At 50.3% G+C, this 57,671-nt stretch carries 48 protein-coding genes and 1 riboswitch (1 of these 49 running past the window's edge); of the genes, 27 read left to right on the plus strand and 21 right to left on the minus strand.

All coding sequences use genetic code 11. The features are described from left to right. Window positions 1–402 precede the first annotated feature (402 nt). The 19 genes from QZ310_RS04160 to asnS all read left to right on the plus strand — a co-directional run bounded on the left by QZ310_RS04160 (window position 403) and on the right by asnS (window position 21,860). Window positions 403–1,878, plus strand: coding sequence for a capsule assembly Wzi family protein (locus QZ310_RS04160; RefSeq protein ID WP_297070689.1), 1,476 nt, complete (start codon window positions 403–405; stop codon window positions 1,876–1,878). Window positions 1,879–1,887: 9 nt separating this feature from the next. Next, window positions 1,888–2,397: a lipocalin-like domain-containing protein gene (locus QZ310_RS04165; protein WP_297070691.1), complete on the plus strand. Its 510-nt coding sequence runs from the start codon at window positions 1,888–1,890 to the stop codon at window positions 2,395–2,397. 82 nt (window positions 2,398–2,479) lie between these two features. Beyond that, the gene (locus QZ310_RS04170) at window positions 2,480–3,469 is read left to right on the plus strand and encodes an NAD-dependent 4,6-dehydratase LegB (RefSeq protein ID WP_297070693.1); all 990 of its coding nucleotides are present in this window, start codon (window positions 2,480–2,482) and stop codon (window positions 3,467–3,469) included. A 2-nt stretch (window positions 3,470–3,471) separates the two neighbouring features. Next, complete coding sequence (locus QZ310_RS04175; protein WP_297070695.1) at window positions 3,472–4,446, plus strand: ATP-grasp domain-containing protein; 975 nt, start codon at window positions 3,472–3,474, stop codon at window positions 4,444–4,446. Window positions 4,447–4,461: 15 nt separating this feature from the next. Continuing rightward, window positions 4,462–5,478 carry an N-acetylneuraminate synthase gene (neuB, locus tag QZ310_RS04180; protein ID WP_297070697.1) on the plus strand — a complete coding sequence of 339 codons (1,017 nt, stop codon included), beginning with the start codon at window positions 4,462–4,464 and terminating at the stop codon, window positions 5,476–5,478. Window positions 5,479–5,534: 56 nt separating this feature from the next. Continuing rightward, on the plus strand, window positions 5,535–6,968 hold the full coding sequence (gene rpoN / locus QZ310_RS04185; protein WP_297070699.1) for an RNA polymerase factor sigma-54: 1,434 nt from the start codon (window positions 5,535–5,537) through the stop codon (window positions 6,966–6,968). Window positions 6,969–7,050: 82 nt separating this feature from the next. Next, window positions 7,051–7,659: a hypothetical protein gene (locus QZ310_RS04190; RefSeq protein WP_297070701.1), complete on the plus strand. Its 609-nt coding sequence runs from the start codon at window positions 7,051–7,053 to the stop codon at window positions 7,657–7,659. A 63-nt stretch (window positions 7,660–7,722) separates the two neighbouring features. After that, window positions 7,723–8,229, plus strand: coding sequence for a 5-(carboxyamino)imidazole ribonucleotide mutase (gene purE / locus QZ310_RS04195; RefSeq protein WP_297070703.1), 507 nt, complete (start codon window positions 7,723–7,725; stop codon window positions 8,227–8,229). A gap of 33 nt (window positions 8,230–8,262) precedes the next feature. Beyond that, window positions 8,263–9,927 carry a (E)-4-hydroxy-3-methylbut-2-enyl-diphosphate synthase gene (gene ispG, locus QZ310_RS04200; RefSeq protein ID WP_297070892.1) on the plus strand — a complete coding sequence of 555 codons (1,665 nt, stop codon included), beginning with the start codon at window positions 8,263–8,265 and terminating at the stop codon, window positions 9,925–9,927. Window positions 9,928–10,150: 223 nt separating this feature from the next. Next, window positions 10,151–11,116, plus strand: coding sequence for a bifunctional diaminohydroxyphosphoribosylaminopyrimidine deaminase/5-amino-6-(5-phosphoribosylamino)uracil reductase RibD (gene ribD, locus QZ310_RS04205; RefSeq protein WP_297070705.1), 966 nt, complete (start codon window positions 10,151–10,153; stop codon window positions 11,114–11,116). A 26-nt stretch (window positions 11,117–11,142) separates the two neighbouring features. After that, a complete protein-coding gene (locus QZ310_RS04210; protein WP_297070708.1) occupies window positions 11,143–11,712 on the plus strand; it encodes a GNAT family N-acetyltransferase in 570 nt (189 codons plus the stop codon). Next, window positions 11,709–13,109, plus strand: coding sequence for a D-alanyl-D-alanine carboxypeptidase/D-alanyl-D-alanine-endopeptidase (dacB, locus tag QZ310_RS04215; protein ID WP_297070709.1), 1,401 nt, complete (start codon window positions 11,709–11,711; stop codon window positions 13,107–13,109). Before QZ310_RS04210 ends, dacB begins: the two co-directional genes overlap by 4 nt. Beyond that, complete coding sequence (locus QZ310_RS04220) at window positions 13,093–13,764, plus strand: hypothetical protein (RefSeq protein ID WP_297070712.1); 672 nt, start codon at window positions 13,093–13,095, stop codon at window positions 13,762–13,764. Before dacB ends, QZ310_RS04220 begins: the two co-directional genes overlap by 17 nt. A 10-nt stretch (window positions 13,765–13,774) precedes the next feature. After that, window positions 13,775–14,488, plus strand: a complete 714-nt coding sequence (gene rsmI / locus QZ310_RS04225; protein WP_297070714.1) for a 16S rRNA (cytidine(1402)-2'-O)-methyltransferase — start codon at window positions 13,775–13,777, stop codon at window positions 14,486–14,488. 26 nt (window positions 14,489–14,514) lie between these two features. Next, the gene (locus tag QZ310_RS04230; RefSeq protein ID WP_297070716.1) at window positions 14,515–15,393 is read left to right on the plus strand and encodes a hypothetical protein; all 879 of its coding nucleotides are present in this window, start codon (window positions 14,515–14,517) and stop codon (window positions 15,391–15,393) included. 170 nt (window positions 15,394–15,563) lie between these two features. Continuing rightward, window positions 15,564–17,564 carry a type I pullulanase gene (pulA, locus tag QZ310_RS04235; protein WP_297070719.1) on the plus strand — a complete coding sequence of 667 codons (2,001 nt, stop codon included), beginning with the start codon at window positions 15,564–15,566 and terminating at the stop codon, window positions 17,562–17,564. 232 nt (window positions 17,565–17,796) lie between these two features. After that, complete coding sequence (purU, locus tag QZ310_RS04240; RefSeq protein ID WP_297070721.1) at window positions 17,797–18,666, plus strand: formyltetrahydrofolate deformylase; 870 nt, start codon at window positions 17,797–17,799, stop codon at window positions 18,664–18,666. A gap of 301 nt (window positions 18,667–18,967) precedes the next feature. Beyond that, window positions 18,968–20,428, plus strand: a complete 1,461-nt coding sequence (locus QZ310_RS04245) for a pseudouridine synthase (protein ID WP_297070723.1) — start codon at window positions 18,968–18,970, stop codon at window positions 20,426–20,428. Window positions 20,429–20,468: 40 nt separating this feature from the next. After that, window positions 20,469–21,860, plus strand: a complete 1,392-nt coding sequence (gene asnS / locus QZ310_RS04250; RefSeq protein ID WP_297070724.1) for an asparagine--tRNA ligase — start codon at window positions 20,469–20,471, stop codon at window positions 21,858–21,860. Between the two features lie 101 nt (window positions 21,861–21,961). Here asnS and QZ310_RS04255 read toward each other — a convergent pair whose 3' ends face one another. From QZ310_RS04255 to thiD, 8 genes are all read right to left on the minus strand, one after another. Further along, window positions 21,962–22,231, minus strand: coding sequence for a hypothetical protein (locus QZ310_RS04255; RefSeq protein ID WP_297070726.1), 270 nt, complete (start codon window positions 22,229–22,231; stop codon window positions 21,962–21,964). Between the two features lie 144 nt (window positions 22,232–22,375). Next, window positions 22,376–23,485 carry a 2-iminoacetate synthase ThiH gene (gene thiH / locus QZ310_RS04260; protein WP_297070728.1) on the minus strand — a complete coding sequence of 370 codons (1,110 nt, stop codon included), beginning with the start codon at window positions 23,483–23,485 and terminating at the stop codon, window positions 22,376–22,378. A gap of 11 nt (window positions 23,486–23,496) precedes the next feature. Beyond that, on the minus strand, window positions 23,497–25,200 hold the full coding sequence (gene thiC, locus QZ310_RS04265) for a phosphomethylpyrimidine synthase ThiC (RefSeq protein ID WP_297070730.1): 1,704 nt from the start codon (window positions 25,198–25,200) through the stop codon (window positions 23,497–23,499). Between the two features lie 46 nt (window positions 25,201–25,246). Continuing rightward, complete coding sequence (locus QZ310_RS04270; protein ID WP_297070732.1) at window positions 25,247–26,023, minus strand: thiazole synthase; 777 nt, start codon at window positions 26,021–26,023, stop codon at window positions 25,247–25,249. 19 nt (window positions 26,024–26,042) lie between these two features. Then, a complete protein-coding gene (locus tag QZ310_RS04275; protein WP_297070734.1) occupies window positions 26,043–26,681 on the minus strand; it encodes a thiamine phosphate synthase in 639 nt (212 codons plus the stop codon). Between the two features lie 4 nt (window positions 26,682–26,685). Beyond that, entirely contained in the window at window positions 26,686–27,261 is a 576-nt protein-coding gene (locus tag QZ310_RS04280; RefSeq protein ID WP_297070735.1) for a thiamine phosphate synthase, read from the minus strand. A 66-nt stretch (window positions 27,262–27,327) separates the two neighbouring features. Further along, window positions 27,328–27,528 (minus strand): sulfur carrier protein ThiS, encoded by a 201-nt coding sequence (gene thiS / locus QZ310_RS04285; protein ID WP_297070737.1) that lies wholly within the window; start codon window positions 27,526–27,528, stop codon window positions 27,328–27,330. Beyond that, window positions 27,525–28,409 carry a bifunctional hydroxymethylpyrimidine kinase/phosphomethylpyrimidine kinase gene (thiD, locus tag QZ310_RS04290; RefSeq protein ID WP_366141967.1) on the minus strand — a complete coding sequence of 295 codons (885 nt, stop codon included), beginning with the start codon at window positions 28,407–28,409 and terminating at the stop codon, window positions 27,525–27,527. Before thiD ends, thiS begins: the two co-directional genes overlap by 4 nt. A gap of 185 nt (window positions 28,410–28,594) precedes the next feature. After that, window positions 28,595–28,692: riboswitch (TPP riboswitch) on the minus strand. A 111-nt stretch (window positions 28,693–28,803) separates the two neighbouring features. Between thiD and QZ310_RS04295 the strand changes: the two genes are divergently transcribed. Continuing rightward, the gene (locus tag QZ310_RS04295; RefSeq protein WP_297070739.1) at window positions 28,804–30,282 is read left to right on the plus strand and encodes a DUF1846 domain-containing protein; all 1,479 of its coding nucleotides are present in this window, start codon (window positions 28,804–28,806) and stop codon (window positions 30,280–30,282) included. Between the two features lie 280 nt (window positions 30,283–30,562). Here the strand turns inward: QZ310_RS04295 and QZ310_RS13695 are convergent, their stop codons facing one another. The 5 genes from QZ310_RS13695 to QZ310_RS04315 form a co-directional block, all read right to left on the minus strand. Beyond that, complete coding sequence (locus QZ310_RS13695) at window positions 30,563–30,967, minus strand: GtrA family protein (RefSeq protein ID WP_366141968.1); 405 nt, start codon at window positions 30,965–30,967, stop codon at window positions 30,563–30,565. Between the two features lie 3 nt (window positions 30,968–30,970). Then, window positions 30,971–31,567 carry an HAD-IB family hydrolase gene (locus QZ310_RS04300; RefSeq protein ID WP_366141969.1) on the minus strand — a complete coding sequence of 199 codons (597 nt, stop codon included), beginning with the start codon at window positions 31,565–31,567 and terminating at the stop codon, window positions 30,971–30,973. Then, the gene (locus tag QZ310_RS04305; protein WP_297070740.1) at window positions 31,564–32,448 is read right to left on the minus strand and encodes a UbiA prenyltransferase family protein; all 885 of its coding nucleotides are present in this window, start codon (window positions 32,446–32,448) and stop codon (window positions 31,564–31,566) included. Before QZ310_RS04305 ends, QZ310_RS04300 begins: the two co-directional genes overlap by 4 nt. Beyond that, on the minus strand, window positions 32,445–33,635 hold the full coding sequence (locus QZ310_RS04310; RefSeq protein ID WP_297070742.1) for a hypothetical protein: 1,191 nt from the start codon (window positions 33,633–33,635) through the stop codon (window positions 32,445–32,447). Before QZ310_RS04310 ends, QZ310_RS04305 begins: the two co-directional genes overlap by 4 nt. Before the next feature lie 825 nt (window positions 33,636–34,460). Next, on the minus strand, window positions 34,461–36,077 hold the full coding sequence (locus QZ310_RS04315) for an ATP-binding cassette domain-containing protein (protein WP_297070744.1): 1,617 nt from the start codon (window positions 36,075–36,077) through the stop codon (window positions 34,461–34,463). A 544-nt stretch (window positions 36,078–36,621) separates the two neighbouring features. Between QZ310_RS04315 and QZ310_RS04320 the strand changes: the two genes are divergently transcribed. From QZ310_RS04320 to galK, 3 genes are read left to right on the plus strand one after another with little or no spacing between them, the layout of a single operon-like run. After that, entirely contained in the window at window positions 36,622–37,665 is a 1,044-nt protein-coding gene (locus tag QZ310_RS04320; RefSeq protein WP_297070745.1) for an aldose epimerase family protein, read from the plus strand. 53 nt (window positions 37,666–37,718) lie between these two features. Beyond that, on the plus strand, window positions 37,719–38,624 hold the full coding sequence (locus QZ310_RS04325; protein WP_297070748.1) for a sugar phosphate nucleotidyltransferase: 906 nt from the start codon (window positions 37,719–37,721) through the stop codon (window positions 38,622–38,624). A gap of 57 nt (window positions 38,625–38,681) precedes the next feature. After that, a complete protein-coding gene (gene galK / locus QZ310_RS04330) occupies window positions 38,682–39,821 on the plus strand; it encodes a galactokinase (protein ID WP_297070750.1) in 1,140 nt (379 codons plus the stop codon). Window positions 39,822–39,975: 154 nt separating this feature from the next. Here galK and QZ310_RS04335 read toward each other — a convergent pair whose 3' ends face one another. The 4 genes from QZ310_RS04335 to aspT all read right to left on the minus strand — a co-directional run bounded on the left by QZ310_RS04335 (window position 39,976) and on the right by aspT (window position 45,631). Beyond that, window positions 39,976–41,199 (minus strand): serpin family protein, encoded by a 1,224-nt coding sequence (locus tag QZ310_RS04335; RefSeq protein WP_297070752.1) that lies wholly within the window; start codon window positions 41,197–41,199, stop codon window positions 39,976–39,978. A gap of 61 nt (window positions 41,200–41,260) precedes the next feature. Continuing rightward, window positions 41,261–42,082, minus strand: coding sequence for a DUF4377 domain-containing protein (locus QZ310_RS04340; protein ID WP_297070754.1), 822 nt, complete (start codon window positions 42,080–42,082; stop codon window positions 41,261–41,263). 89 nt (window positions 42,083–42,171) lie between these two features. Continuing rightward, window positions 42,172–43,794, minus strand: coding sequence for a sigma-70 family RNA polymerase sigma factor (locus tag QZ310_RS04345; protein WP_366141970.1), 1,623 nt, complete (start codon window positions 43,792–43,794; stop codon window positions 42,172–42,174). 136 nt (window positions 43,795–43,930) lie between these two features. Beyond that, window positions 43,931–45,631: an aspartate-alanine antiporter gene (gene aspT / locus QZ310_RS04350; RefSeq protein WP_297070755.1), complete on the minus strand. Its 1,701-nt coding sequence runs from the start codon at window positions 45,629–45,631 to the stop codon at window positions 43,931–43,933. A 673-nt stretch (window positions 45,632–46,304) separates the two neighbouring features. Between aspT and QZ310_RS04355 the strand changes: the two genes are divergently transcribed. Continuing rightward, entirely contained in the window at window positions 46,305–48,635 is a 2,331-nt protein-coding gene (locus QZ310_RS04355) for a transglycosylase domain-containing protein (RefSeq protein WP_297070900.1), read from the plus strand. Window positions 48,636–48,996: 361 nt separating this feature from the next. On the opposite strand, the gene QZ310_RS04360 is transcribed toward QZ310_RS04355, so the two are convergent. Together QZ310_RS04360 and QZ310_RS04365 are read right to left on the minus strand one after the other, a co-directional pair. Continuing rightward, window positions 48,997–50,493 carry a succinate CoA transferase gene (locus QZ310_RS04360; RefSeq protein ID WP_297070757.1) on the minus strand — a complete coding sequence of 499 codons (1,497 nt, stop codon included), beginning with the start codon at window positions 50,491–50,493 and terminating at the stop codon, window positions 48,997–48,999. Between the two features lie 97 nt (window positions 50,494–50,590). After that, complete coding sequence (locus QZ310_RS04365; RefSeq protein ID WP_297070759.1) at window positions 50,591–51,061, minus strand: hypothetical protein; 471 nt, start codon at window positions 51,059–51,061, stop codon at window positions 50,591–50,593. Window positions 51,062–51,136: 75 nt separating this feature from the next. On the opposite strand from QZ310_RS04365, the gene miaB reads away from it, so the two are divergent. The 3 genes from miaB (at window position 51,137) to QZ310_RS04380 (ending at window position 54,375) form a co-directional block, all read left to right on the plus strand. Continuing rightward, complete coding sequence (miaB, locus tag QZ310_RS04370) at window positions 51,137–52,477, plus strand: tRNA (N6-isopentenyl adenosine(37)-C2)-methylthiotransferase MiaB (protein WP_297070761.1); 1,341 nt, start codon at window positions 51,137–51,139, stop codon at window positions 52,475–52,477. Window positions 52,478–52,875: 398 nt separating this feature from the next. Further along, window positions 52,876–53,481 carry a YqgE/AlgH family protein gene (locus tag QZ310_RS04375; protein WP_297070763.1) on the plus strand — a complete coding sequence of 202 codons (606 nt, stop codon included), beginning with the start codon at window positions 52,876–52,878 and terminating at the stop codon, window positions 53,479–53,481. Window positions 53,482–53,847: 366 nt separating this feature from the next. Further along, the gene (locus tag QZ310_RS04380) at window positions 53,848–54,375 is read left to right on the plus strand and encodes a 30S ribosomal protein S16 (RefSeq protein WP_297070765.1); all 528 of its coding nucleotides are present in this window, start codon (window positions 53,848–53,850) and stop codon (window positions 54,373–54,375) included. Window positions 54,376–55,029: 654 nt separating this feature from the next. Here QZ310_RS04380 and QZ310_RS04385 read toward each other — a convergent pair. Then, entirely contained in the window at window positions 55,030–57,087 is a 2,058-nt protein-coding gene (locus QZ310_RS04385; protein WP_297070767.1) for an AAA family ATPase, read from the minus strand. 25 nt (window positions 57,088–57,112) lie between these two features. Then, window positions 57,113–57,671, minus strand: partial view of a hypothetical protein gene (locus QZ310_RS04390; protein ID WP_297070769.1) — the end only. It continues 1,124 nt past the right edge of the window; the window shows 559 of its 1,683 coding nt (coding positions 1,125–1,683); its start codon lies off the right edge, out of view — the gene reads right to left on this strand; the stop codon is at window positions 57,113–57,115.

Consider the following 57,671-nt stretch of genomic DNA (forward strand, 5'->3'; position numbering starts at 1 on the left):
TGATACTGCGAAAGTGGGAAAGTAGATAACCGCCCCCTCTACCGACCGGAGCTGAAATGCGAAAGCATCTCAGCTCCGGTCTTTTTTTGTATCAATGGACTCACATTAAAAATTTGTATCGACGGATTCTCGTTAAAAATATGACGAACGACTGAAAACAAAAGATGTGTTAATGCTGTTGAATTGTTGTTGCAGATAATGTTGGCTGTAGCTTTGGTTAATTAAGTTTATTTAAGCCACGATGGGAAGGCAGAGATTGGGGTTACACATATTTTATGTAACTTTGTAACGAGAATCTGTTCCCTTAACTTTCCGTCATGTTTTGGACGGAATTAAATAATTCTCATGCTTATGAATTTTTTAAAATTATCGAGATATATGTTGTCCTTGCAGTTTTCTGCTATGGCATTTGCTGCCGTAGCGGAAGAACCTCTGCGTTATGAGGCTTCAATGACTGTAGGGACGGGGACAGGAGAATTCTCGCCATACTATATTTCCTCGCTTCGGCATGGACGGTTCACGCAATCGCAGAATGTCCAGACGGAAGCTGCTCTATGGAAAGAGATGGATAGCTCCAGACGCTTTTCATACGGGTTTGGTGTAGATGTGATCGGGGGATATGCCTCGTCTGTCTCATACGACCGTTATAATGTCGACACTCAATCGTGGGAAAGCCACGGTGAACGTCCCTCTGCAATCTGGCTCCAACAGCTCTTTGCTGAAATTAAATACAGAGGTGTTTTCGCCCAAGCCGGCTTGAAAGAACAGAATTCGGCAATGCTGAACCAAAGCCTTACGAGCGGAGATCTCGTGGAGAGCGGAAACACACGCCCTATGCCGCAGGTAAGAGCCGGATTTATTGATTTTCAAAATATACCGCTCACAAACGGTTGGCTACAGATAAGCGGAGAGGCCGCCTACGGATATATGGCTGATGACGGATGGTGGAAGAATCACTACAATTACTACCGTTATCACATAACCACCGGCCAATTTTATAATTACAAGCGGGCATATTTCCGCACGAAACCATCGGAACGCTTTTCCGTGACTTTCGGAATGCAGGCGGCTGTAACGTTTGGCGGTACCACAAAAAACTACTACAAGGGTATCCTTGAAAAGGAAGAAAGGCATGAAAGAAACATCAAAACTTTCATAAAGATGCTTTTTCCCACGCAGGATGGTGGCGAAGGTTTCTATTCCGGCAATCATCTCGGCTCGTGGGACATCAAGGCCCGTTACCGTCTGAAGAATGATGACGAACTGTTTTTCTATACCTCCTGGCTTTGGGATGACGGTTCGGGAATCGGAAAGCTCAACGGTTTCGACGGTTTGTGGGGCATTGAGTACCGTGCTTCGCGCAAGGGCTTGGTGAACGCAGCCCTTATTGAGTACATGGATTTCACCAACCAGAGCGGTCCAATCCATTTTGACCCCTTCGATTCGCCGGGTTGCACTTTGCCTGGGCATGTCTCGGGTGCGGATGACTATTACAACAGCGCTTTCTACAATGCGTTCTCATATTTCGGAATGTCGCTCGGCACTCCGGCAATGATGGCACCCCTCTATAACCGTGACGGCTATCCGGCCTATATAGGAAATTCCATGAGGGGTATCCACGCAGGTGTGGAAGGCTCAATCACCGGAAATCTTGATTACAGGATAAAGGCCGGTTACCGCAAGGCTTGGGGTACGCCTATGATGATGTTGCGCACTCCATTGCATCTCACCTCAGTAATGCTTGAGGCAAACTGGCGTCCGGCAAAAGTGAAAGGATTGTCGCTCAACGGCAAGATGGAACTTGACCGTGGCAACATGCCTGAGAATGCTTTTGGCGTGATGGTCAGTGTGAAGTATGACGGATTGTTAAACTTTTAAGCTTTACAGATGACTGACAGAATTAAAAATACAGCGAGAAAATCGGTAAAGACACTCATGCTGTCAATGCTGATGGTGACGTTTATGGCTCTTACAAACGGTTGCACACGTCATCACGGCGACATAGGTGACTTTTTCGGAGAGTGGAAGCTCAATAAAATCACCGCCGACGGTGAGGAACTTCTGCTTTATCCCGATAATGACGTCGCTTATCCGATTCTATATACCTGGGCTTTTCAAGCTGAGATAATACGGATAAACTCCTTATTCGAACATCACGGAGTGCTTGACTGCTACGGCACATGGAAAGAGGAGGACGGCTATCTTGAACTGCGTTTCACCTATAGTGACACGCAAGAGGGAACGGATTACCGCTACAATCCTCCGGCAATCATGCACTTCTCGCCCGATGGTGTGACAAGGCTCAAAATCGATCATCTGGACGGAAAGAAGATGGAAGTAAGCTATACCGGTGAGGACGGAGTCAAGTATGCCTACTACCTGACTCATCCTCATTGAAACAGGACGCTTCATTGAAAAATGAATAATCTATTACCAAGTATATTAATCATAACCGCGAAAGCATAGACGCAAAAACTATATGGACAGCAAAAAGGAGAAAGTGCTTGTCACCGGAGCCGACGGTTTCATCGGCTCGCATCTTACCGAGGCTCTTCTTGCAGAGGGTTACAGGGTGAGGGCACTATGTCAATACAACTCGTTCAACAACTGGGGATGGCTTGAAGGTGTGAGCCATCCTGACCTTGAGATTGTCACAGGTGATGTGCGTGACCCCAATTTCTGCCGTCACATTTCGGAAGGTATCGACACTGTCTACCATCTCGCCGCACTGATTGCTATTCCTTATAGCTATGTGGCCCCCGACAGTTATGTCGACACCAACATAAAGGGAACATTGAATATGTGTCAGGCAGCGCGCGACTGCGGTGTGCGACGCATTGTGGTCACTTCAACGAGCGAGGTTTACGGTACCGCCAAGTATGTCCCGATTGACGAGAAGCATCCCCGTCAGCCCCAGTCGCCCTACAGTGCGACAAAGATAGGTGCCGATGCGATTGCCATGAGTTTCTACAATGCTTTCGAGCTTCCGGTTGTGATTGCCCGTCCGTTCAACACCTACGGCCCGCGTCAGAGTGCGCGTGCCATTATCCCTACAATCATCACCCAGATTGCCAACGGAGCGCGTGAAATCAAGGTCGGGGATCTAACTCCCACACGCGACTTCAATTTCGTGAAGGATACTGCCGCCGGTTTCATTGCTCTCGGACGTGCGGAAGGCATCGAGGGTCGCGACATCAACATTGCGACAGGTACAGAGGTGAGTATGCGCGAGACGCTTGAGACAATAGCGCGCATCATGGGCGAAAAGGTGGACTATGTGGTAGACCCTGCCCGTCTGCGTCCGTCGGGCAGTGAAGTGTTCCGTCTCTGCGGCGACAACACCCTCATAACGTCCCTCACCGACTGGCGACCCCGCTTCGATCTTGAAGCCGGTCTGCGTGAGACGGTCGATTGGTTCACGAAGGGTGAGAATCTTGCCAAGTATAAATCAGGAATATACAACGTATAGTCATGGCTGACGTACAGGTTAACAACGGAGCGAAGAGCAGCCTCAATGTGCTCTTTCTCGGAGGAGCGAAACGCGTGTCGTTCGGCAACAAACTCATCGCTGCAGGCAAACGCCTCGGAATAGATGTGAAAATCTACAGCTATGAGCTTGAACCGGAAGTGCCTATAGCACTGATAGGTGGTGTCATCATCGGACGGAGATGGAATGCTCCCGATGTGCTCGACCATCTCCATCAGGTGGTCGGGGCGTATAAGATAGACGTGCTTCTCCCATTTGTCGACGGTGCCATTTCAATAGCCGGTGCGTATATTGCAACGTATGGCGACGTGTGGTCGCCGGTGGTCAGCTCCGGAAAAGCCGATACGCTTTTCGACAAGGTGCTTTCCGCCCGCGAATTTGAAGCCGCAGGTCTTGACATCCCTGCCACATACACAGGTGGGCGCCCCGTTTTCCCGCTGATTGCGAAACCGCGCCGTGGTTCTGCCTCGAAAGGTATTGAAATCATCGAGGGAATCAACGAGTTCAAGAAAATATCAAAGATAGCGGACGAGTATCTCATCCAGACATATTATCCCGAACGAGAAGAGTATACCGTCGATTGCTACATCTCGCATCGGGGTGAAATTCTCTGCATCAGTCCGCGCCGAAGGCTCGAAGTGGTCGGCGGAGAGGTTGCAAGAACCGTCACTGTCGACTATCCCGAACTCACGAAGGCTTCGGAAGAGGCCATCGTGAAATTAGGTTTGCGTGGTGCGATCACACTCCAGTATCTCCGCGATCTTCAGACCGATCGTCTGATGCTCATGGAGATTAATCCGCGTCTGGGTGGAGGTGTGGTATGCTCGATTCATGCGGGAGCCGACATTCCCGGAATGATACTTGCCGAAGCCACCGGAGGAGAGGCGGAGAAGGCCGACCAAATCCGTCCCGGCACAATGATTTGCCGTTATTTTGAAGAAGCAGTGTTCAACGTATAAGAATCTCTCCGAAATATGAAGAAACAGGAAAAAAAGATAATCATCATAGCCGAGGCCGGTGTCAACCACAATGCCTCGATGGAAATGGCGCGCAAAATGGTGGTCGAAGCCGCCAAGGCAGGCGCGGATTATGTGAAATTCCAGACAGCCGTGCCGGAACTCGTCATTTCATCCATAGCTCCGAAAGCCGAATATCAGAAGGAGACAACAGGCGAGAGTGAATCGCAACTGGAGATGTGTAAAGCCATCCATCTTCCTCTCAGCGCCTATCCTGAGCTTGCCGAACTTTGCCGGAAGGAAGGAATCGGATTCATGAGCACACCCTTTGATCTCGTCAGCATTGATTCGCTTGCACCATTGAAGATGGACTATTGGAAGATACCCTCCGGTGAAATCACCAATCTTCCTTATCTTCGCAAGATTGCCCGGATTGGCGGTAAGGTCATTCTGTCCACCGGCATGTCCACACTCGTGGAGGTTGCCGAAGCAGTTGAAGTCCTTGTCAGAGGTGGCATCGACAGGAAGGACATATTCCTGCTCCATTGCACCACCCAGTATCCCACTCCATACTCGGATGTCAATCTCCTTGCAATGGAAAGCCTGCGCAAACTTGATGTAGGTGGCGTCGGCTACAGCGACCACACTCTTGGAATAGAAGTGCCTATTGCCGCAGCAGCCCTCGGAGCGCAGGTGATTGAGAAGCATTTCACGCTTGACAAGTCGCTCCCCGGTCCCGACCACCGCGCTTCGCTCGATCCTTCGGAACTGGCTGCGATGGTCAAGGCTGTGCGCCACATCGAGGAGGCGCTCGGCAGCGTGGAGAAACGCGTGGCCGAATGTGAGAAGTCAAACATCGAAGTTGCCCGCAAGAGCATCGTTGCCGCACGGCCCATTTCGGAAGGTGAAGTGTTCACCGAAGAAAACATCACAGTGAAGCGTCCCGGCAATGGTATCAGCCCAATGGAATGGGACTCTGTGTTGGGCAAGAAAGCAAAGAAGGATTTTCCTTACGATTCACTCATAGAACTTTAGAGAGTGTTCAGCGAAAATGCTGGCCACTCAATCCAAAAGGAAACAATAATACATAAATGAAAGGCTCACTCAAACTCTCGTTGACTCAGAAACTGCAACAGCGCCTGTCGCCGTTGCAGATGCGCTTCGTGCGCCTGCTGGAGATGAACGGTCCCGAAATAGAGGATGAAGTGAGACGCGAGGTTGACGACAATCCTGCCTTGGAAGTGGTCAATGACAGTGCCGTCGAAGGACAGGAGGGTGTTTTCAACGAAAGCGCCGAGGATCTGCAGCTTGCCGACTACCGCAATGAGGACGAAATACCGTCCTACAGGTTTGAGGCCAACAACCGTTCGAAAAACGATGAGTATTTCGAGCCTGTAGCTGTGGCCGAGGAAAATTCGCTCAGCGATTCTCTGATGGCGCAGCTTGCCGAGACAGATGTCAGTCCGTTTGACCTTCAGATTGCACGTTATATAATAGGTAATCTTGACGATAACGGTTATCTAACCCGCACCCTCGACCAGATACTCGATGATCTTGCTATAAATGCCGGCATTGAGGTTGACATGGACCATCTGCGAGAGCTTGTGAAACGGGTACGCTCTCTGGATCCTCCCGGTATCTGTGCCTACGATTTGCGCGATTGCCTCGCGCTGCAGTTGCGTCGCCTGTCACCGACCGGACCGCGCAAACTTGCGCTTGAAATTGTCGAGCATTATTTCGATATTTTTTCACTCCGGCATTTCGACCGCCTTGCCTCGATGCTCGGCGTCGGGAAGGAGGAGCTGCGTGAGGCTGTCGACATTATCCGTTCGCTCAATCCCAAGCCAGGCGGTCAGCTCGGTGACAGTGCCGGAGATGAGAAACTTCGTCATATAATTCCGGATTTCACAGTCGAGCTTGACGGTGATAAATTGACGCTTATCCTCGTCAACAATCTTCCGGAACTCACCATTGAAGAGAGTTTCGTCAGCGACGGAGCGCAATTCCTTTCCGACAGTTCTCCAAGAGCGCTTCAGGAAGCCAAAGCGTTCATTGCGCGCAAACGTGAGGATGCCACCGAATTCATCGACCTTCTGCGTCTGCGTCAGGAAACGCTCTACAAGGTTATGTCGGCTATTGTCCGTTACCAACACGATTTCTTCATCAGTGACGATGAAGCGAAGTTGCGCCCGATGATACTCAAGGATATAGCCGAGAAAACCGGCTATGACCTCTCAGTCATATCGCGCGCCACTGCCGGAAAATATGTCGCTACTCCCGGAGGTGTCTATCCTCTTAAGTTTTTCTTCAACGAGAAAGTAAACAACGACGAGGAATCATCGGCCCATGAAATCCTTGCAGCCATGCGGGAAATCATCAACGGTGAGGATCCGCATAATCCTCTGAATGACGACGCCCTCATGCAGAGGCTCTCTGAAAAAGGCTATGAACTTGCCAGGCGAACGGTCGCAAAATACCGTGAGCGACTCGGCATTCCGGTCGCGAGGCTCAGGAAACAGATATGATGCGGATGACGTTGTATCTTTCCGACCTTTAAAATCATCCTGTTGCATGAAATAAAAGCCATGATTTGATTGTTAGAATAATATGAAGAAGTTTTCAGAAATAATTTCGGCGATTTTCTCTCCGCTGTTGGTCCCGACCTACGGCATGATTCTCGCCGCCTTCCTTACCATCCTACGCTTCCTCCCCGTCAATCTGCTCTGGACTGCAATAGGAATCACATTTGTCATCACCTGTCTCATCCCGACCTCAGTCATCATAGCCCTATACCGTGCGGGTGTCATCAAGGATGCGGGGCTCAACGAACGCACCGAGCGATATATCCCCTACGGTGTCGTTGTGCTCTGCTATCTCGGATGCGGATTCTTTTTCTATAAGGCCAATGCTCCATTGTGGCTCCCGATGTTTTTTGTCGGAGCCGCATGTGCGACAGTCATAAATACGGTGGTCAACCATTGGTGGAAAATCAGTGCCCACGGTGCTGCCATGGGTGGCCTTGTAGCGCTTCTGTTCCGTGTGGTGGCCTCGCACTATGCGCTTTTCAACATGAATGTATGGCTCTCCGGAGTCATCATAGCAACCGGTCTTGTGCTGACAGCCCGTGTCTACCTTGAACGTCACACGCTCTGGCAGGTGCTCACCGGATGCGCCAACGGATTTCTCTGTGTCTATCTCTTTTCGATGATACATTGATTCTCGAAAACATCATCAATCACACATTGATAATACATAATTTTCAATTTTGACCGAATCATCATGAACCCTACAGTTAGCATCATCATGGGAAGCACCAGCGACCTTCCCATCCTGAAAAAAGCGGCCGACTTCCTCAATCAGATGGAAGTGCCCTTCGAGATGAATGCCCTTTCGGCTCACCGCACACCTTCGGAAGTCGAGGCTTTTGCCCGTGGTGCCGAAGGCCGTGGCATTAAGGTTATCATCGCAGCTGCCGGCATGGCTGCAGCGCTTCCCGGCGTCATCGCCGCCATGACACCGCTGCCTGTCATCGGCATACCCATCAATTCATCGCTCAACGGTATGGACGCTCTCTATTCGATTGTCCAGATGCCTCCGGGCATTTCTGTAGCCACAATGGGTATCAACGGCGGACTCAATGCAGCTGTCATGGCAGTGCAGATTCTTTCGCTCAGCGATCCCGAACTGGCAAAACGCTTCAACGCCTACCGCTCGACGCTTTCTCAAAAGATTGTCAGCGCAAACGAGGAGCTGAAGACATTGAAATATGATTTCAAGGTAGACTGATAAAGTCACGTCATGAGCAACAGACAAAACACTATAAAGAATCTCAATTATCACCGTCGTTCCACCTGGCCGGTCAAAGTCGGCAAGGTGGAACTTGGCGGTGACAACCCCATACGCCTCCAGTCCATGACCTCGACAAGCACAATGGACAGCGAGGGTTCGGTCGCACAGATAAAACGCATCATTGATGCCGGAGGAGAGATTGTGCGCCTCACCGCACAGGGTGTGCGCGAGGCCGAGAATCTTGCCGACATTTCCTCACGCCTGCGCGCCGAGGGAATCGACACTCCTCTTGTGGCCGACATCCATTTCAATCCCCGTGCAGCTTTTGCAGCCGCTTCAAGAGTAGAAAAAGTGCGCATCAATCCGGGCAATTTCGTGGATCCGGGCCGTGTGTTCAAGAAGATTGACTATACTGACGAGGAATATGCAGCTGAAATCCTTAAAATCGAGGAAGGTTTGCTCCCGTTGCTTGAAATCTGCCGCGAACATTCGACAGCGTTGCGCATAGGTGTCAACCACGGTTCTCTTTCCGACAGAATCATGAGCCGCTACGGCGACACTCCGGCGGGAATGGTGGAGAGCGCGTTGGAATTCCTGCGCGTGTGCCTGAAACACGATTTCCGGGATGTTGTCATCTCAATCAAGGCTTCCAATGTCGGAGTGATGGTCGAGACTGTCCGCAGACTGGTTGCAGCTATGGATGCAGAGGACATGCACTTCCCCCTCCATCTTGGCGTGACGGAAGCCGGAGATGCCGAGGACGGACGCATAAAATCAGCTGTCGGCATCGGTTCATTGCTTGCCGACGGTATCGGTGATACTATCCGTGTGTCGCTCAGCGAGGAGCCGGAATGTGAAATCCCCGTGGCCAAGGCTATCACCGAGTTCATTGATGGCCTTTCAAACGGAAAGGAAGTCCCGGAAGTCAATCTGCCTGAGGGATACAATGAATTCAACCCCGACCGCCGTTGCAGCGAATGGAGCGATAAACTTCCGCAGATTGTAGGGCTTGACATACCTGTATCGGAGATGGATACAGCTTTGACAGTGATGGCAGAGGATGGCCTGACAGACGAGCTTGCGGACAAGCTGAAAGAAGATGCTTCACGCACTGTTGTCCTCGATTCTGCCGATGCCAATGCCGTCGGCCACATCAAGGCCTTCATGTTCGGAATGATGAACCGAGGACTCAAGAACCCGGTGGTCATCCGCCGTGACTACAGCGGATTGAACGATGAACAACTTGTCATCGCCGCATCAATCGAGCTTGGCTCCCTGCTTCTGGCCGGTTTTGCCGATGGACTGTGGATTGAAGCCGAAGGGTATCAGCGCCAACGTCTCAACGATATGGCCCTCGCTATCCTCCAGGCTGCCCGTCTGCGAATCTCGAAGACAGAGTTCATCTCCTGTCCGGGCTGCGGCCGCACACTCTACGACCTCCAGTCGACCTTGCGCGACATCAAGGCTGCCACTTCCCATCTGAAAGGACTGAAAATCGGAGTCATGGGCTGTATAGTCAACGGCCCGGGCGAGATGGCCGACGCGGACTATGGATATGTAGGAGCAGCGGCTGGCAAAATCAGTCTATATAAAGGTAAGGAGTGTATTGAAAAGAACATACCTTCCGCCGAAGCCATAGAGCATCTCATAGCTCTCATCAAGGCCAACGGCGACTGGGTCGAACCTGAAAAGTAAGAAGAAAATTGACAATAGAGCTGTATCATAATTCAATATTTCCGGTTTTTTGATACAGAAGTAAAAAAGCGCATAAGAAACAATATATAAGATTGAGAGTTACCTTCATATCCTTTATTATAAAATTCTTTTGTCTATTATGTCCTTTTGTGCTTTTGTATCTCACAGTTCCTTTTCTCAATCTTTAAATCAATAAGCAACAATTCCAAGAACAATCACTGTCATGCACACAGACGAGAAATATATGCGCCGGGCTCTCCAACTCGCGCGTCACGGACTTCTTGACGCTTCCCCCAACCCTATGGTCGGGGCTGTCATCGTCGATAGTTCCGGGCGGATAATAGGGGAGGGGTGGCACCGCCGTTGTGGCGAAGGTCATGCCGAGGTCAATGCCGTGGCTTCGGTCAAGGAGCCTGAAATGCTGAAAGACTCGACCATGTATGTCACTCTCGAACCCTGTTCGCATTACGGCAAGACTCCTCCGTGTGCCGACATGATTGTCAGCCGTGGAATTCCCCGTGTCGTGATCGGGTCGCTTGATCCCTTTGCGAAAGTTTCCGGTCGGGGTGTGGCCAAACTGCTTGCCGGAGGTGTCGAGGTTGTGACCGGAATGTTGGAGGATGAATGCCGTGAGCTTAACCGAAAGTTCATGACGGCTCACGGGAAACAACGCCCGTTCATCACCCTCAAATGGGCGCAGAGTGCTGACGGATTTATCGACGGTCATATCTCCACTCCTCTCACGTCAATGCTCGTACATAAGCTGCGTGCCACCCATGACGCAATCCTGATAGGGAGTGGTACGGCATTGTCCGACAATCCAACGCTTACCACCCGACTTTATGCAGGAAAATCGCCATTGAAGGTGGTCCTTGACCGCCGTGGACGTGTCGGTGATGACATGCGCCTTTTTGACGAAGGGGAGGTGATGGTCATCCGCGAGAGTGAGACACTTCCGGAGACCATGCGCGGACTTTACGAGCGAGGTGTGACGTCTGTCCTTGTCGAAGGTGGTGCGGAAGTCCTTTCCTCTTTCCTCTCCGAAGGTCTGTGGGATGAAATCCGCATTGAGGTTTCTCCGGTAAAGATAGACGGACAGGTCAAGGCTCCTGTCATTCCGTCAATAGACATCATTCCGCAAATACAGACAGTTGACGGTCATAAAATACTGACATATACAAAATACTGACACTAACTAACATACAGCAATAGAATATGAGAATTGTAAACGCACGAAAAGAGGATGCTCCGCTGATTGCCCGTTCCATTATGGAGGCTGTCGGCGAGGAAATATGCCTCAACCTTGCCGGTGAGAAGCACACGCTTGCCGATGTCGAACGTATGTTCACTAATCTCGCATTGCGCGACGATACTCAATACAGTTATCTCAACACCCTTACGGCTCTCGATGACGACGACAGGGCGATTGGGGTATGCGTCGGTTATGACGGCGCAAAGCTCCATGCACTCCGTGAACCATTCTTTGAGGAGGCTAAACGCCTGCTTGATATTGATATGGAGGGCGTGGAGGATGAGACTGATTCATCGGAATTCTATCTCGATACTCTTGCTGTCCTTCCCGAATATCGTGGTCAGGGTATAGCATCCGCATTGCTGAAAGCCTCTGTAGCGAGAGCCGAGGCAATCGGGAAACCTGCAGGACTGCTTGTCGATAAGGACAACACCCGTGCGCGCCGTCTTTACGAAAAAGTCGGTTTCCGTCAGGTGGGCGAGCGGCCATTCTGCTATGTAATGATGGACCATTTGCAGTTCAAGGGCGAATGAAGGCCCTGCTGACCCAAATGCGGGTGGTGCTCGTTGCAGCACTTCTCGCAATTTCGGCGGTGGCCAATGCTTTTCCTCTACAGGTAAGAGGTCTTGACACGCTCAACACCGCCATACTTATCCGTGACCTCCGTTTCGGCCATGACATAGTGGCTGAGAATATTGACCGCGCGTTGATTCCGGCATCCGTCATGAAGTCTGTAACGGTGGCCTCAATGCTCAATCTTGCAGATTCGAGTGAGCGTTTTGCCACTCCGGTGATAGCCGAAGGACGCATTTCCGACGGTGTCCTTGAGGGAAATCTCGTGGTGAAGGTGTGTGGTGACCCTACGATTGAATCACAGTTCTTTCCCGAATCGCAGGGTTTTGCCGACAGCATAGCTGCTTCGGTGAAAAGTCTTGGCATAAAAAAGATACTCGGAAAGGTCATTATTGATGAATCGGACTTCCCGGATGCCACCACTCCTCCCGGTTGGATGGATGAGGATATACCGTGGTATTACGGCGCACGTCTGCAGGGAGCGAATTTCCGTGACAACCGTTTCCGTCTGCGCCTTCCGTCGAAAACGACCGTCCCTTTTGTCCCCGACCTGAAATTCAGTTATGTGGCAGGCAAAGGGAGCAAGATTGACCGTAAGGATGGTTCGGAGACATTTATTATAAAAGGAAAGAAAGCCATAAATGATGTCTTTTCCACACCTTATCCATATAAGGTTATGCAACATGAGCTTGCTTCGACTCTGAAAAGTTCCGGAGTGGAGGTGATGGGTAAGAATATCACACCTGCAAATGAAAATTGCGAGGTCTATGTCCATCATTCTCCGATTTTCAGCGACATCATGCGCAGCCTCATGTTCCGTTCCGACAACCTTATGGCTGAGGGCATACTGCGCGCCATAACGCCCGGCGGTACGCGTGCGGATGCCATCACCGAGGAGCTCGCCGTATGGTCAATGGCCGGAGTGAGCGCCCACGGCATAAACATCATTGACGGCAGCGGTCTCTCGCGCGACAACCGTCTGACCGCGCGCTTTCTGGGCGATGTCTACACATATATGACCACCGATCCGTTCACCAATGAATATATAGGTCTTTTCCCCCGTGCCGGATTCGACGGCACAATGAAAGGTTTCCTTGCCGCCTCGCCGCTTGCAGGCCGAGTGGCCATGAAGACCGGGTCGATGAAGGGTGTGCAGAGCTATGGGGGCTATCTTTTCGATGATGATGGTTTCCCCACCCATGTAATTGTGTTCATGGTCAATAATTTCAGATGTAGCCGTGCAGCTCTTAAAAAAGATATAGAGCGTTTGTTATTAGAAAAATTTGATGTAAGTTTGCATCCTGAAACCTCAAAGGAGGATGCATTAAACGAAAATGATAATGAAGACAATCAATGATATGAAAGGGCTTCTGAATCTGGCCTACGAGATTGAAGGGCTCCTCATGCTGCGTATCGAACGTGGGGAGGAAGCAAGTCAGGAGATGAAAAATCTGCTCGTCGGGAAAGCCGGACAGCTTCTTGCCGGGTTGACGGCAGAAGAGGTATCCGTAGTTCCTGAGACCGCTGACGACAGCGCGGAAGCTGTTGCCGAGGCTGAGGTTTCAGCCGGAGTCGAGGCTTGTGCTGAGAATGTAGTAGAGCCGCCTGTATCCGTGACCGTTGCTGAAGAAACTGCTGCTGATGTCGCTGACAATACTGCCGGCGATGATGAAGCCGTAGCTGAAAACGCACTCGAAGAGGAGCGCGGCGATGCCGACATGCCCGTCACCGTCAACGATACCCTCTCGGCCGATTCACAACTGACACTTGACGAAAAACTCGCCCGCCAGCGCGCAGCCGATATTTCCAAGGCATTCACCCTCAACGACCGTTTTCGTTTCCGTCGCGAGCTGTTCCGCAACTCAGATGAGGAATTCAAGGAGACTGTCGATGTGATAGGTTCCATGTCGAGCATGGAGGAGGCTGAGGAATATTTCTTCAATGACCTCTGCTGGGACGAGACCAGCCCTGTCGTGAAGGAATTCATGGCGATTGTCGGGAAGCACTTCTAATCGGTTGCAGATGGGTAAACTTTATATCGTACCGACCCCTGTCGGCAATATGGCCGACATGACACCGAGAGCTGTCGAGGTGCTGCGGACCTGCAACCGGATATATGCGGAGGATACGCGCACATCGGGTGTGCTTCTGAAGCATTTCGACATCACCACGCCATGTTCGAGCCACCATAAGTTCAACGAGCACACGACCGTGCGCCCGATAATCGAACGTCTGTTGGCCGACGAGACGGTGGCGCTGATTTCCGATGCGGGTACTCCGGGCATAAGTGACCCCGGATTTCTGCTCACCCGCGAGTGTCGGCGCGAGGGAATCGAGGTGGAGACACTTCCGGGTGCCACTGCTTTTGTCCCTGCGCTTGTCAATTCAGGTCTCCCTACCGACCGCTTCACGTTCGAAGGTTTTCTCCCTCCCAAGAAAGGAAGGCAGACGCGCATAGAGAAGATTGCCGAAAGCGACTGCACTTCAATTGTCTACGAGTCGCCCCTGCGCCTTGTGAAGACTCTCGAACAGTTTGCCGAAGCCTGCGGGAGCGACCGTCCTGCCTCGGTCTCGCGCGAGATTTCCAAGCTCCACAACACAACGGTCAATGGAACATTGGGTGAACTTATTGAATATTTCGGCCAGAACATTCCGCGAGGAGAAATTGTTATTGTCATAGGTGCCGGAGAGAGCTCAGGCCCGAAAGTTCACAAGAACAAGTATAAAGATTCATAAAAGACTCACTTTAACTACGAATTTATATGAAAAAAATCGCGACTTTCGCAGTCATTGCGGCTGCACTTCTTTCAGCTTGTAACGGAGGTAAGCTCCGCGATGCCGAAGCTCAGAACGAACAACTCAAAGGCGATCTCCGCGAGACACTTGCCACTCAGGACAGTCTTCTCGTGCTTGTCAACGACATCTCAGAGGGTATGACCCAGATAAAGGATCTTGAGAAAATCATCTCCGTTCCCGGAACTCTCGGCGAATCGGCTTCGCGCAAGGAGCAGATTAAGAACGACATGATTGCTATCCAGCAGGCTCTTCAGGAGCGCCGTCAGCGTCTTGAGGAACTTGAGAAGAAACTTGCCGAGAATGGTGGCGAAAGCTCGACTCTCAAACGCACCATCTCCAATCTCAAGGCCCAGATTGCAGAGCAGCAGACTGAAATCGCTACCCTCACCAATCAGCTTGCAAGCGCCAATATCAAGATTGAGCAGCTCAGCAACCAGGTCATCGACCTCGGCACCGCCAACGATTCGCTCAACTGCGGTCTGAATGAGGAGCGTGCGCAGAAGCAGGCTGCCGAGGAGGCTGCAATTGCTGCAACCAACGAGCTCAACACCGTTTATTATGCCATCGGTACAAACAAGGAGCTCAAGGAAAAGAAGATTCTTGAATCAGGCTTCCTCCGCAAGACCAAGGTGATGAAGGGTGATTTCGACAAAAATTACTTCACTGCGGCCGACCGCCGTACACTTACCCAGATTCCGACCCACAGCGACAAGGCCAAAATCATGACCTCTCAGCCCAAGGACTCCTACAATATCGTGAACCAGGGTGGTCAGAAGGTCATCATGATTACTAATCCCGATAAGTTCTGGCAGCTTTCCAACTTCCTCGTTATCGAGGTTGACTGACAGACCGGGAAAAACCTTTACACTATTGAATCACACACTGACTGAAAAAATACTTTTGTTTCCATACTTACTCATGGAAATGCCGAATTTGTGGGGACGAATCGAAAGACCGTCCCCGCAAATTTGACGTTTCCGATTCTTTTCAAACAATTAATACCATTTTTCCAACAATGAACCAAGGATTATCCCTCGTGACAATGCTTGCACTTAGCGCGGCTTCTGCCGTTACGGCTCAGAATATTGATGCCGAGTTTATGAATTATCCGAGTTACAATGGCGACGATCTTGAACTCACTGTCGACAACAGCGGCACACACTGGAGGCTATGGTCGCCCGCAGCCGAAGGTGCCCGCGTGATTCTCTATCCAACGGACCGCAACACCGCTGCCATTGACACTATCGCCATGACCAAAAGCGAGAAGGGCACATGGGTGGCAAATGTCCCCGAAAAGCTCTATGGGACGTTCTACACTTTTTCGGTCCTCGACAAAGGCAAATGGCTTGCAGAGACTCCTGGAGTCTGGGCAAAGGCTGTCGGTACGAACGGACAACGCGCGGCCATAATTGACTTCTCGACCACTAATCCCGAAGGTTGGGAGACCGACAAGGGCCCGAAAATCGCCAATATCAACGATGCTGTCCTCTATGAGATGCACCACCGCGATTTCTCTCAGCATCCCAATTCAGGAATTGTCAACAAGGGCAAATTCCTCGCACTTACTGAGAAAGAGACAACCAACGGTCAGGGTGATGCCACAGGTATCGACCACCTGAAGGAACTCGGCGTGACCCATATCCACATCCTTCCTTCTTACGACTACAACAGTGTCGATGAGGCCAATCTCGCGGCCAACCGCTACAACTGGGGTTATGATCCCTTCAACTACAATGCTCCCGAAGGCTCATATTCCACCAATCCGGCTGACCCCGCTGCGAGGGTAGTTGAGATGAAGAAAATGATAAAGAATCTTCATGACAACGGTATCGGCGTCGTGATGGACGTTGTCTACAACCATACGGCCAACAATGACGATTCAAACTTCTCCCTGACAGCTCCCGGCTACTACTACCGTCATCGTGCCGACGGCAGCTACAGCGATGCTTCCGGTTGCGGCAACGAGACTGCTTCGGAGCGCCAACAGATGCGCGACTACATCATCAACTCAGTGAAATATTGGGCCAAGGAATATCACATCGACGGATTCCGTTTCGACCTCATGGCCATCCACGACATTGAGACCATGAACGAGGTCATCGCCGCGCTGAAGGAAATCAACCCCGACATCTTTGTCTATGGCGAGGGTTGGACAGCAGGCGATTCGCCCCTCCCCGTCGAGCAGCGCGCACTGAAAGAGAATGTGGCCAAGATGCCTCAGATTGCAGTGTTCAGCGATGACATCCGCGATGCCATAAAGGGACACTACACCGATGCTTCCGACCGTGGTTTCGCCACAGGCAAGCCCGGACTTGAAGAGACTGTGAAAATCGGTATTGTCGGCGCGACGGCCCATCCGCAGGTTGACTATTCCAAGGGTAACAACTCGAAGTTCCCATACGCATCGGCTCCCACGCAGATTATAAACTATGTGTCGTGTCACGACGACCTTATGTTGACCGACAAGCTCCGCAAGTCGATGCCTGATGCGACAGATGCAGAGCGTCAGCGTGCAGCACGTCTTGCCCAGACCATCATCTTCACATCGCAGGGCACTCCTTTCATGTTTGCCGGTGAAGAACTTTTCCGCGACAAGAAGGGTGTCCACAACTCCTATAATTATCCGGATTCAATCAATGCCATCGACTGGAGCCTCAAACACTCCAATGCTGACCAGTTCAACTACTACAAGGAGCTTATCAAACTCCGCAAGTCGCACCCGGCTTTCCGCATGACGACCGCTGAGGATGTGGCAAAACATCTCAAGTTCGACAAGGTCAGCGAACCTAACCTGATTTCATATTCGCTCGTTGACAATGCCAATGGCGACGAATGGAAGGAAATCAAGCTTGTGTTCAATGGTTCGGACGCTGCCCGCGAAGTCAAGATAGCCAAAGGTGACTGGACAGTGATTGCCGAGGATGGCCGCATCAATGCCGAAGGTCTCGGCACTGCCAAGGGTGGCAAGATGACTGTCGCACCCCGTTCGGCCCTGATTCTCGCCCGTGTGAAATAACTACCTATTATTAATAACAGTGTGCTGAAGTTTCAGTAACGATCACACTGTCGAAGTTTTACAATATGTGTCGGAATTGCCCCATATATGTTGCGGGTAATTTCGACACATTCTTTTTTAGTGCATCGATTATATTGAGAAATGGCAATTTTATAGCAAAAGTTGTGTGTTTTGTGGAAATATTCTGTAATTTTGCAAAATATTTTTGCATAACGAAATCAATTGACGCGAAGTGGAAACAAAAAAGAAGCCAACGGCAATCCTCAGAATGCACTGTCCGGACCAGCCCGGCATCATAGCAGTCATCACCGAATTCATCACGACCAACCGTGGCAATATCATCTATCTTGACCAGTATGTCGACCGTGTGAACGGTGTGTTCTACATGCGCGTCGAGTGGGAACTGGAGGATTTTCTCATACCTTCCGAGAAGATTGACGAGTATTTCAACACCCTTTATGCGACCCGCTACGCCTTGACCTACCGCATAAGTTTCTCCAAACGCAGGCAGAAGATGGCGATTTTCGTCAGCAAGATGTCACACTGTCTCTACGACATGCTCTCGCGTCACATGGCAGGGGAGTGGGATGTCGACATACCCGTCATCATCAGCAATCACCCCGACCTTGCGATAGCGGGCAAGCAATTCAATATCCCCTTCGAGCATATCCCCGTGAACCGCGACAATAAGGCGGAGATGGAGCAGCGTGAGTTTGAACTTCTCGACCGCTACGGCGTTGATTTCATTGTGTTGGCCCGCTACATGCAGGTGCTTTCCGAAGATTTCATCAACCGCTATCCCAACCGAATCATCAATATTCACCACTCTTTCCTCCCGGCCTTCGTCGGAGCGAAGCCCTATCATCAGGCCTACGAACGCGGCGTGAAGCTCATAGGCGCGACCAGCCACTATGTCACCGCCGACCTTGACGCAGGTCCGATTATCGAACAGGACGTTGTCCGCATCACTCACAAGGACACCATCGACGAGCTTGTGAAGAAGGGACGCGATCTTGAAAAGATTGTGCTTTCACGTGCGGTCGAGAAACATATCCAGCGCAAAATCCTCACCTACGACAATAAAACTGTAGTTTTTAGCTGATTTTTGCATCTTTTTGTCCTTTCGTGGTCAAAATTGCAGATTTTTAATGCTAAAAATCCTGCACTTATTGTAGGAAAAAATAAAAATTATGTCTAAATTTGCAGATGAGTTGTTATGGAACTTCGTGTTCTGCGCACAACTCTATCCGATAGGAAAATTTGGGTTTAATAATCGAGTTTTTCAAACAGTTAACTTTAAGTTTACAAGAAGAGATACAAACTTCACAACAACCGTAAGACAGCCGCGAGGCATGCACTAAAATTATCCACAATTATCTCAACTCAAAATTAAGAATCACTTCATGGACAGCAACGAAAAGAAAAGCAAGCGCCCGCGCATCGGAGTGCGCCCGGTAAGCTCAGACAGTGCCGACAACCACAGCAACGACTTTAACACGCAGGAGGGCAGCAGCCATCAGCCTGATTCTCAAGAACGTCATCAAGGCTCGTACAATTCCTACGGCAACAACCGTCCCTATCAGCCCCGTCCCTACAACAACAATCGTCAGGGTGGTTATGGCAACAACCGCTATAACAACAATCAGGGCGGTTACAACAATCGTTACAACAACAATAACAACCGTTACAACAACTATCAGCCCCGTCCGCAGGCCAATCCCCAGCTCGAAGGCGAAGTCCAGACTTCGGCCGAAGGCACTTCTGCGACCACGACTGAAGGTGAGGGTACCGGCTATCAGCCCCGTCCCTCTTACAACCGCTACAACAATCAGGGCGGTTACAACAACGGCAATCACTATAACAACAACCGTCAGGGCGGCTACAACAACAACCGTCAGGGCGGCTACAACAACAACCGTCAGCAGGGCGGCTATAACAACAACCGTCAGCAGGGCGGCTACAACAACAACCGTCAGCAGGGCGGCTATAATAACAACCGTCAGGGCGGTTATAACAACAACCGTCAGCAGGGTGGTTTCAAGAAGCCCAACAACCGTCAGAACCAGTTTGGTATGCCGCAGGGCGGACGCAGCTTCACTCCGCGTCCCCGCCGTATCGAATACGAGATGCCTCTGCCCGATCCCAACGAGCAGATCCGTCTCAACAAGTTCATGGCCAACGCAGGTCTCTGCTCGCGTCGTGAAGCTGACGAATACATCCAGCAGGGTCTCATCAAGGTCAACGGAGAGGTTGTCACCGAACTCGGAACCAAGATTTCTCACAGCGACGTTGTTGAGTATAACGACAAGGTTGTCACCCTCGAAAGCAAGTGCTACATCCTTCTCAACAAACCGAAGGATTGCGTGACCACCAGCGATGACCCCAATGGCCGTCTGACCGTCATGGATCTCGTGAAGGGTGCTTGCGAGGAGCGCATCTACCCTGTAGGCCGTCTCGACCGCAACACCACCGGTGTGCTTCTTCTCACCAACGACGGTGACCTTGCATCGAAGCTCACTCATCCGAAGTTTGTGAAGAAAAAGATTTACCACGTCTGGACCGACAAGGACATCGCCGAGGAGGATATGCAGCGTATTGCCGACGGTATTGAGCTTGAGGATGGTCCCATCCATGCCGATGCCATCTCCTATGCTACCGAGACTGACCGCAATCAGGCCGGTATCGAAATCCACTCCGGACGCAACCGCATCGTGCGCCGTATCTTCGAAAGCCTCGGTTACCACGTCACCAAGCTTGACCGTGTCTACTTCGCAGGCCTCACCAAGAAGAACCTCCCCCGCGGTCGCTGGCGCTACCTCACCCAGGAAGAGGTCAACTTCCTCAAAATGGGTTCCTTCGAGTAATCAACAGTTGACTTAATCATAATCATATCTCACATCTGTAATGAAAAGGACTAAAGTAGTCGATCTGCTCAAAGATGCATCGCTAATTGGCACTGAAGTTGAGGCCAAGGGTTGGGTCCGCACCCGCCGTGGCAACAAGCATGTCCAGTTTGTGCAACTCAATGACGGTTCGACAATCAAAAATATCCAGATTGTGTTTGACATGGCCAAGTTCAGCGAAGAGGAACTCAAGCCTGTCACAACCGGTTCGAGCATCTGTGTCAAAGGCACACTCGTCGAATCACAGGGTAAGGGTCAGACCTGCGAAGTGCAGGCTGACACCCTCCTTGTCTACGGCACTGCCGACGTTGAGAGCTATCCTCTCCAGAAGAAGGGCCACACCCTTGAATTCCTCCGCGAGATAGCCCACCTCCGTCCCCGTACCAACACGTTCGGCGCGATCCTCCGTGTGCGCAGCACTCTTGCTTTCGCCATCCACAAGTTCTTCAACGAACGTGGCTTCCAGTATCTCCACACTCCTCTCATCACCGCAAGTGACTGCGAGGGTGCGGGTGCGATGTTCCAGGTGACAACCCTCGATCTCAACAATCTTCCCAAGGATGAGGAAGGAAAGACCGACTATTCGCAGGACTTCTTCGGCAAGCCTACCGCACTGACTGTGTCAGGTCAGCTTGAAGGTGAGCTTGGAGCTACCTCGCTCGGTCAGATTTATACTTTCGGACCGACTTTCCGCGCCGAGAATTCCAACACTCCCCGCCACCTCTCTGAGTTCTGGATGATTGAGCCTGAAATGGCTTTCTATGACATCACTGACAATATGGATCTCGCCGAGGAATTCGTGAAGTATTGTATCAACTATGCTCTCGAACATTCAATCGACGACATCACCTTCCTTCAGGAGATGTATGACAAGGATCTTATCGAACGTCTGAAATTCGTGGTTGAGAATGACTTCGTCCGTCTCAGCTATGGCGAGGGCGTCAAGATTCTTGAGGAGTCAGGTAAGAAATTTGAATTCCCCGTACACTGGGGCACTGACCTCCAGAGCGAGCACGAACGTTATCTCGTCGAGGAGCATTTCAAGAAGCCCGTTATCCTCACTGACTATCCGAAGGAAATCAAGGCTTTCTATATGAAGCAGAACGAGGACGGCAAGACTGTCCGTGCGATGGACGTCCTCTTCCCGCATATCGGTGAGATTATCGGTGGCTCGGAGCGCGAGGAGAACTACGACAAGCTCCTTGCCCGCATCGAGGAACTCGGTATTCCGATGAAGGACATGTGGTGGTATCTCGACACCCGCCGCTTCGGCACTGTTCCTCACTCCGGTTTCGGCCTCGGTTTCGAACGCCTCGTGCTCTTCGTTACCGGCATGACCAACATCCGCGACGTGATTCCCTTCCCCCGCACTCCTGGCAAGGCTGAATTCTAAAACGTACTTATTAAATCTTGATAAAGCAACAGAGGCACTACGCGAAAACCGTAGTGCCTCTGTTGCTTTTCTAACTGATTCAAATTTATGGATGGGGATGTCTAAATTTTAGTTGTCGGGTCGGCGTAAGTGTTGTTTTTCTCCGCGTTTTCCAATTCTTTCATCTGATGTTTTTCCTCACCCTTGCGTTCGTAGGTGCGTCCCACAAGCATCAACAGTCCGCTGACGATGATGATGGCGCAGATGGTGATTGATGTAGTCCATGTGGTGAATGCAACGATTCCGGCAAACATGATTATCATATATGCGATCACAACACCCATAAGCAGGATGAAGCCAATCCAAAAGAGACCTTTACCAAATGATTTCATAATACAAAATAGTTAATATGTGAGTTTTAATAAAATTCCTTATATACTATATAAATGTCTGTAGAACGAAAAAGTTTTGGTAAAAGTCCCTTTTGTTGACTTTTGGGTAACGGGGGCGCTCAAAGATTTGACGGTATGAGCGTGTCAGTCAAATATCTTGTCCCAGTCTTTCCAGACCGCTTCGTAGCCGAGACGGCGGATGTCGGCGGCAACTGCTTCCGGTGAGCGGGGATCTGACACCTCGAATTGTTCGAGGGCGTCGGGGGTCGAGACGTAGCCGCCCGGTTCGGTCTTGCTTCCAGCGCTCATGGATGTCACTCCGAGTTTCATCATGTTGGCGCGGAAGGTCGGGTCCTCACGGGTCGAGTAGGAGATGTCCACATCGTGGTCGAAGATACGGAAGGCGAATGTGACTTGTGCGAGTTCGCGGTCGGTCATGACCACTTTGGGCTGATAGCCACCCTCGGCCGGACACATGCGCGGAAAGTTGACGCTGTAGCGGGTCCGCCAGTAGTTCTTGCGGAGATAGCGCAGATGGCGTGCCATCATTGTCAGGTCGGTGCGCCAGTCTTCAAGTCCGATGAGCACACCCATGCCGATTTTGTGGACACCGGCCTGCCCCATGCGGTCGAAGCCGTTGACTCGCCAGTCGAATATCGACTTCATCCCCTTGGGATGATAGTTGCGGTAGTTGGCGGAGTTGTAGGTTTCCTGGAAGCATACAACTCCGTTGAGACCGCTCTTGACAAGACGGGCATAGCTTTCGCTCTTCATCGGCATCACTTCGATGGTGAGGTTGTTGAAGTAGGGGCGGCAGACATGAAGCACTTCCTCGAGATAGTCCACACCGTTGAGGGTCGGGAATTCGCCGGACACGATGAGGAGATTCTCGAAGGGGCCGAGACGGCGGATGGCCTCACATTCGGCTTTGACCTGCTCCATCGTCAGCGTGACGCGTTCGAGCGGGTTGCTGTGGTTGAAACCACAGTAGACGCAGTGGTTGGTGCAGGCGTTGGAGACATACATGGGGATGTACATCGAGATTGTCTTGCCGAAACGTTCGAGGGTGTAGCGATGGCTGAGTTGGGCCATCTCTTCAAGGAAGGGTTCGGCAGCGGGCGAGATGAGGGCCATGAAGTCCTCCACGCTCAGATTTTCCTTGCGCAGAGCTGCCCGGACATGGGCTGCCGTGCGTGACCGGATGAAACGTGTGGTCTCATCCCAGTCATACTTTTTCAGTTCGTCGGAAAACATGGTGTGAGGCTTTATTTCGCGCAGTCCTCCACGAGCTGGCTTGTGATTCGCATGGCGCAGAAGTTGGGCCCGCACATTGTGCAGAAGTGGTCATCGTCATCCTTATGGCTTTCGACATAGTACTGACGTGCGCGCGCAGGGTCGAGCGAGAGGTTGAACTGGTCCTTCCATCTGAATTCGAAACGGGCCTTGCTCATGGCATCGTCGCGTACTTGTGCGCCCGGATGGCCTTTCGCAAGGTCGGCGGCGTGGGCTGCGATTTTATATGTGATTACACCGTTACGGACATCCTCAAGGTTGGGGAGGGCGAGATGTTCCTTCGGGGTGACATAGCATATCATTGCAGTTCCCATCCATGCTATCTGGGCTGCACCGATTGCGGAGGTGATGTGGTCATAGCCGGGAGCGATGTCAGTTGTCAGCGGGCCGAGAGTATAGAATGGTGCTTCATGGCATTTGTCAATCTGACGGTCCATGTTCTCGCGGATTTTGTGCATGGGGACATGGCCGGGACCTTCGATAAGCACCTGTACATTGTGGCGCCATGCGATTTCGGTCAGTTCGCCGAGCACGTCGAGTTCGAGGAACTGCGAACGGTCGTTGGCATCATGGATTGAACCGGGACGGAGGCCGTCGCCGAGCGATACGGCGACATCGTATGCAGCGAGAATCTCGCAGATTTCGTCGAAGTGGGTGTAGAGGAAGTTTTCCTGATTGTGGATGACTGCCCAGCGGGTCATGATTGAGCCTCCGCGCGACACGATACCTGTCAGACGTTCCTGAACCATCTCGGCGTGGGCACGGAGTGCTCCTGCATGGATGGTGAAATAGTCAACTCCCTGCTCGGCTTGTTCGATGAGGGTGTCGCGATAGATTTCCCATGTCAGATCCTCTACCTTGCCGTTGACTTTTTCAAGAGCCTGATAGACAGGTACGGTTCCGACGGGGACAGGGCAGTTGCGGATGATCCATTCGCGGGTTTCGTGGATGTTGTCGCCGGTCGAGAGGTCCATGAGTGTGTCACCGCCCCAATAGCAGCTCCATACGGCTTTGCTGACCTCCTCCTCGATTCCTGACGAGAGTGCGGAATTACCGATGTTGGTGTTGAGTTTGACGAGGAAGTTGCGGCCGATAATCATTGGCTCTGCTTCGGGATGGTTGATGTTGGCGGGGATGACTGCACGTCCGGCTGCCACTTCGTCGCGGACGAATTCAGGTGTGATGTGGGTTCTGATTCCGAGTGCTTCCGCATTGTTGTTCTCGCGTATGGCCACATATTCCATTTCCGGGGTGATGACACCTCGGCGGGCGAGTGCCATTTGAGTAATCTGTTGTCCGTCGGCAGCACGGCGAGGTGCATAGCGGTGGGCGAAGCGGATGGAATCGAGTGAGGTGTCGGATTCGCGCATACGTCCGTAGTCGGATGTGATGTGGGGGAGTTGCTGAAGGTCATCGCGACGGGCAATCCACTCTTCGCGCAGACGTGGCAAGCCCTCGTTTATGTCGATTTTTACTTCAGGATCGGTGTAGACACCGCTGGTGTCATAAACATAGACAGGTGCGTTTTTGCGGGTCATGCGTTCGCCGTCGATTATCTTGACTGTCGGAGTGAGGTTGACCTTGCGCATCGCAACCTTTATCGGGTGGAGTTTTCCGTCGATATATACTTTTTCGGAACCCGGATAGGAGTTCACGTCAATATTTTCAATTTTCATGGGTTGGTGTAATGAAGAAACGTGTGATTGATTAACTGAATGGCGTTTAGAGATTCAGGAATTCGGTGAGCGGACTTGTGGCCGAGGCGGAGTCAGAGACGGTGCCGAGTCCGGCGAGATAGGCTTTTCGACCGGCTTCAACAGCCATCTTGAAGGCTACGGCCATCTCGACGGGGTCTCCTGCGACGGCTATGGCTGTATTGACAAGGACGGCATCTGCTCCCATCTCCATTGCTTCCGCAGCGTGGGACGGAGCTCCGAGACCTGCGTCAATGACAACGGGAACACGGCTTTCGCGGATGATGATTTCGATGAAATCGCGGGTTTTCAACCCTTTGTTGGTACCGATTGGTGCTCCGAGGGGCATGACTGCTGCTGTGCCGACTTCTTCAAGTCTTTTGCAGAGGACAGGGTCGGCCTGAATGTAGGGGAGGACTTTGAAGCCTTGCTTTGCGAGAATCTCCGTGGCTTTGAGGGTTTCGACAGGGTCGGGGAGGAGATATTTCGGGTCAGGGTGGATTTCGAGTTTTATGAAATCCGTGCCGAAACAGTCTCGCGCGAGGTTGGCTGCGAGGACAGCTTCTTCTGCCGTGCGGACACCCGATGTGTTGGGGAGAAACTGGACATGCTCACGGTTGATATGGCTGAGCATATCGTCCTCTTCCTCGTGCTGCATGTCGATGCGTTTCATTGCTACTGTGATCATTTCCGAGCCTGATGCCAGAATTGACTGGAGCATAAGGGGGCTGGAGGAAAATTTGCCCGTACCTACGAATAGACGTGAGGTGAACTCTTTTCCCCCGATAGTAAGAATATCGGTCATATATGTAAAAGATTGGTTGTTAGTTCTTCATCTTGGCGAATGCTTCGTGGAGTTTTTCAATGGACCGGCGGGTGTAGTCGACCGGATCGGGTGCATTGAGAATGGCTCCGCTCATAGCTACGCCGTTTATGCCGGTTGCCATGAGCTGGTCGATGTCGTCGATGGTCACACCTCCGATTGCAACAATCGGGAGAAGTATGTCGGCAGCTCTGACCTCCTTGACAATCTCCTTGTAGCCCTCAATGCCGATAATCGGTGAGAGTTTGGATTTTGTGGTTGTGTAGCGGAACGGCCCGAGACCGACATAATCGACATCCCAGCCTCTGAATTTCTTGATGTCGTCGGCGGTGTTGGCGGTGCATCCGATGATGGCTTCCGCGCCCATTGTCTCTCTGGCAAGGAGGGGATTCATGTCTTCTTTGCCAAGATGGACACCGTGGACCGACATCTCCATGGCGAGTTCGACGCGGTCGTCGAAGACGAGGAAGGCTTCGTTTTCCTGACAGAGCGGAATGATTTCGAGAGCCGTCTGGCGGAACTCTTCGTCAGTCGCGTCTTTTAGACGGAGCTGTATCCACTTGCAGCCGCCTTCGAGCACCATCTGTACTTCTTCGGCTATCGTGTATTTGTCGGAGGGGTGGGTTATGAATTGAAGCATAGCTTTAAAATTTATTCATTTGGTTGATAAAGTTCAGCATATCGCTGTTGTCGCCGTCCCACGGAATGGAGCCGAGCATTGCGAATCCGCTGAAATTGTAACGCTTAAGTTCGTCAATACGTTCAGAAGTGACGCCTCCGAGAGCAATGACGGGTGTAGTTACAGCATCCAGTTGTGAAAGCTCGGTCGGAGTGAAGGCTGACTGATAGCCGGATTTGGAAATGCTGTCGAAGATTGGGCTGAGTGTCACATAGTCCGATCCGGAATTCTCCTTGACCTCTCCGATGGTGTGGCAGGAGCGGCTTAATGCTCCACGGTAGTTGGCAGGAGGGGTTGGGCAACGCCTGTTGAGATGCAGTCCGCCAAGGTTGAAGTCGTTGACGAGGTCGAAATGCCCGTGGAGCACGAGGCGCGAATGAAGTTCCTGCGGAATGGCTTCGATGAGGTTGCGCATCTCCCTGCGGCTTGCGCCTGGGTGACGGAGATGGACGCGATCCCATCCTCCTTCAAGGAGACATCGTATCATTCCGGGTTCCTTGCGTTCGTCGGGTATTTCGGGTGTGATTGCTATCTTAAACATCGGTTGGAGAGTCAATGATTGTGTATTGAGAACTGGTTGTGGGGTCGTTATGTGGTAGGCCATTTGTCAGCCTCCGTAGAAGGCCTTGATGATTACTATCTTGTCACCTTCGGAAAGTTTTTTGCTTCCACGTAACAAAGCCGGAACCACGGCTCCGTTGAGGGCTGTCGCTATGCCCTGCGGCTTGATTTCCTTTGCGTCGAGTGCATCCTGAATGGTTGCGCCTTCAGGAAGTTCGAGTGCCACATCGTTGATGAATATTTTCATATCTTGCGGTTGGGATTGAAATTTTTGAGTCTGCGGGGAGAGAAGAAGTGGTTGACAGGGCCGTGGCCTTTACCTGTGGTAATCCATGAGCCTTCCTTCAAAGCGTGGGTCACATAGAGCTTTGCCATTTTGACTGCATCCGGAAGTCCGTAGCCGAGAGCGAGATAAGAGGCTATGGCCGACGAGAGTGTGCAGCCCGTTCCATGAGTGTTGCGGGTGTCGATGGCATCGGCGCGCAATTCGATTGCCTCGTCGTTGCCTTCAATGGCAAGCACATCAATCTTGAAATCCGTGCGGTCGGTATCACCTCCTTTTATAAGGATATTCCTGCAACCCATCTCCCTGAATTTCGCTATTTGCTTCGTGACATCGGTCTCGCCGGTGAGCGCCTTGGCTTCCATCTGATTAGGGGTAATTATGGTGGCGATAGGCAGAATGCGTCTCACAAGCGTCTCCACTGCTTCCTTTTCCAGAAGCACCGAACCGGATGTGGAAATCATCACAGGGTCGACGACAAGATTGGCAGGACCGTAATGTTCGAGTCTTTCTGCAACCGCTGAGGCTACCTCTGCATTGCAGAGCATACCGATTTTTGTGGCAAGCGGAGGAATGTCGGTCATGACCATATCAATCTGGTCGGCCACAATCGCAGGGCTGACAGGCATGATGGAGTGGACTCCGGTTGTGTTTTGAGCGGTGATTGACGTGATAGCCGACATGGCATAACAACCTATGGCCGACATGGTCTTGATGTCGGCTTGGATGCCTGCGCCTCCCGAAGAGTCGCTGCCGGCTATTGTGAGAACTGGGAAATATGTTCGCATCGTGCAGATTATATTGTTGGCATATAGACAGATGCTGTCACCGAATCGGTGATGCATGTATCTGACAAAGCGATGCGGGAAAATGAGTCTGAAAAAACTTCCTCCTTGCCGACGGATAATCAGTCGCGTGGAAACCACACACATCTATATCCGTAACATCTGTCACCGGCGATTTATGATTCACCGTAGATTGAATATTAAAAACTGTCAGGCAGGCTATCGTTCAGCCGACCGTGGATAACAGCAAGGACTTATGCAATCCCTTCGGCGGTACTAACCGCATCAGGTTCGGAGGGTATCATCTCAGCGTCCCAATCGGCACGCACCCCTTTGTCGCCACAAAGTTAATTCATTAAAATTTAATAGCCAAATAAATTAGCATATCCTTGTAATAAAAAATATGATGCGTTTTTGTTGGTTCGGGTAAAATGTTGTAATTTTGTAATCCGTTATGAAATACGGTTTTGACAACGAGAAATATCTCAAGATTCAGTCCGAACATATCAAGGAGCGTATCGCTCAGTTCGGCAACAAGCTTTACCTCGAACTTGGAGGTAAACTGTTTGATGACCACCACGCGAGCCGTGTGTTGCCCGGTTTTCAGCCTGACAGTAAGCTGCGTATGCTCAGCCAATTGAGCGATCAGGCGGAAATCGTTATCGTCATCAGCGCTCTTGACATTGAGAAGAACAAGGTGCGCAATGACCTCGGCATCACATACGACATGGATGTCCTTCGTCTGCGCGAGGAGTTTCAGAAGCGCGGCTTCCTTGTAGGGTCGGTCGTCATCACTCACTACAATGGTCAGAGCAGTGCTGATGCGTTCCGTCAGAAACTGGAGCGCATGGGCATCACCACCTATTATCATTACACCATCGAGGGCTATCCGACGAATGTCGACCTCATTGATTCCGATGAGGGGTTCGGCCGCAATGACTATGTCGAGACTTCGCGTCCTCTCGTGATTGTGACTGCCCCGGGGCCGGGTAGCGGCAAGATGGCTGTGTGTCTCAGTCAGCTTTACAATGAAAACAAGCGCGGTATTGAGGCCGGTTATGCTAAGTTTGAGACCTTCCCTGTGTGGAGTCTGCCCTTGAAGCATCCGGTGAATATAGCCTATGAGGCTGCTACTGCCGACCTCAATGATGTCAATATGATTGACCCGTTCCATCTTGAGGCATACGGCAAGACGGCCATCAATTATAACCGCGATATTGAGATTTTCCCTGTGCTCAACGCTCTGTTCGAGGGTATCTACGGCGAGAATCCATATAAGTCACCTACGGATATGGGTGTCAATATGGTCGGTTTCTGTATCAATGACGATGAAGTATGCTGCAAGGCTTCGAAAGATGAGATTATCCGTCGTTACTACACAGCTCTCAACCGTTTTGCCCAGGGTGAGGATAATGAGGCTGAGGTCAATAAAATCGCTCTTTTGTTCAAGCAAGCGAAGATTGACACATCGTATCGCCGTCCGACAGTTGCTGCCCGCGAACGTGCGGAGCGCAGCGGTGTTCCATGTTCTGCCATAGAGCTTGCCGACGGTACTATCATTACTGCTGAGACGAGTGCTCTTCTCGGGCCGAGTGCTGCACTGATTTTGAATGCGGTTAAATATCTTGCAGGGATTGACCACTCAATCAAACTGATTCCGCAGGATATGATTGAGCCGATTCAGAACACGAAGATAAACTATCTCCGCAGCCATAATCCGCGTCTGCATACCGACGAGGTACTCGTTGCGCTTTCTGTCCTTAGCACTCATGATGACAATTGCCGCCGGGCGCTTGAAAAGCTTCCTGAGCTGAACGGTTGTCAGGTCCACTCGACTGTCATGCTTGGAGAGGTTGACCATAAGATTTTCAAGAAACTCGGTGTCGGCCTCACCTGTGACCCCGCAAAGAAGAAAAAATCGGCAAACGGATGATTTTCAGCGTAAAATTACTATGATAGGGAACTTTTTTTACCGATAACGCTCAAAATCTTTTTATTATCAATGAAAGTTTTCATGTAATAGTGATAAAAGCAATGTTTTAGATTGCAGATATTGGTATGAGACGTTAAATAACAACCTGTTCCTTTGTGTTATCTGAGGAACAGGTTGTTATCTAATTATAGACATAGTCATTACGTCAAGCTTTAAGTTTCTTCCAATTATCCCTGTAAGAATAATGATATTCGATACATGTGGGGTGTGGCGTCAAACGCTATTTCAGACTCTTGGCTGTAAGTGAGAGGCGAACCAGCACAAAGTTGATAGGTACGCAGATGACCATGGCAGGCAATAATGCCCATTCTGGTGGCATCACATGTGTAAATGCTGCTACGAGTACTGTCTGTAGCACAAAGTTCACTATATGGCTGGCAGCAAAAGAAGCAACCTTGTATATGGTAGGACGCGTCCGGAATGTGAAGATGCTCGACATGAAGAAATTACATGCCATGCTTATGACATAGCTTGCCATAGAAGCTACTGGACTTGGAATACTGCAGGTCGATAATAGAACTATATAGCAGCCATATTGTAGGACTGTGGCTATCCCTCCGGCGATTATGAAGCGTAGGACTTGAGCTCTCCTTGATTCGGACTTAAGTAAACGGGTAGTACACATGGTTCATTTTATTTTTGTTGCAAACTTGCAGAAAGAGAACATTTCGTGGTCGCCTACAGAGTCTCCGTAGGCATAGGTGTCTACTTCAGTTACTTCGGGGAAGGCTTGTTGGATACGCCTTACCTTCTCCGGTCCATGGCAGTTTAAGGTAGAAAAGCGACCGGTAAGCAGGTCATTACTGTTGTACTCAGCCTCAGTCGACAGTACCTGGTCGATGGCTCGGCTTTCGGCCCAAGGCCTGATCCATGTGCCTATACTTGCCGATACGATTACGACTTTATGACCCTGTTGTTGGTGCATCTCTATCAATCGCATAGTTTTTGGACATAAATCTTTCTCTACAACTGTTGCGAAAGAGTGTCCAAGGTCGGTAAATTTCTGCCGTGGCATTCCTTTGAACATAAGACTGAAGAGCTTCCTCTTGGCTTGGGTATTGCTTATAGCTCCCAACTTCCAAAGTACAAGCCACGGGGAAGCTATAGCTACGCATAACCATAGACGCACCTTGCCTAAGGCATGGCATCCAAAGGTTATGAAGGTGTCATGTCGCGTAATAGTGCCGTCGAAATCGAAAAAAGCGATGGGGGGTTGCTGCATCATAGATAGATTATAGTGACGAAAACAAGAATCCAAAGAACCACGCAAGACTGAATGAATCGGTCGCGCAGCAGTATTTTTGTGGGGCTACCGCTACGCACGTCCACAATCGTCACTTGCAAATAGCGTAGAATGCCTGCCAGTACAAATACTGAGGTAATGTATACATATTGGCTACCCATACGGGTTTCAACATCGGGTGATACTGTATAGATTATATAGCACACTATGGTTATTGCACCGAGCAAACCCAAGGTCTGATTCATGAATTCAAGGTTGTAACGCATGGTGTTTTCACGGGTGATATTACCAGTGGTTTGGCGTATCACCACGTCATCGCGTCGCTTGGCAAAGGCAAGAAACAGCGCTATTAGAAAGGTCATGCATACTATCCACGGTGATAGCCAGATACTACAGGCTAATCCTCCGGCACACAGGCGCAAAACAAAGCCAACGGAGATTATGAATACGTCGATGATGGCGTAGTGTTTCAATTTTATACAATAGGCTAAATTCAGGAAAATATACAATAGGATCATACTTACAACGGCAGGTGCGTGTGCTTTTCCCAGAATCAAGCACAACGATAACGATCCTGCTGTGAGCATCCCCATAAGGCCGTATGCGAAAGATGCACTCACTTGATTGCAGGCTATGGGGCGCAGCTTTTTCTTTGGGTGCATACGGTCTATGTCTGCATCCAGTATATCATTTAGGCAATAGATTGAACTGGCGGCTAACGAAAAGGCAAAGAAGGTTATTAACGTCTGTTTCCAGCACCATAAATTCAACATCGAACCGCTGAAAAAGAGGGGAAGTGCCACAAAAAAATTCTTTACCCACTGGTGTGGACGTATCAGTTTTGCAAGAGAAAGGAGTGTCATATACCTAACAGTTTTAAGATTTTGATACAGCAGAAATATCCGATTGTGCCCAGGGGACTTTTCATCATTGCCTCTGTGGGATTATACCAATAAGGGCTGATTCCGATAATGAGCAGAAGTACTGTTATTAGCCCTTTGCTCGGTGGCAACAGTCGATACAGAGTGGTGTTCAACCCTGCAACGAAGCGCTGCAGCTTTTTTGGTAACATTCGATCAATCACGTCTTTGTCTATCAGAAAGTAAGCTGAAAAGGCTGTAACTGTGACATATTGAATTAGTCGACCATAGTCGCAGCTTAGCATCGCGAACATTGGCAGCATACATAGATAAAGTGTAAGGAGTAAGGACGAGAGGTGCGTCTGCTCGGTCATTCCATAGGTAGCTTTTGTGGGCTTGAATGAATTAAAAAAGAATGTGAGAAAGTAATAAACAACTAAAATACATATAGGCCAATACACAATGCCGAAACGGGTGCTACCTATGTTCCGGGCTATATGATTGATTATAGTTGATTTAGTGTCCCATGAAAGTGCCCCAATGCTATCCTTCTCTATGAAATACAGTGGCGAGCCGTCAATAATGGCGTTCCATGAATCAATGATTGCGTGAGCAGTGTCTAAGTCTCCTTTGTAATAGCACATTACAGTAAAAACACCAAGAAGCAACGTCACTTGTAATGAATTTATCACCCTATGTTTGCGCTCTGTTAACAATATCATGGCATAGACAGGCAGTCCCCAAAAAATGAATGCCTCATGCAGAAACAGGCCAAAGGTAGCCAATAAAAAGGCTATGGCCCGCTTCCATACTGTCGGGGATGTGTTGCGCATAAAGTAGAATATGCCGATTACTATACCGTATAGCAAGAAGTCCTTGCGGATAATATATACTACAAAACCGCAAAATACGGGCGAAAGTATCAACCACCAGTTGTAGCCACCTTTATGGAACTCTCTGAAAAAGAACCATAGGACTAAGACAAAAGCAGTCAGGCAAATAGCGTTGATAGTGTCGTGGGGATGTATGCCCGTTGCAGAGGTAAACCAAAGCAGCCATTCGCCAATCAGACCTCGTCGCACAAAGCCTCTGGCGAAGTTTATCAAAAACTCAGTATAGCCGTAGCCATCCAGAGTATTATGTAAGAAAATTTCAAAGGATATGAGGTATAGATTTATGGAAAAGGCCATTACCATAATTCCTCCTATGACTTTTTGCAGAAACGATTTTGATAGCAGATGATTTGTAAACAAGGACATTCGATTGATAAAGGAGGCTTCTGATTCCCGTGGAAGCAAAAATTGTTGCGTATAAAAAAGCGTGGGAATCCGCACTCATGCTCTCCCACTGTCTGAGGCCTTCGCAATGCCCAAAATAGAGAGGTAGAGCAATGCAGAAGCCCACGTATGCAGTCATAGGCCGGATTATAATTCCAGCCAATGCATAACATAAGGACGTCTACCATTGCTTTGTCCTGCTCTACTATTGAAAGTTGCGAAGTTTCAGACAGTCAGGATTTAGCGCAAGTAACGCTTTTTCTTTTTTTGTGAAATTTGAGGCAAGGCCTACTCTTAAGCTGATGCCTTAATGTTGCAAAATTAGCCAATATTTTTGTAATCACAAAATCAATATCCCTTGTAAGAATAGTAACCAAAAGTCGGTGGAAGTTTCTAAATAAAATGCTTTTTTGAGGATTTTTATAGATGTGCTACGTGGAATAGGAGTAGCAGCTCTATTACCATCTTTTGAAAATTTCAAAACCCGCAAGTTTCTCTTTATTGCATATAAATAGGATGCGCATATAGCAAATTTAATCCTTGATATCTAACTTCTTTATTATTGACTTATTGGCAGCGCTTAAGATTGCTATTTCATCATCAAAAAGAGATGGAAGCAAGATGATTTATAGCGTTTGGCTTGGTTTATGTATTGCCAAGATGGGAATAAAAAACAACAACCTGCTCCTCCGGTTTGTGTGAGGGGCAGGTTGTTGTTTTGTCGGTTGGCAGGGCGGGTTATGCTCCGTAGAGTTTTTCGCGGGTAGCGGCAACCTTTTCGTCTGTGATATAATCGTCGTAGTCCATGAGCTTGTCGATTGTTCCGTTGGGAGTAAGCTCGATTATACGGTTGCAGACGGTCTGGATGAATTCGTGGTCGTGGCTTGAAAGAAGCACATTGCCCTTGAATGCCTGCAGGGTATTGTTGAATGCCTGGATTGATTCGAGGTCAAGGTGGTTGGTGGGGGAGTCAAGCACAAGAGTGTTGGCGTCGGTCATCATCATGCGTGCAATCATGCAACGCATCTTCTCTCCTCCCGAGAGCACGGATGCTTTCTTCAGCACCTCTTCACCGGAGAAGAGCATTTTGCCAAGGAAGCCTTTGAGATAGATTTCAGAACTGTCGTTGGAGAACTGTGAGAGCCAGTCGACGAGGTTAAGGTCGCAGTTGAAGAAGGCGGAGTTGTCGAGGGGGAGGTAGGCCGATGTGATGGTCTGTCCCCATTCGTAGGTGCCTTCGTCCGGTTTGCGGTTGCCGGTGATGATTTCGAAGAGGGCGGTCATGGCACGGGGGTCATGGCTGAGGAATGCGATCTTGTCGCCCTTCTCCACCTGGAAGTTGACATCCTTGAAGAGAATCTCACCGTCGACAGAGGCTGTAAGGCCCTTGACTTCGAGAATCTTGTTGCCGGGTTCGCGCTGGGGAGTGAAGATGATGCCCGGATAGCGGCGTGACGAGGGCTGGATTTCCTCGACATTGAGTTTTTCAAGCATCTTCTTGCGCGAGGTGGTCTGCTTCGACTTGGCCACGTTCGCGCTGAATCGCTGGATGAATTCAAGAAGTTCCTTGCGCTTTTCCTCGGCCTTCTTGTTGGCCTGCTGCTGCTGACGGAGGGCGAGCTGCGACGACTCATACCAGAAGCTGTAGTTGCCGGCAAAGAGTGTGAGCTTATTGTAGTCGATGTCGAGCGTGTGGGTGCAGACCGAATCGAGGAAGTGACGGTCGTGGCTGACGACAAGCACCGTGTTCTCGAATTTTGAGAGATAGTCTTCGAGCCAAGCCACTGTCTCAAGGTCGAGGTCATTGGTAGGTTCGTCGAGGAGCAGGTTGTCGGGGTTGCCGAAGAGGGCTTTGGCAAGAAGTACGCGCACTTTCTCGTTACCGCTCATGTCGCGCATGAGTGTGTAGTGCTTGTCTTCCTTGATACCGAGACCGCTGAGAAGGGCTGCGGCATCGCTCTCGGCGTTCCATCCTTCAAGCTCGGCAAACTTCTCTTCAAGCTCGGAGGCACGGATGCCGTCCTCGTCCGAGAAATCTTCCTTGGCATAGAGGGCGTCCTTTTCCTGCATGATGTCCCAAAGGACGGTGTGGCCACGTAGCACGGTTTCCATCACGGTGCAGTCGTCGAATTTGAAGTGGTCCTGTTCGAGCACGCTCATACGCTCACCGGGGCCTTGCGACACAGTTCCGTGTGTCGGAGAGAGCTGGTCGCTGAGGATTCGCATGAGAGTTGACTTGCCGGCACCGTTTGCACCGATAATACCATAGCAGTTGCCGGGTGTGAACTTGAGGTTCACGTCCTGAAAAAGAACCCGCTTGCCGAATTGTATTCCTAAATTATTAACAGCTATCATTCTATAAATTGATTTTCGGTCTGTCCGATTTGATTTTCGGGGTGCAAAGTTACGAATTTTTCTCCATATTACCCAATCCATAATCAGTGAATAATACGGAGATGAATTGCGAAAGTTTAAAGTATACCTGCGAAAAATTACATGAATTGTCGAAAGTTTAAAGTATACCGATGAATTTTTACATTGAGGTTTCGGATATTTGAGGGGGGATATATGGTTCCGGCAACTTGATACCGGTATCTTGATAGTTGTGCTTATGTCAATCGTCGTGTCGGAATAGTGGGACGAGTTATTGTAACTTTGAATCGGCTTGTGGGGAGGGGCGTGGAAGTCGGTTGGATGAAAAATCAGTCATTTATTGTGACAAATCAGTCAACTTTTATGATTTTGAGCCCGATGGGTTGCTGAAACGGTCAACATTGACTATATTTGCAGTAGCCAATCGGGTTGCAGACTTGTGCAAGGTATTGACCTGCCATGTCTTTGTCCCGTCTGGAAGTTTAAAATCTATTGCCGAGAAAGGCTCATCAATTCAAAAACGAAAATGGAAATTAAGACTTTGACCTCAACTTCTCCTGCAGGGGAAATCACACTTTATACCCTCACCAACGCTTCAGGTGCGTCGGTGACTCTTTCGAGCCTTGGCGCAGGCATTGTGGCCGTATGTGTGCCTGACCGTGACGGCAAGCTTGCTGACGTGGCTCTCGGCTACAAGGATGCGGCGTCGTATATGGGTGACGGTCCCTGTGCAGGCAAGATTCCCGGGCGTTTTGCCAACCGTATAGCTCTCGGCAAGTTCACGCTCGATGGAAAAGAATACAACCTCGCGATCAACAACGGGCCCAACGCCCTCCACGGAGGTCCGACCGGTTTCATGAACCGCATCTGGGGAAGCAAGGCAGAAGGCAACAAGGTTACATTCACCTATCGTGCCGCTGACGGTGAGGAAGGTTATCCCGGTAATCTCGATGTCAAAGCCGAGTATACATGGACTGATGACAATGAACTCTCGCTCCATATCACGGCTGAGACCGATGCTGCTACAGTGGTCAATCTGACAAACCATGCCTATTTCAACCTTGATGGCGAAAATTCCGGCACTGTGCTTGACCATGAGCTCCTCCTGAAAGCATCCTGCTATCTCCCCACAGATGACACACAGATTCCTACAGGCGAACTCGCTCCCGTCGCAGGAACTCCCATGGACTTTACCGAATTCAAGGCTATCGGCCGTGACATCAATGCTGATTTCCATCCTCTCAAAGTTGGCAAGGGCTATGACCACTGCTGGGTCATCGACGGTTATGAGAAAGGTCAGCTTAAGGACGTGGCTGAGCTTCGTTCCGGAAAATCGGGCCGTTCGCTTGTGATTTCCACCACTCAGCCGGGAATGCAGATTTATACCGGCAACTGGCTTGCCGGTTGCCCCGAAAGCATTTCCGGAGGCAGCTACAATGATTATGACGGTGTGGCAATCGAATGTCAAGGCTTCCCCGACGCGCCCAACAAACCCGAATTCCCCTCACCGGTGCTCCGTCCGGGAGAGAAATATGACGAGACCATCGTCTTCAAATTCAACGTCCTCTAAACTCCCAACTCAAAACTCCCAACTCAAAACTATAAAACATCATTACATACCCAATGAAACCTACACTTTTCGTTCTCGCTGCAGGTATGGGAAGCCGTTACGGCGGTCTCAAGCAGCTCGATCCCTTAGGCCCCCAGGGTCAGACCATCATGGACTATTCAATCTACGATGCCATCCAGGCAGGATTCGGCAAAGTGGTTTTTGTTATCCGTAAAGATTTCGAGAAGGATTTCCGCGAAAAAATCCTTTCAAAATATGAAGGCCATATTCCTGTTGAGGTTGTCTTCCAGGCAACCGATAAACTTCCGGAAGGCTACACCTGCCCGGCGGACCGCACCAAGCCCTGGGGCACCAACCATGCTGTCATGATGGGTAGCGAGGTCATCAATGAGCCGTTTGCCGTCATCAACGCCGATGACTTCTATGGCCGCGATGCCTTCCGTGTGATGGCCGAGGACCTCATGCGTCCCCGCGACCGCAAGGGTGACTATTCGATGGTAGGTTTCCGCGTTGGCAACACAATGACTGAGAACGGCTCCGTAGCCCGTGGCGTATGCTCAAAGGGTGAGGACGGAAACCTCACCGGTGTTGTCGAGCGTACAGCTATTTCCTACGCTCCCAACGGCGACATCGTTTTCACTGATGAAAATGGAGTTGAGCAGACTCTCGACCCCATGACTCCCGTGTCGATGAACCTTTGGGGCTTCACTCCCGACTACTTCGACTATTCAGAGCGTGAGTTCCGCACCTTCCTTGACAAGGACCTCAACACTCCGAAGGCTGAATTCTTCATCCCCCTTGTGATTGACACGCTCATCCATTCAGGTGAGGCTACAGTCAAGGTGCTTGACACCGATTCCCGCTGGTTTGGCGTGACATACGCAGCCGACCGTCCCGGTGTCGTGGAGAAATTCGCCCAGCTTCATGCCGACGGAGTCTATCCCGACAAAATGTTCTGATTCCAGACGCAAGATATTACCTATTATCACATACATCTTACCTCATACAATCCTTCCATGGAATTAAAAAAACAAATCAGCGAGGCTTTCGCATCGCATTTCGGAGGCGAAGGCACATTCTATACTTCTGCCGGCCGCATCAACCTCATCGGCGAACACACCGACTATAACGGCGGTTTCGTGTTCCCGGGTGCAATCGACAAGGTCATCATGGCCGAAATCCGTCCCAACGACACTGATAAGGTCAATCTTTATTCAGTTGACATGAACGCAAGTGCCAGCTTCGGTCTCAACGAGGCTGATGCTCCTGCCGAGCAGTGGGCGCGCTACGTTTTCGGTGTTTGCCGTGAAATCATCAAGCGCGGTGGCACTGTCAAGGGTTTTGATGCAGTCTTCGCAGGAAATGTGCCTCTCGGCGCTGGTCTCTCTTCGTCTGCGGCTCTTGAATCATGTTTCGCTTTCGCGCTCAACGACCTTTTCAACGGTAACTCAATCGACAAGTTTGAGCTTGCCAAAATCGGTCAGTCAACCGAACACAACTACTGCGGTGTGAACTGTGGCATCATGGACCAGTTCGCCTCAGTGTTCGGCAAGAAGGACTGCCTTATCCGTCTCGACTGCCGTTCGCTCGAATATGAGTACTTCCCCTTCAAGATTGACGGCTACAAGCTTGTGCTTGTTGACTCGGTTGTGAAACATGAGCTCGTGGATTCACCCTACAACAAGCGTCGTGAGTCGTGTGAGCGTGTGGCAAAGCGTCTCGGAATCGAGACTCTCCGCGATGCTGACATGGAGATGCTTGATGCAGTGAAGTCCGACATCAGTGCAGAGGACTATATGCGCGCCAAATTCGTCATCGGCGAGAAAGAGCGTGTGCTCGGTGTCTGCGATGCCCTCAACCGTGGCGACATCGCTACAGTCGGCCGTCTGATGTATGAGACTCACGAAGGTCTTTCCAAGGACTATGAGGTGTCTTGCGAGGAACTTGATTTCCTCAACGATGTTGCTAAGGAATGTGGCGTGACAGGTTCGCGCATCATGGGCGGCGGTTTCGGTGGTTGCACCATTAACCTCGTGCCTGACGCAATCCATGATTCGTTCATCGCAACCGTGACTGAGAAGTTCAACGAGCGTTACGGTCACGCACCCAAGATTTACGACGTGATTATCTCCGACGGAGCCCGCCGTTTGGAATAATAATTCCCGATAGGATAAGAGGAGGTCTTTTGACCGACTCTGAAATTTGCAATGCGCCCCGAAAGTCGAGACTATATGACTTTCGGGGCGCATTTATTTGTTTTGCCGGGCGATGGTGGATGGATATATTTTGTTGAAATACGGATATTGCAGCTTACAGTCTATTGACGCATCCTGCAAAAAGTATTGCTCCCGTCGAGCTTTCCTCTATCATGAAGGCAAAGGGACGGTCGACATGGAAGTTGAGTTGAGGCCCGGGTCCTACGGCTGTAAACTCTCCTTGGATTATAGTTACGGCAGATGCCTCCGTTCCCTTTTCGTCAACATCTATACTTGTCAGTTGTTTGGCTTTTGAAACGAATGTCTGAGTGTCGGAGAGTTTGCTGAAATCCGCCTTAAAAGGATTGAACGCATCTTCCACACCGAGGCTTTTCAGAAAATCGTCGACTGCGAGATTGCTTTCAATCTTGAATTTCGGGAGTTCGACTGAACATTCAAATTTAGATAATCTGCTTTTGCAGTCATTCCATGATTGGAGGTCGAAATCCTCAATGACGCTTTCGAGAGAGCGGTTCTCTTCCGGAAGGATAATGGTCATGGTGTATGTCCCGTTGCCGTAGGCAAGTGAGGCCACTGAGTAATCGGGATAGTTGCCGTAGCTTATCAGATGGTTGCTGTCACACATTGTCGGAACCATTGATTTTGTTCCATCGGAGTTGCGGAACTCTTTGTCGGTTGTATCGCTCTTTTTGAATGAATCCTCCCATTCGCCTTTGAAATAAAGGGCGTTGATGAGAAGGAATACGGTCTCGTCAGAGCATGGCTCTTTAAGAGTTTCCTTAATCATCCCCTTTGTTCGGTCACTGCACCAACGGTTGATTCTCTCTACCGCTTCAAAGCTTGTGAGGTCGAGACTTGTCGCTTCTGCATTGTAAATGTCGGTCATAGCCAGTGAAAACGATGGAAGTACATTGAACTCCTTTCTGAGCCAGATTGAATTGGCTGATTGGAACGTTGTTTTTCGGTCGGCTTTCGGAAGTTCGGACATCAGCAGTTTATTGAGTGAATTAAGTTCTGATACTGAAGTGACTCCGAGTGCATCCGTCAGTTGGGCGAGGGTGTTGCCGTCGGCTCCGTTCATGAGCATTCCCAATGCGAATTGAGCGCTAAGCGGAGAAACCATGAAGTTGTCATTTCCTGATTTCGCGTGGAAATATCGCAGCATGTCGAATGCCATTGAAATCTGCGAGGTCACTATTTCGCTTTGGGCCGGAGGAAGATTGATTTCATGTCGTGAGTTGTCGGTAACGTCATTGTCGTTGCTGCATGAGGCAAGTGCGAGTGTCATCCCGATTGCAAATGTGGTTAGTTTTTTCATTTTTTTAGTTGAAATGTGAGGGGTTGTGTAAGTGTTGTTATGCTTTTTAGGGAGTGGAGAATCAAAGTTTTTCAAAGTTCAGTTTTATGGCTTGAATGGCAAGATTTTCCGCACTGTAAAGATAGAGCGTGTAGGTGTAGGTATCTCCGGATTCTCCTTCTGCAACCATACGCTCCTTTTCTGTTGAAGGTATGATTTCGGTAAGCGCAGGGGATTGGAAATATCGTTGGTAATCAAGCGGGCGCAGTTTTTCGGAAAACGGAGAGCTGACATATATCCTGTCGATGATATAATTCCAGCGCCCGAAGAGCGGATTGTCGATACCCAGAACGTAGACGAGATTGATATGTCCCTCAAACACCTGCTGTGTCAGAACATTTTGCTCATCCGGGGTTATCACTCCTGAATTATCAATCGTAAACCTGTCACGGTCGGCCATATATATTTCCGCAGGTGTTCCGGATGCGAAGATGATGTCAGCTTCGGTTTCGACTGCCTTGTCGGATGGGTTGAAGGATGGATCCTTGCGCTTTTCCAGTATCTTCCGGAGACGATACCTCTTATCGGTGTCATCCATCGGAGGATTGGCGAGGATGGTCTTGTCCACGCTCAGTTCATAACTGTAGCCGCGTTCCCAATCGAACTCGCTGATAGCATTCAGGCCGAGGGTGCTCTCTGCTCCTTTGGAATCAATCACCACGAGTTGTTCGATGGGGAAGTATCTGTTTTCGCCAAGATATGGGAATGTGATTCTCGTTTCCGAAAGAACGGTGATGGTTTCGCGCACGGTGATGTCTTTCTGTCCCTCGTCTTCATTCATACAGGCCGTGAACGTGAAACCTGACATGAGCATAGCCGCAATAGGGTAGAGTGATGCTTTCATGATTTGAATAATGTGTTGATGTTTTGTCTTAATGATTGGAAATAATCCGAAAGACTGCATCACTTCATGAAAAAATTTTGACCGGTTGTTTAAAGATTGAAACGCAGTCCGATTGGGATGGTGAATTCAAAGGGATGTTCGCTGCGGATTGTCGGGAGTGAAGAGCCGTTGGCGGGATAATATCGCAATGAAGGTTCGGCATAGATGCTGACGGAGCGCGTCAGGCGATAGTCCAGACCAAGCCCGACGGATAGTGAGAATTGAGTGCGCGGATTCATCGCCGGAGCGGAGAAGAATGAGGCTTTGTAGAGCGTGCGGGTTGTCGAACTGAGGGGTATGTCGACAGCCATTCCTCCGCTTCCATAAATGGAAATCTGTTCGTAAGTGGCGATTTTGAAGTTGAGTTTGACCGGAATGCCGAGATAATATGATTTTACCAAGGCATCCATGCAGCTATGATTGTCAAAACCGAACGAGACATTGCTCCGCATGTAGGTGAGATTGAGACCGGTCTCAATACTTGTCCGTGGCGACAGACTCCGGCTAAGGCTTATTCCGAAAGTCACCGGGACGCTGTGGTGGGCCTCACGTTTGATATTTCCGGGGTTGGAATAATCCGGCTCGGGTGGTATGGTAGGTTTGTCTGAACCTGATATACTACCATCATTCCATGGGCCATTTACAGTATAATCATTGCCTTCTGAGGCATTTGCAAATCTGTCAGTATTAAGGCTGTATGTCAATCCCACACTCCAGTTTTGACGACTGTTATGGCGTCTGCCGGATGTAGCGATGTAGGTCCGATATTCATTTCCGGTGACAGGTTCAACGGTGAGTTTATGTGTGCGTGCAGTGTCCGCTTCCGTCGTCTGCACTGTAGGCTCTTCCTCATGTTTAATATCTGTTCTTTCCTCGTTCGCTTCAATCCTTTCCTCCACGGGGGCTTCTGTTTTCGTGGTTCGGGGGACATCAGGCGAGGTCTTGGAGCTTGTTGCTGTCGTTTTCTTGGAGGAAATGGTTCCTGCAATAAGATTTTCAGGAGATACAGACAGATTATCTCCCGATTTCACCGATGTTTCTTCAACAAGCCTTCCGACCGTTTGGCTTATATTCATGCTCATATCATTCATGTCGGTCTTGAACATGACGAGTGCTATGGGTGAAAGTAATAACAAGAGAACCATCAGAGCGAGGGCGGTCTGACGTTCGGATATGAGTTTACGCATCATTGCCTTTGCGCGGGCAAGTTGCGATGACGACGAGTGGGGCGCGATGCCGAGCAGTTTGCCTATCTCCTTGTGCGACTTGTTTTCGAGGACTGCAAGTTTGAAGATTTTCCTGTAGCCTTCCGGAAGCTTGTTGATGATGACCTCCAATTCATTGTATGATAGGATGTCGTTCATATCGGGGCTGTCCGCCGGTTCGTCCATATCTTCAAGTACGGTGGCTACCTCTATGCGGCTGAGATACTGGATGGCAAGGTTTTTCATGATTGTCCCCATCCAGTATTCGAGCTTTTCGGGAGCGCGCAGTTCGGAGATGTGTGAGAAGATGACGAGGAATCCGTCGTGGAGAATGTCTTCGGCGGCTGACGGTTCGTTGACGTAGCGTTCAATCAGCTTCAGCATTCTTCCGGAATAGGCATGATAAAGCCGGGCCATAGCATCTCTATCGCCCGCAGCGCACTGTCCGATTAGCTTCACCGTATCCATTTCTCAAAATAATGATGCGAAAAATGGTGAAAGACTGCACGGGACTGAACAAAAATTTTTCTGCCCTTACAGTCTATCCTTCGGCAAAGTTAATGAAAAGCCGTGGAAATTAGGCGCTTGTATGTGTGATTTTCATTTACACAAGCATGACTGTCACCATGCCCCACACGACGAGGAGTATGTTGCTGACAGCGTAGGTGATGGTATAGCCTATCGCCGGGACGGTGCTTCCGATTGCATCCTGCACGGCGCCGAGCGAAGCGGTGCATGTGCGTGTCCCCGCGCAGCATCCGAGTGTGATTGCAGGATTGAATTTGAACACCTTGTTGCCAAGCCATAGGCCGAAGAGCAGTGGAATGGTGGTCCCGACAGCTCCTGCCACGAAAAGCAGCCACCCAACCGACTGGAGTCCAGATACAAACGATGGAGCCGCTTCGATGCCCACCACGGCAATGAAGACGTTGAGGCCGAGGTTGTTCATTATCCATAAGGCCGGAGAGGGAATCTGGCCGAAAGTCGGACGTTTCGAGCGCAACCATCCGAAAACGATACCGGCAAGGAGTGCGCCACCGCTGGTTCCGAAGCTTACAGGTACACCGCCGACCCAGACGGTAAGAGTGCCTATGAATCCTCCGATGAAGATTGCAAGCCCGACAAACATCAGGTCGCTCGCAGTGGTAGGAGGGTCGGCGTGTCCAATCATGCGACCGGCTTCAGTGAGTGTTTCGGGGTTGCCTATCAGTGTCAGCATGTCGTTGCGTTCGAGAAGGCGCGAAGATTTGACGGAGATTTCCTTGCCCTTGCGTTTGATGCGTCTGATGGAGATTCCGCGCATCAACGGGGAGGCCATCAGGGTTGCCACGGTCTGCCCTATGATGTCGCGTGAGGTGACAAGAACCGGCAGACGGCCTACGGGGTAGGTGAGAAGTTCGCGGTTCTCGACCTCGATTCCTGCATGTTGGCCGACCTTCACCATGTATTTTCTCGGACCGCAGATGACGGCGATGTCCTCCGGTCCAAGGACATCGGATGGGGTGGGGACATAAATCTTGTCGCCCTGCTGCACACGGCTGATGTAGACATGCAACCCTATGGAACTTAGAAAAGTCTCCGCTTCGGCTACGGTGCGTCCTCCTTTGAACAGGTCGCCGGTCAGCCGGTAGGCTCTGAATGAAATTCCACGGTGGGCATTAAGTTTCGAAGGGTCGGATTTCCATGAGTCGTTTTCGAGGCTTTTTTCAAGTTCCACTGCCTGTTGGCGCACCTTTTCGATGCCTCCGAGAAGTTTTGGCCCGAAATTGCCCAAGAGTATGACTGTTCCAAGAGTGCCGAAGATATATGTCACGGCATAACATACAGGAATAATGGCTATTTCCTTATCCTTGATGCCTTGATCTATCGGCAGTTTCATGATTGCTTCCGAGCCGACACCTATGAGCGACGAGCATGTCTGTGAACCGGAGAAAAGTCCGACGGTCTCTCCTTTTGAATAGCCCATGATATAGGAAATGGCAATTGTGACGGCAAAACAGCTCATACTCATCAGAATAGCAAACAAGACTTGTTTCAAGCCCGTTCCACGCAGTGATTTGAAAAACTCCGGTCCTACGCTGTAGCCGATTGAGAAGAGAAACATCATGAAGAACACTGTCTTCAGCGGACCTGACATCGGTATCTCGAATTGTCCCACAATGACACCGACGAGCAGCACGGCTGTCACGCTTCCGAGCGAGAAGGAACCGATGCGCACACGTCCCAACAGAAAACCCAGACCGACTGTGAGAAATACGGCCAGGGTAGGATAGTTTCTCAATATGTCACCAAGATATTGTATCATAATAGTCAAATCGTGTCTTTAAGAGGGTGTTTAATAATAAATGTTAATCCGTGGGCGGTTTATCTTTGAGTGATTATTCCGTAACGATGAGGGAGTGTGCCCATTGGCACTCGACCGAAGAGTTGCGGGATAAGCGCCAAAGAGAAACCGAGGCAACGGTATTATAGTTTCATTGTATTTCATTAAAGTTTATTTTCTTTATCATGAGGATGGATTAATCTGTAAAAGTTACCTTCGCCTTTCCGTCTTTCGGGCATCTTTTCCGCTTTGTCTCAGTCGTGTACATTAAGTACACTCCCTCAACGCAGCAGAAAATCTGCTCCGAAATACGGAACCCACGGGTTAACATTTATTGTTAAACACCCTCTAAAATAAAAACACGTCCGGACGGCATTTGTTTCAGGATTGGCAAAGTCAAATTTCATCGGAAAACGGAATTTGACAGATGTAGTTAATTGAATTTTGATTAGTAGTTCATTTGAATTTTGATTATGTGATATTGAAGGAAAATTCGTAAATTTGCATCTTGGTTTGTATTACTCTCCAATACATATTATAAGGTATAATGAAACAACAAGAAAATAATCATCAGAATACCGCCGAAAGGACTCCGAAGAGGTCTGTGGCGGCAAAGGCCAAGAAGCCCCGCCGTCATCGCGGGCTAATTGCCACGATGTGGATTATATTTTTCTCCGTCATCGTCGGTATCTTCCTATTCTTGTTCTTTATCTACAACGGTGTCATTGGATATATGCCACCTGTTGAGGAATTGAAGAATCCTACCGACCGCTTTGCCTCGGTGCTCTATTCATCGGACGGCAAGGAGATCGGACGTTATTTTGTCGGTACAGGCAACCGTGTCTATGCTGATTTCGATGAAGTGTCGCCCTACGTCATCGACGCTCTCATCTCGACTGAGGATGTGCGCTTCGAGGACCACTCGGGTATTGACATGCGCGGTCTCGGCCGTGTGCTGTTCAAGACCGTCCTGATGGGCAACAAGAATGCCGGTGGCGGTTCGACCCTCACCCAGCAGCTTGCCAAGCAGCTCTATTCGCCCAACAGTTCGGGGGTGCTCTCCCGCGCGATGCAGAAGCCGATTGAGTGGATGATTGCAGTGAAGCTCGAACGCTACTATTCGAAGGAGGAAATCATCAAGATGTATCTCAATCAGTTTGACTTCCTCTACAATGCCGTCGGCATCAAATCCGCAGCGCATGTCTATTTCAACAAGGCTCCCAAGGACCTTAAGATAGAGGAAGCCGCCACTCTCGTCGGCATGGTGAAAAATCCCGCCTACTATAACCCTGTGCGTCAGAACGAGCGCACACGTCAGCGCCGCAATGTGGTGCTTGCTCAGATGGAGAAGGCCGGAAAAATCACAAAGGCCGAGCTTGACTCGCTCTCGGCTCTTCCGCTCACACTGACTTTCAACCGTGTGGATGCAAAGGATGGTATCGCTCCATATTTCCGTGAGGAACTTCGCCGTATGCTCCGTGCCCACAAGCCTGAGCGCGAGAACTACCGTGGATGGGAAACCCAGAAGTTCATCGACGATTCAATCGCATGGGAAACCAATCCGCTCTTCGGATGGATTGAGAAGAATCCCAAACCCGACGGTTCGAAGTATGACATATATACCGATGGTCTGAAAATCTACACCACCATTGACTCCCGTATGCAGGAGTATGCTGAGGAGGCTGTGGCCGAACATCTCGGCGACTATCTCCAGCCAGCCTTCTTCCGCGAGAAACGTGGGACAAAGGGTGCGCCTTACACCTCCGACCGTGCGGAACTTTCGGAAATCCGCAGGAACCACCTTGTGCGCAACGCGATGAAGAACACCGACCGTTATCGTGTGATGACCAAGGCCGGTGCCTCGCGTGAGGAAATAGACCGTGCGTTCAATACTCCACGCGAGATGAAGGTGTTCACCTACAATGGTTCGGTCGACACAATCATGACACCTCTCGACTCGGTGCTTTACAACAAACACTTCCTCCGCACAGGTTTCATGGCGATGGATCCGCTCAACGGTCATATCAAGGCATACGTCGGTGGCCCGAACTTCTCGTATTTCCAATATGACATGGTGTCGACAGGCCGCCGTCAGATCGGTTCGACCGTCAAACCTTTCCTTTATACATACGCGATGGAGGAGGGCTATACTCCCTGCGACGTTTTCTCCAATACCCAGCCTGTCCTGACAGACGAAGCCGGAAACGTGTGGGCACCGCGTAATGCCGGATCAGCCCGTGTGGGCGAGATGGTTGACCTCCGATGGGCGCTTACCAACTCCAACAACTGGATTTCGGCACGTCTCATCTCGCAGCTTTCGCCCCCTTCGCTTGTCAGAACAATGCACAATTTCGGTATCACTGCGGAATTGCCTCCGGTGATGTCGCTCTGTCTCGGCCCGGCGGATGTCTCCGTCAAGGAGATGGTGACAGCCTACTCGGCCTTTGCCAACAACGGTATGCGCGTTGATCCCATGTTTGTGACTGCTATCGCCGATAACAACGGCAACATCATATCGGAATTCTCGCCGCGCCACACGGAGGTCATCAGTGAAAAGGCATACTACCGTATCCTGTCCATGCTGCTTAATGTGGTCAACGAGGGTACTGCCCATCGTGTCCGTTCGCGCTTCGGACTGACTGCCGAGATGGGTGGCAAGACCGGTACGACCAACTATAACGCCGACGGATGGTTCATGGGCTTTACTCCCAACCTTGTGGCCGGAACATGGGTTGGCGGTGACGAACGCTTCATTCACTTCAACACCATGGCCTACGGTCAGGGTGCGTCGATGGCGCTTCCTATCTATGGCCGTTTCATGAAGAAGGTTTACGCTGACAAGTCGCTCAACTATTCGCAGAGCGCCAAGTTTGATTTCCCCGCCGATGTGAATCTCTGTGAGAAAGAGTTCTATGGCATGTATGAGGAGGAAGTCAATCCCGACACTAATGCCGAGGATACTACAATGGAGGGCGTGTTTGACTGATGCTCTCCGATAGACGCTAAGATAATCCACAGGGGCGGAAGAAACAGATGGAATTGTTTCTTCCGCCCCTGTGGATTTTGTATGACTTTCCGGTTTCACATATCGGGTCAATCAGAAAATCCGATTCATATACGGTAAAAAGAGATGCAAAAGCACCCAAAAGTCAAATGCAAGAGAAGTTATAATTTCCTTGAAATTAATCTTTGTGTCTTCTGGCCTTCTGTCGTTCTGTGCCTTTTTCAGATTATACGAATTTAATGCGCCGTCAATTACGGACTATTTATGATGGATAGACAAATCGGGCATGGTCAAACTTTGACCATGCCCGATTTAGTGTCGGTTATAATCTTGAAAAGATTGATTATGCGAATTTCGACCAGTCAACGTTGCGCATGTCGCCTGATGAGAGGAACTCAGTGTGGAAGGCGAGGGCTGCATGGAGGGTGTGGGGAGTCTGACCGCCACGGGTGCTGAGCTTGAGGTAGTCGCGGAGGAGTTCGCGGTAGATGGGGTGGGCGCAGTTGTTGATGATTTCGTGTGCGCGCTCTACCGGATCGAGGCCGCGGAGGTCGGCGATACCCTGGTCAGTCACGATGATGTCGACAGAGTGTTCGGTGTGGTCGACGTGCGACACCATGGGGACGATATTGGAAATCTTTCCTTCCTTGGTGATTGAGGGGCAGGAGAAGATCGAGATGTAGGCGTTGCGTGTGAAGTCGCCTGAACCGCCGATACCGTTCATCATGCGTGTGCCGGTGACGTGGGTCGAGTTGATGTTGCCGAAGATGTCAGCTTCAAGGGCGGTGTTCATGGAGATTACACCAAGTCGACGGATGACCTCGGGGTTGTTGGAGATTTCCGAAGGACGGAGAACAACATGCTTCTTGAAGAATTCGATGTTGCTGATGACTTCATCCTCAACCTCGTTGGAAACGGTGAGCGAACAGGTGGAACCGAATTTGCAACGGCCCTGCTTCATGAGGTCGATAACAGCGTCCTGAATTACCTCGGTATACATTTCGAAGGGAGGAATCTCCTTGGCATCGGCAAGGCCGTAGAGGACGGCGTTTGCCACGTTGCCCACACCTGACTGGAGAGGAAGGAAGGTCTTGGGAATGCCACCGCGGCGAAGTTCTTCGATGAGGAAACGGCAGACGTTGGCACCGATTTGCTTGGTAGTGTCGTCGAGCGGAGTGAAAGCCTTGACACCCTCATAGTGGTCGCTCATGACAACGCCGACAATCTTCTCAGGGTCAATCTTGAGGACGGGAGAACCGATGCGGTCGCTTGCCTTGAAAATAGGAATTTCTGTGCGGTTGGGGGGATCGAGGGGGAGATAGATGTCGTGGAGACCGTAGAGAGCATGGCGGAGTTTCTCGTTGAGCTCAATGACGATTTTCTTGGCCATGCGGGCAATGGTGGGAACGTTGCCCACGCCTGTGCCGACAACTACAGTACCGTCATCCTGAATGTCGGAAACCTCGATGATGGCAAGGTCAAGTTCGCCGAAGAAACCGTAGCGGAGTTTCTGGGCAGCTTCCGAAAGATGAAGGTCAAAGTAGTGTGCATCGTGAGAGTTGATGCGCTTGCGCAGATCGGGGTGATTCTGGTAGGGTGTGCGCTTGCCGATAGCATTGGCGCGTGCGAGGACACCGTCGCAGTTGTCGCTGGTCGATGCACCGGTGATAATGTTGATTTTGAAAGGTTCACCCTGGGCATGGAGCTTTTCGGCCTTCGCGGCTATTGCCTGAGTTACTACTTTGGGCGAACCGGGAGCGGTGAAGCCGGAAAATCCACATTTGGCTTCGTTGAAAAACAGATCGGCTGCCTCTTCGGGAGTCAGGATGGGAAATTTCATAATTTTCTTTTTTCTGAATTAAGCGGAGGAGTAGAAGGAATTTGTTTATGATTGAAATTTGATTTTCGGTGATGGTGAGAGGGTAGGGGGAGGTTGATTATGATGGAGAGTTGAATTTCGGTGTCAGAATCGTGGTGTCGATGATGGCGCGTCGCCAACGTTCGTAGTGCGCTGCTGTAGCGCTGTCGGTTTCAGTCGGCCGTTTGTCGGTGATTTCCGGAAGTTCTTCAAGCTCTGTCAGCTCCATCGGGACATCATCGGTTTTCGGTGTGGTGACGGCATGACGTTCGCCGGGGAGGAAGGGGGAAGACATTGGTCGGGGGGCGGCAGTTTCCTCTTTTTCACTGACAGAGGCTTCATCGGGCCTTACGGTGACAGTGGGATTGCTCACATTGAGTCCGTAACGCAAGTTTAAAAATTGGTTGATAGCCGTTGGATTACCGGAGTGAGCCGTCGGGCGCGGAGTAGCCGCGCGTGGAGATTCCGCCCTTTCCTTACCTTTCTTTTTGAGATATTCGAAGAGCGAACCGATACCGAAGACAATCAGGAATAATATTATTTTTTCCATTGCGCGGTTTTTCGTAATTTTGCAGACAAATTTACGGAATCTTGCGCTTATAGCCAAAGAATCTACTTATAAATTATGAGTTTATCACGCAAATTACATATTGAAACCTACGGCTGCCAGATGAATGTGGCCGACAGCGAAGTCGTTGCTTCCGTTCTGGAGACAGTCGGCTATGAGATTGTCCCGACCGTTGAGGAGGCTGACGCGGTGCTTCTCAACACATGCTCCATCCGCGACAATGCGGAGCAGAAGATTGTGTCTCGTCTCGCTTATCTCTCATCGCTTCGCCGCAAGCGTCCGAAGGATGCCTCGCGCCTGATTGTGGGTGTTATCGGCTGTATGGCTGAGCGCGTCAAGGAGGAACTTGTCAGCAAACATGGTGTCGACCTCGTGGCCGGTCCGGATTCCTATCTCGACCTGCCTAACCTCTTCGCATCAGTCGAAGCCGGAGAGAAGGCTGTCAATGTCGAACTGAGCACCACCGAGACCTATCGCGACATTATTCCCGCGCGAATCACAGGCAATCCTGTGTCGGGCTTCATCAGCATCATGCGCGGCTGCAACAATTTCTGCTCCTACTGCATCGTCCCCTACACCCGTGGACGCGAACGTTCGCGCAGTGCCGACAGTATCCTTGCCGAGCTTGCCGACCTGCGTGCCCGCGGCTTCAAGGAGGCCACGCTGCTCGGACAGAATGTCAACAGTTATTCCTATACGACTCCCGAAGGTGAAGTTGTCGACTTCCCGAAGCTTCTCGGAATGGTGGCAGATGCCGCTCCCGACATGCGTATCCGTTTCACCACTTCCCATCCCAAGGACATGAGCGACGAGACCATCGACATGATTGCCTCGCGTCCGAATCTCTGCAAGCATATCCACCTTCCTGTCCAGTCAGGTTCCAACAAGGTGTTGAAGGCGATGAACCGCAAATATACCCGCGAATGGTATCTTGACCGCATTGCCGCCATACGTCGTGCCATTCCCGACTGCGGTATATCGAGCGACCTTTTCACCGGTTTCCATGATGAGACCGAGGAGGATTTCCAGGATACACTGTCGCTCATGCGTGAGGTCGGTTTTGATTCTTCGTTTATGTTCAAGTATTCTGAACGTCCGGGGACGTTGGCGGCGCGTACGATGCCCGACAATGTGCCGGAGGATGTGAAGATTGACCGTCTGAACCGCATGATTGCTCTTCAGAACGAACTGTCGCGTGAGAGCAATGCCCGCGATGTCGGGAAGGTGTTCGATGTGCTCGTCGAGGGTGTGTCGAAGCGTTCGAAGGAGCAGTTCGTAGGACGTAACCAACAGAACAAGACTCTTGTCTTCCCCCGCGGCAACTATCGTGTCGGTGACACTGTAAAGGTCCGCGTTGTGGACTCGTCTTCAGCCACTCTCATCGGAGAGCTTGCATGAGGAATGTTCATGAAGGAAGATAAAGACTGAAAAGTATATTGGCAGACCTGAAAGTACATGCAGGGAGCGAAAGTTGCAGGGACATGGTGTCCGGCTGACTTCGCTCCCTGCCTCTTTCCTATATATTAAATATCTTCTAAAGCTTCTGATGCAATTCATGTAATGGCTGATGACCGTAGCATGATTGGGCAAAAGTTGAACTGAATTGGCACTATAAATGAAAAATTGTCCCAATTATGGGTACAATGTTCTATTTTTAACTGTTTTTGTTAGGAAATACGGTATAAAAAGCCTAATTTTATGGTGTAAGTTTATTGGGCGGAAAACCAGAACGCTTAACGCACAATCAGCAACAAATATTTATACACGATCAAAGTCAGGAGGCGAACGGTATTACCATGATAGATTTCGAATCACTACTTTTCAATATAGACATCAACACGAGATGCATCCCGCGTCCCGGTTCGCTTCTTGTCGCAGAGCCGTTCCTCAGGGAACGCTACTTCCACCATGCAGTCATCTGTCTTGTCGACTACGAACCTCGCGGTTCGGCAATGGGGATAGTCCTCAACAATCTTACGAGCTACACTCTTCAGGATGTGTTGCCCTCTGTCAAGGCAAAGACACCGATTCCGATTTATTGCGGAGGGCCGATGTCGTGTGACCGTCTTTACTTCATGCATACGCTCGGCGAACTGATTCCGGATTCGCGTGAAGTGACCCCCGGTCTATATATAGGTGGAGATTTCGAGACTGTCTTGTCTATCGTAAACGACGGCTATTCCACCGATGGCCATCTGAGATTTTTCCTCGGCTATAGCGGTTGGGATGTGGAGCAGCTTGATGGCGAACTGTTGAAAAATGTTTGGGCTGTAACTGATATACCCTCGCTTGACACAGTGTTGACAGGCGAAGAGGATGCCTATTGGCACAGAGTGGTCAGAGGCATGGGCAAGAAATATCGCGGATGGCTCTACCATCCGCGCAATCCGCACTCAAACTGATTAAGGGGGTGGCTGATACCAAAGTGAATGTAGTTAAGCACTCTCTAAATCCATCAGCAAAACAGACTGATAGACACACCGAATAGTAACATCTGTGATAGATGCACTTTCCGGGATGGTCCGGACTGTGGAGCCGTTGAAACAGACTTTAACCGGTCTCCGCAAAATGTTAGCTCCCAATTGTAAATAGTCGTCATCAATCAGAGGCTCCGGGCCATCCCTTTTTCTTTTTATAAAGATTGTTGGGTTGTTAAAAATAGTTAAACAAACGAATTGCGCGTTACAGCACATAAAAGATGTTTGGCCGATTGGGGTAAAATCCCTAACTTTGCAGCCGAATTAAATCAATACAAATCACAATAATTAATGGCAACTAAAATCAGACTGCAACGCCATGGTCGCAAGAACTATGCGTTCTATCCTATTGTAATCGCCGATAGCAGGGCACCACGAGATGGTAAATTTATTGAAAGGATAGGTTCTTATAATCCGAACACTAATCCTGCTACAGTAACTTTGAACTTCGAGCGTGCTTTGTATTGGGTAAACGTTGGCGCACAGCCCACCGACACTGTTCGCACTATCCTCTCAAACGAAGGCGTACTTCTCATGAAGCACCTTCAGGGTGGTGTCAAGAAGGGTGCATTCGACGAGGCAGAAGCACAGCGTCGTTTTGATGCCTGGAAGGCTCAGAAGCAGCAGACTGTCGACAAACTCCGTGCCTCTATGGCCGACAAGAAGGAGCTTGAGGCAAAGAACCGCTTCGAGGCTGAAGTGGCTAAGAACAAGGCTAAGGCCGAGGAAGTGGCTAAGAAGAAAGCTGAAGCCGCTGCCGCCGCTGCTGAAGCTGAGGCTGCTGAGGCTCCCGCAGAGGAAGCTCCCGCTGCTGAATAACTATCGGCATGAAAGCAGACAGTCAGTAATGGCTGTTGAAGAAATAACCCGCACTCTTTCGAGAGTAGCGGGTTTATTTTTTTACCTTGATTTGTTTATGCCGGGCGTATATTATAGGTCTAATCGTAAAAAAAGTAAAATAAAACCTTTATAAATCCGTGTAATACAAATATATACGACAAAATTATGAAAAAGTGAATCAGGCTTGGATGTCCGCAGGACATCGATTTTTTCGTAACCCTGTACATCGAAGCGAAGCGAAGATGTGCAGGGAAAGTCCAAGTTCTATATAGAATGGTGTCTGTAAGACACCGATTTACCATTCTGGATAGCCTTTCTGACACGATAATCGATGTCCTCCGGACATCTTTTTTTGAGAGATGATCTTTCCCCGCACATCTACGCTCCGCTCCGATGTACGGGGTTACGGAAAAATCGGTGTCCTATCGGACACCCGCGGCAGCTCCTATCATATATGTGGGCATCTCATGCATGTGGCAGTATGCATGTGTGTACCTGCTGCATAGGTTATGCGCATGTGTGTACCTGCTGCATAGGTTACCCGCATGTGTGTACCTGCTGCGTAGGTTATCCGCATGTGTGTATTTCTGCGGCCGGATTTAATGGTCCCTTGGACTGTTTTGCAGTGCAATATTAACGCTTGAGGCGTTTGGCTATCTCGCGGTGGTGATGGGCGGAGGAGGGGTCGCCGATGGAGTCGTAGATGTCGGCAAGGAGTGAGTGAAGGGTAGAGAGTGCCGGGCGTGGATAGTCGTTTGTCTCGCTCAGGTTGAGTGCGACGAGGCAGCGGTCCATCGCGTTGTGCGGGTCAGAGAGATTGAAATATGCGAGCCCCATGCGCACAAGTGCATCGAAGTGGTCGGGTTCTTGCCGGATGACGTTCTCGAAATCGCGGATGGCACTTGTATAGTCCTCCAATGTCATGTTGGCAAGGGCGCGGCCATAGAGTGCGGGCTGGTGGTCGGGGAGTAGGGTGAGGGCTTTGTCATAGTTGGCGATTGCCGGTAGAGGCATGTCGTCGAGACGGCAGTCGTCGCCGAGTGAGCAGTATTCGCGCGCCATGTCGGCGAAACGTTGCGAGTCGGCTTCAATCCTTGCTTCAAGTTCGGCGATGCGTTGCTTCATCTTGTCGACAACTCCGAGCTTGCGTCTGGCAAGACGCATGGCGCTTCCGTTTTCAAGCAACGGCCATGATTTGCTTGCCTCCACAAAGAGGTCGAAGGCATCGGCAAGTTCTCCTTTGTCGGCTTTAGAGATCGCTTTCAGGTAACATTCATCCGCATGGGCTTTGCGCATTGCCTCGTCGATGAGGATGGGGTCGTTGAACGAACGGCTGAAGTTGATGATTGCAGGGTTGACAAAGATGTCGCGGTCGGCCACGGTCGAACGCAGTCCCATTCCCTCGAAGCTGCGGCAACGCGAGAGAGCGACGTAGGTCTGACCTCCCGTGAAAGCACCGCGCCCTATGTCGATGATGACATTGTTGAACGTCAACCCTTGGCTTTTGTGGATGGTCAATGCCCAAGCAAGTTTGACGGGATATTGGGTGAAACTCCCGAGTTCCTCCTCATTGATTTTCTTTGTCTTGGCATCGTAGATATAGCGGATGTTTGACCATTTTTCGGGCTCAACGGCATGGACATCGCCATTTTCGAGTCTAACTTCAAGAAGATCCTTGGTCAGAGTCTCGACAGTGCCGATAGTACCGTTGACCCACAGTTTGTCGGGGGAGTTCTTGATGAACACCACCTGTGCGCCCTCTTTCAGCGAAAGCTCAAGGTCGGTCGGAAGTGAATTTTCCGGAAAATCCCCCTTGATGGTGCCAACAAAAGTGACGAGTGGACGCTCGATGGCGTTAAGGCGCGTTTCGTTGATATGGTCCACCATGTCGCGGCGCGATGCGAGAGTCATGGTCGGTTTTGAGGCGTGGAGGTCGGCATCGAGAAGGTTGGGAGGCAGACAGCGGGAATTGAGGTGGGCTATGTCTTCGCGGCTGACCGTCCCCATGCGGATACGGTCGAGCAACTCCACGAAATCCCCTTCGCTCTGTCGGTAAATCTTGCGGAGTTCGATGGGGACAAGGTGGATGCGTTCGAATACATGAGCGGAGAAGAAAAAGGAATCGCGGTAGTATTTGCGGAGTATGTCGCGCATGTCGCCGGTAAGGACCGGTTCGAGCTGAAACACATCGCCTACGAGCAAAAGCTGTTTTCCGCCGAAGGGTTCGCGCTGATTGCCGGAATAGGTGCGCAGGAGGAGATCGACAAAGTCAATGATGTCCGCGCGGACCATCGAGATTTCATCAATGATAATCAGCTCGACCTCACGGATGAGTTTGACGAGCGCTCCCGGATACTTCATCCGCTGCTTGATGCGGTCGGGTTTGAAGTCGGGGTCATCGGGGGTGATGGGCTTGAACGGTATGCGGAAGAAGGAGTGGAGAGTCACACCTCCGACATTGACGGCTGCTATGCCCGTCGGCGCGAGGACAACAAACTTTTTGTGGGTATGCGCGGTGATGTAACGCAGGAAAGTCGATTTTCCCGTTCCGGCTTTGCCGGTAAGGAAAATCGACTGTCTGGTATGTTGCAACAATTCCCAAGCCTTTATGAATTCGGGATTGTTGAGGTCAATGCTTTCGCTTTCTTCCGCAACTCTGCGTCGGGCAGGCCGCGAAGACTTTTTTGCCATTTACGATAAGTGGGAGTGGATGCGGTTAGAAACGGAATCCGACGGTGAGGACGACTGAGTTATTGTTATCGCTGATAGAGCCTGTCGGTGCGAGGATGAGGTCGCCGGTTGAATTTTCATTGTAGTCAGTGAAGGCACTGAATTTGCTCTTGCGCGAACGATGGACGTAGGCAGCATCAGCGTAGAAATTCTTGTAGCGGTAACCGAGGCCGCAGGTGATATACTGCGTGGTCTTGTCGAAGGTGTAGGAGGGGAGGGTCTCAGTATCGTCTGCACCACCGGTGAATACATAATTGGCTGTAGGACCGTTGGCGGTCATGGAGTATCCGTCCATGGCTTCCTGAGTGACGGGTGAAGTCTCATAGACATAACCGGCACGGACGCTGAATTGCGGAGTCACGCGATATTCAAGGCCGAGGCGCATGATGTTCTGAGCCTTGTAGTAAGTCTTGACATCTTCATTGAGATCACGATAGTCGTTGCCGTTGAAATCCTGAACCTTGATGTCGTTGGTAGCGCGATATTCATAGTCGGCACTGATGATGGCACGTCCGCCGATAACACCGGCAGCACCGACCATAAGT

The sequence above is a fragment of the uncultured Duncaniella sp. genome (genome assembly GCF_910577345.1).
GTDB lineage: Bacteria > Bacteroidota > Bacteroidia > Bacteroidales > Muribaculaceae > Duncaniella.

Bases quoted from the DNA above. Each gene is read 5' to 3' on its own strand.
- QZ310_RS04365 (WP_297070759.1), bottom strand. From the start codon at position 51,061: ATGGAAAAAATAATATTATTCCTGATTGTCTTCGGTATCGGTTCGCTC.
- QZ310_RS04220 (WP_297070712.1), top strand. From the start codon at position 13,093: ATGAAGACAATCAATGATATGAAAGGGCTTCTGAATCTGGCCTACGAG.
- QZ310_RS04230 (WP_297070716.1), top strand. From the start codon at position 14,515: ATGAAAAAAATCGCGACTTTCGCAGTCATTGCGGCTGCACTTCTTTCA.
- aspT (WP_297070755.1), bottom strand. From the start codon at position 45,631: ATGATACAATATCTTGGTGACATATTGAGAAACTATCCTACCCTGGCC.
- dacB (WP_297070709.1), top strand. From the start codon at position 11,709: ATGAAGGCCCTGCTGACCCAAATGCGGGTGGTGCTCGTTGCAGCACTT.
- QZ310_RS04170 (WP_297070693.1), top strand. From the start codon at position 2,480: ATGGACAGCAAAAAGGAGAAAGTGCTTGTCACCGGAGCCGACGGTTTC.
- QZ310_RS04245 (WP_297070723.1), top strand. From the start codon at position 18,968: ATGGACAGCAACGAAAAGAAAAGCAAGCGCCCGCGCATCGGAGTGCGC.
- QZ310_RS13695 (WP_366141968.1), bottom strand. From the start codon at position 30,967: ATGTGTACTACCCGTTTACTTAAGTCCGAATCAAGGAGAGCTCAAGTC.
- miaB (WP_297070761.1), top strand. From the start codon at position 51,137: ATGAGTTTATCACGCAAATTACATATTGAAACCTACGGCTGCCAGATG.
- QZ310_RS04300 (WP_366141969.1), bottom strand. From the start codon at position 31,567: ATGATGCAGCAACCCCCCATCGCTTTTTTCGATTTCGACGGCACTATT.
- QZ310_RS04375 (WP_297070763.1), top strand. From the start codon at position 52,876: ATGATAGATTTCGAATCACTACTTTTCAATATAGACATCAACACGAGA.
- rpoN (WP_297070699.1), top strand. From the start codon at position 5,535: ATGAAAGGCTCACTCAAACTCTCGTTGACTCAGAAACTGCAACAGCGC.
- QZ310_RS04320 (WP_297070745.1), top strand. From the start codon at position 36,622: ATGGAAATTAAGACTTTGACCTCAACTTCTCCTGCAGGGGAAATCACA.
- QZ310_RS04345 (WP_366141970.1), bottom strand. From the start codon at position 43,794: ATGGATACGGTGAAGCTAATCGGACAGTGCGCTGCGGGCGATAGAGAT.
- asnS (WP_297070724.1), top strand. From the start codon at position 20,469: ATGAAAAGGACTAAAGTAGTCGATCTGCTCAAAGATGCATCGCTAATT.
- thiH (WP_297070728.1), bottom strand. From the start codon at position 23,485: ATGTTTTCCGACGAACTGAAAAAGTATGACTGGGATGAGACCACACGT.
- QZ310_RS04310 (WP_297070742.1), bottom strand. From the start codon at position 33,635: ATGGCCTTTTCCATAAATCTATACCTCATATCCTTTGAAATTTTCTTA.
- QZ310_RS04165 (WP_297070691.1), top strand. From the start codon at position 1,888: ATGACTGACAGAATTAAAAATACAGCGAGAAAATCGGTAAAGACACTC.
- purE (WP_297070703.1), top strand. From the start codon at position 7,723: ATGAACCCTACAGTTAGCATCATCATGGGAAGCACCAGCGACCTTCCC.
- pulA (WP_297070719.1), top strand. From the start codon at position 15,564: ATGAACCAAGGATTATCCCTCGTGACAATGCTTGCACTTAGCGCGGCT.
- thiC (WP_297070730.1), bottom strand. From the start codon at position 25,200: ATGAAAATTGAAAATATTGACGTGAACTCCTATCCGGGTTCCGAAAAA.
- QZ310_RS04340 (WP_297070754.1), bottom strand. From the start codon at position 42,082: ATGAAAGCATCACTCTACCCTATTGCGGCTATGCTCATGTCAGGTTTC.
- QZ310_RS04305 (WP_297070740.1), bottom strand. From the start codon at position 32,448: ATGACACTCCTTTCTCTTGCAAAACTGATACGTCCACACCAGTGGGTA.
- thiS (WP_297070737.1), bottom strand. From the start codon at position 27,528: ATGAAAATATTCATCAACGATGTGGCACTCGAACTTCCTGAAGGCGCA.
- ribD (WP_297070705.1), top strand. From the start codon at position 10,151: ATGCACACAGACGAGAAATATATGCGCCGGGCTCTCCAACTCGCGCGT.
- QZ310_RS04360 (WP_297070757.1), bottom strand. From the start codon at position 50,493: ATGAAATTTCCCATCCTGACTCCCGAAGAGGCAGCCGATCTGTTTTTC.
- QZ310_RS04335 (WP_297070752.1), bottom strand. From the start codon at position 41,199: ATGAAAAAACTAACCACATTTGCAATCGGGATGACACTCGCACTTGCC.
- QZ310_RS04255 (WP_297070726.1), bottom strand. From the start codon at position 22,231: ATGAAATCATTTGGTAAAGGTCTCTTTTGGATTGGCTTCATCCTGCTT.
- QZ310_RS04175 (WP_297070695.1), top strand. From the start codon at position 3,472: ATGGCTGACGTACAGGTTAACAACGGAGCGAAGAGCAGCCTCAATGTG.
- QZ310_RS04295 (WP_297070739.1), top strand. From the start codon at position 28,804: ATGAAATACGGTTTTGACAACGAGAAATATCTCAAGATTCAGTCCGAA.
- QZ310_RS04210 (WP_297070708.1), top strand. From the start codon at position 11,143: ATGAGAATTGTAAACGCACGAAAAGAGGATGCTCCGCTGATTGCCCGT.
- QZ310_RS04270 (WP_297070732.1), bottom strand. From the start codon at position 26,023: ATGACCGATATTCTTACTATCGGGGGAAAAGAGTTCACCTCACGTCTA.
- neuB (WP_297070697.1), top strand. From the start codon at position 4,462: ATGAAGAAACAGGAAAAAAAGATAATCATCATAGCCGAGGCCGGTGTC.
- QZ310_RS04315 (WP_297070744.1), bottom strand. From the start codon at position 36,077: ATGATAGCTGTTAATAATTTAGGAATACAATTCGGCAAGCGGGTTCTT.
- QZ310_RS04380 (WP_297070765.1), top strand. From the start codon at position 53,848: ATGGCAACTAAAATCAGACTGCAACGCCATGGTCGCAAGAACTATGCG.
- QZ310_RS04160 (WP_297070689.1), top strand. From the start codon at position 403: ATGGCATTTGCTGCCGTAGCGGAAGAACCTCTGCGTTATGAGGCTTCA.
- QZ310_RS04190 (WP_297070701.1), top strand. From the start codon at position 7,051: ATGAAGAAGTTTTCAGAAATAATTTCGGCGATTTTCTCTCCGCTGTTG.
- QZ310_RS04275 (WP_297070734.1), bottom strand. From the start codon at position 26,681: ATGCTTCAATTCATAACCCACCCCTCCGACAAATACACGATAGCCGAA.
- QZ310_RS04385 (WP_297070767.1), bottom strand. From the start codon at position 57,087: ATGGCAAAAAAGTCTTCGCGGCCTGCCCGACGCAGAGTTGCGGAAGAA.
- galK (WP_297070750.1), top strand. From the start codon at position 38,682: ATGGAATTAAAAAAACAAATCAGCGAGGCTTTCGCATCGCATTTCGGA.
- QZ310_RS04355 (WP_297070900.1), top strand. From the start codon at position 46,305: ATGTGGATTATATTTTTCTCCGTCATCGTCGGTATCTTCCTATTCTTG.
- thiD (WP_366141967.1), bottom strand. From the start codon at position 28,409: ATGCATCACCGATTCGGTGACAGCATCTGTCTATATGCCAACAATATA.
- QZ310_RS04280 (WP_297070735.1), bottom strand. From the start codon at position 27,261: ATGTTTAAGATAGCAATCACACCCGAAATACCCGACGAACGCAAGGAA.
- QZ310_RS04325 (WP_297070748.1), top strand. From the start codon at position 37,719: ATGAAACCTACACTTTTCGTTCTCGCTGCAGGTATGGGAAGCCGTTAC.
- rsmI (WP_297070714.1), top strand. From the start codon at position 13,775: ATGGGTAAACTTTATATCGTACCGACCCCTGTCGGCAATATGGCCGAC.